Here is a 57,671-nt window from a genome sequence, read left to right as displayed (position 1 = left end):
CCTGGCAAAAGCTGTCAATGCGCTGTTTGACCATTTTTACTCTCTGGCCTTCCATGGAATTATCGGAATTGTCATTGCCGCTACTGTGATGATCATCCCGTTCTCCAGTTTTACTGCTTCTGTCACCGGATGCATTGTAAATATCATCTGTCTTGTCGTTGGTGTGATCGCCGCACTCCTGCTGGATAAATTTAACAGCAGAGTGGAGGTTAAATAATATTAGCTTATACAAAGGAGAGAACCAAACATGAACCCGAATCCGTCTGTTAAAAAAGAGCATGCGTCTGTATTTGAACTGAATGGTGTTCCGTCTTTCGGCCAGGCGCTCCCTCTGGCCATGCAGCACGTTGTTGCCATGATCGTAGGCTGTGTAACGCCCTCCATTATCGTGGCCGGTGTGGCAGGCATCAGTGCCCAGGACCGTGTCATCCTGATCCAGGCCGCATTATTTTGTTCTGCGATCAGCACGCTTCTTCAGTTGTTCCCCTTCATTAAATTCGGGAACTTCCAGCTGGGAAGCGCCCTTCCGGTCATCCTGGGCATCAGCTTTGCTTATGTACCCAGTATGCAGGCTATCGCAGGCACCTATGATATTGCCACCATCCTGGGAGCCCAGGTAGTGGGAGGAGTCATTGCCATCATCGTAGGATTTTGTATCCGAAAGATCCGCATGCTGTTCCCGCCTCTCGTAACAGGAACCGTCGTTTTTACGATCGGCCTTTCTCTGTATCCTACCGCTGTTAATTACATGGCAGGCGGTACCTCCAGTGAAATCTACGGCTCCTGGCAAAACTGGCTGGTAGCTTTCTTCACCCTTGCAGTGGTAACAGGACTGAATCATTTTGCCAGAGGATTTTTAAAGCTGGCCTCTATCCTGGTTGGAATCATTGCCGGCTATATCCTGGCTGTTCCTTTCGGTCTGGTTGACCTGTCCGGAGTACAGTCCGCAGGGTTATTCCAGCTTCCCCAGCCGATGCATTTTTCTATGAGCTTTGAGCCCTCCGCCTGCGTAGCCATCGGCCTCCTGTTTGCTATCAACTCAATCCAGGCTATCGGTGATTTTTCAGCCACTACCTCCGGAAGCATGAACCGGATGCCGGAGAACAAGGAGCTGCAGGGCGGCATCATTATGTACGGAATCAGCAATATCTTATGCGCCTTCTTTGGAGGACTTCCTACAGCCACCTACAGCCAGAACGTAGGAATCGTCACCACCACAAAAGTCATCAACCGTTGTGTCCTTGGTCTGGCAGCCGTCATCCTGATGATCGCCGGCTTTGTACCAAAGTTTTCCGGTCTGCTGACCACCATCCCGCAGTGTGTGCTGGGCGGCGCCACCATTTCGGTCTTCGCTTCCATCGCCATGACCGGGATCAAGCTGATCTTCCAGCAGGAAATGAACTTCCGCAACACTTCCATCGTCGGACTGTCTGTTGCACTGGGAATGGGTATTACCCAGGCTTCCGGATCCCTTGCTACTTTCCCGGAGTGGGTCACCACTGTATTTGGAAGCTCACCTGTAGTTGTGGCTACCTTAATGGCTATTCTTCTGAATTTGATCCTGCCGAAAGAAGAGACGGCAAAATAAAGGAAATAGAATCAAACGGGACTGTCAAATAGTCCCTTACAAAAAACGCTGAGGTCATGAGGCTTCAGCGTTTTTTAGCATTTTTTTATATACCCACAGAGGAAATCTTGATATGATAATTTCGTAAAGAAAATGAAATTAATCTGTAACGAAATCCCGCTTTTCCCGATATATAAGCAAAGAGAGGTGAGAGCATGCTGGATATGGATTCTGTATACAGAGAATATGTAACGGTAGTGTATAAGTTCTTGCTTTCCCTTTGTTATGAAGAGGATATGGCAGAGGAACTGACCCAGGAAACATTTTATCAGGCAGTACGTTCCGCAAACCGATATGACGGGAGCTGCAAAGTATCTACATGGCTTTGCCAGATTGCCAAACATTTATGGTATCAGGAAGTAGAGCACCGAAAGAGAAAAGGTACAAGCCCGCTGACAGAAGACATCCTTTCAAAGGACATGCCGGTGGAGGATCGTTTCAATATAAGGGAAGAGAAAATGGAATTATTCAGGAAAGTACATGTTTTGGACGAAACTGCAAAAGAAGTGGTACTTCTGCGGGTTACCGGAGCATTTTCGTTTAAAGAAATCGGTGAGCTGTTCGGAAAAAATGAAAATTGGGCCAGAGTTACCTATTACCGGGCAAAGCAAAAAATTGTGAAAGGCGGGAATCATGATGAAGTGTGAGATTATCAGAGACTTATTACCGAGCTATCTGGATGAACTAACAAGCGCTGAAAGCAATCAGGCTATTGAAGAGCATTTGCAGGAGTGCAAGGACTGCAGGAAGCATCTGGAAGCTATGAAAACAGAAATGGTTTCTGAAAGATATGTAAAGAAAACAGCAGAAGAGATCCAGGAAGAGATTTATCCGTTTAAAAAGTTGAAAAAAAAGACGGTCAGATCAATTATCAAGACCGTTTTCATATGCATGATTATCTTTAGCATTATTGCAACGGCATATGAAAGTTACGTTGGCACAGGTGTGACTGCTGATTTTGAGGATATGAAAATTACTTCCTTAAATGAGGACGGAGTGGTAACGATCAGTTTTGAGCCAAAGGACAATGGCGATTATATTAGAATTGGCAGGACAGCAGATGGCGACTGGAAAACGGTAGAGATTGTAAAATGGAATGTGAACCCTTTTTATAAAGAAATTGAACGAGGTGACTATCTAACGATAACATTTCTTGATGAAAATACGATTGTTGCGCCAGACGGCCAGGTAGAGAAGCTGACGGGCGATGAAACGCTGGAGATCACCTCTGTAGATTCCAAAAAGGAAAAACTGAGTGTAAAAAAAGTGAACATAAAAGACCTATATACGGAAACCGGAATCAAGGAATTGCTGTAGAAATTTAAAGAGGGGCTGTTCTGAAAAGACAGCCCCATAAGACTTTCACAGGCTATTCGTCCCACCCTTCGTAAAACCGTATATTAATAGAAATATTACGGACGATATCGCCGTCCTGAGTCTCAATATCTTCCGGATCAGAAACGTGCGGCAGGATCGGCTCGTCCTCTTCCAGCTCTACGCCAATCCAGGTCTTGGCAGCGTCATTGGCATTGTCAATGGCATCATCCAGGGTATCGCCAGAAGCTTCACAACATTCCAGATCCGGGAAAAACGCATGATAGCGTCCATCTCCTTCTTTGCGGAAAACCGCAGGATATATAAAGATCATAATAGCCATCTCCTTTTCATATTAATTTCATTATTCTATATAGTAAAATAAATCAATATGTATTTGCAAGATATATTTATCTTTTATCATCACGAATATCCTATCCCAGCCCATGACACTCCAGCCAGTCCATCAGAAGCGGCTTTTCTTCCCGGATCCTGTGCGCCCGGATCCGGAACGCACCAATAGTAAACAGAGTAAATACTGCCGCCAGGATCAGAAGATAGACCAGACATCCCCGGATACTTTCCCCGCCGCTGATGGTACTCCGGAAAGCCTGTACGGTATACGTAAAAGGTACCCATCCATGAAGGGCCGGCACGAAGCTGCCGGAGACTTCCAACGGGTAGGTCCCGGCCGATCCCGCCAGCTGTACCACCATAAAGATCAGCATCAGAAAGCTTCCTGCCTTCCCGAACAGATCAGTAAAGAAATACATAATAGACATAAATGCTACAGAAGCCACACAGGCTGTCAGAATGGTTTCTCCCCATCTGGCAGGTGCAAATCCGTCAAATAGATGGAGCGCGCCCAGCATTACCAATGCCTGCAAAACTGCTACCGTATAGAGAACTGTAGCCTTGCTGCGCCACCATGCTTTTCCGGAGCGTAATTTTCCACTGTAGCTGTTCAAAGGATACATCAGACTAAAGGCAATGCAACCGACCCAAAGTCCCACTGACATCATGTAGGGAGCCATCGCGTGTCCGTTATTGGGCATATCTGTCATCTGGCTTTCTCTGGTATCCACCGGAGCCGCAACCATCTCCGCTGCATTATCACCTGTGTTGGCCTTTCTAACCTTATCTGTCCCCTCTTTTAACCCTGAAGCCAGAGCGTCTGCTCCATCCTGTACCTTTAAAAGCCCTGTACTAAGCTGCCCGCTTCCGTCTCTTAACTGTTCTGCGCCTGTATGGATCTTTTCTGCTCCTTTGGTAAGCTCATTCGCACCGGTTACCAGCTTGGGAGATGCTCCATTTAGCTGTTCTGCTCCGTTCGCCAGAGAAGATGAACCCAGTTTCAATGACCTGATGCCATTTTCAGCCTGCTGTGCGGATGCAGCAAAAGTTTCCATCCCTGATGCAAGAGCGGCGCTTCCGTCTGCCGCCTGATCTACCCCCGCTGTATAAGTCTGCACGCCGTCTGCCAGCGCAGCCGACTTTTCTTCCAGTACCTTCGCCTGCGATGTCAGCGTTTGCAGGCCTTCTGTCGAATTTGACGCTGCCGACAGGAGATCCCCTGCCTGGGAAAGCGCAGTCTGAGCCTGGGAAACCTGGCTGCTCACAGTCTGAGCGCTTTGATAATTAACCTGGGCTTCCTGAAGCGCTTGCCGGGCCAGCGCTGCCAACTGTTCTGTATCTTTCGCCTCCACGGCTGCTTCGATCTGTCCTGCCAGATAGGAGGGATCCGACGCAGCCGGCGCCCCGCCGAGTGCAGCGGAAGTTTCCTTCATCTGCTGCGCATAACCTGACAGATCCGAAGAAGCAGGCATCTGGGAAAGGGCTCCCGAAAATGCAGCCAGTCCTTCACTCAGCGAACGGGCTCCATCTGTCAGGGCCTGAGATTGTCCGTGGCTTTCTCCCACAATGGCCTGCAGTCCGTCATTCAAAGTATCTGCTCCGTTTTTCAGGCTCCCGGCCCCATCTGAAAGCTGTCCGGCAGCATCGGCCAGTTTCCCTGCCCCCTCGTCCAGCTCCCTTGCGCCGTCTCCTGCTGCCTCTACCCCTCGGGTATATTCCTTTAGCCCTTCTGTCAGGGTCTCTCCTCCGTTTTGAAAGGTCAGAGTACTCTCCGCCAAAATCCCCAGATTTTCTGCCAGCCTGTCACTTCCGGAAACCGCTTCTTTTGCTCCGTCTGCCAGCTGGCCGCTTCCATCCGCGGCTTCCGCCATCCCGTCTCCGGCCTCTCTGATACTGTCAAACATGACTTTTGCATAAACAGTAGTCACTTTCTCCCGGACAGAGTTTTCCATACTCTTCATTGCCGTTTCGCTCATTTTAGAAGCAATATAGTTGGTTCCCGGATTCGTCTCATAAGAAAGTTCCATTTTTTTCGGATTTTCACTTGTAACAGTGGCCGCATTTGCCGAAAAATCTTCCGGGATCGTAATCACCATGTAGCATTTCCCGTCTGCCAGCCACTGTTTCGCCGTTTTTTCATCTGTAAAGCGAAAATCCAGGGAATCGTCCTCTTTTAGCTTCTCCGTCAGTTCCTCCCCGATCTTCATCTCCTTCCCTTCATAATAAGCAGCCTGATCCTGATTGACCACTGCAACAGGAAGCTTGTCTGCCTTTCCATATGGATCCCACATAGACCCCAAAAATAAGGTTGTGTAGATAGATGGGATCGCGATGACTGCAATAACCACCAATAAAAGTATTTTGTTATGGAAGAGTTTCTTCCACTCCTGTCTGACCATGTTTATTTTCCCCTTTCTGTCAGTTGAAAGACATCATTTCTATTAATAGACATCATGTTGATTTTTAGAACCGATTGCATTATACTGAACAAAAGAAAAGGAAGCAACCATCAGATATGGGAGCTAACGTCGGATAATCGACACATCTCTGTTCCCATGTCGGTTGTTTATGAAATTTTAAGAATCTGTGGAGGGAAAAATGAATCCAAAAGACAGAAGAGTCCGGAAAACCAAGACACAACTGGAAAATGGGCTTGCCGGACTTCTGAGGGAAAAAGCGATTAATGAAATCACTGTAACAGAACTGACCGAACGGGTTGATATCAACCGCTCAACTTTCTATCTTCACTACCGCGATATTTATGATATGATGGAAAGCATTGAAAATGAACTGGTGGAAAAGATCGAGGAGCTGATCCAGGCACGCCCGGTCAGCCCCTTCGGAGAAAACAGTTTTCCTTTTATTGAGGACATCTTTGCCATTCTGGCAGAAAATAAAGCGATCTGCGCCGCGCTTTTAGGTCCTAACGGAGACATTGCCTTTCTCCACCGGATCGAAGCCATCTTGTCAAAACACAGCCTGAAAGTACTCGAAGCAACATTCCCTGACCGGTCAGATGACCTTAAGTACTCTTACGCTTTCTGCCTCTCCGGCTGTGTCGGCCTCATCAAGACCTGGCTGGCTGCCGCCTCCCCGGAAAGCCCGGAGCATATGGCAAAGCTGACATTCCGGCTTATCACGAATGCACTGGCAGAACAGCGTTGATCTTTCCCCTACAGATCAAACAGTGACAGCTGGTTGGACTCCGGCAGATCACCCAGAAGCCCCAGATCTCCCATATAATCGATCACTGTCTTGCTGGCCTTGGTCCGCTGGCGGAAGTCGTCTCTGGACAGATATGGTCCGTCCTTTGCCGCTTCTTCCACCGCCTCGGCCGCCTTTTCACCCATGCCGTCGATGCTGACAAAGGGCGGCATCAGCTTCCCGTCAATGATCTGGAACTTGGTCGCCTTCGCCCGGTAGATATCGATTGGCATAAATTCATAGCCTCTGGCATACATCTCCTGTACGATATGCATATCCTTCATAGTGTCCTGTTCCTTCTTACTCAGGGAATTAGACCGTTTGTTATAATCATCAATATACTTCTGCAGGACCTCTTTCCCCTGACACATGATCTCATAAGAGAATGCATCGGCACGGATCCCGAAATAGGCTCCATAATAAGCCAGCGGATAATTGATCTTACAGTAAGCGATCCGGTAAGCCATCATGACATAGGCCGCCGCATGGGCCTTAGGGAACATGTACTTGATCTTCTCACAGGACCAGATATACCAGTCCGGCACGCCATGCTCCGCCATATCCTTCTTAAACTCCGGCCACTCCTTACACTTCCCTTTTGCCACGGCTCCCTTACGCACACGCTCCATGATGGTAAAGGATTCCTCACTGTCAAGCCCCTGGTTGATAAGATATGTCATAATATCGTCACGGGTACAGATAGCCGTGGAAATGGTAGCCTTTCCGCTCCGGATCAGCTCCTGTGCGTTATTCAGCCATACGTCCGTTCCATGCGAAAGACCGGAAATACGGATCAGATCCGAAAGTGTCTTTGGTTTGGTATCTACCACCATCTGGATAACGAAGTCTGTTCCAAACTCCGGGATACCAAGACACCCTACCGGGCAGCCGCCAATGTCGTCCGGCTTGATGCCAAGTGCTGAGGTGTCATGGAACAAAGACATAACTCCCTGGTCATCAAGCGGGATCTTGGTCGCTTCAAAACGGTTGTCTGTCTCATTATATTCATTGTCCATAGCCGGAGAGCTGATATACTCCTCCAGCGTCTTGATCATGGTCGGATCATCGTGTCCCAGAATATCCAGCTTCAGAAGGTTGTGGTCAATCGAATGATAATCAAAATGGGTGGTCACGATATCCGTCGTCGTATCGTTGGCCGGATGCTGCACCGGGGTAAAGGAGTTGATCTCTTCTCCCAGTGGCAGAACGATGATTCCGCCCGGATGCTGTCCGGTACTCCTGCGGATTCCTGTACACCCCTGAACGATCCGGTCGATCTCGCAGTTTCGTTTTCCCTGTCCCCGCTCTTCATAATAATTCTTTACATATCCGAATGCGGTTTTATCTGCCAGGGTAGCAATGGTCCCGGCTCGATAGGTCTGTCCGGCTCCGAAGATGACCTCCGTGTATTTATGTGCGTTACTCTGGTAATCTCCAGAGAAGTTCAGGTCAATATCCGGCTCCTTATTCCCTTTGAATCCCAGGAAGGTTTCGAACGGGATGTCAAATCCGTCCTTCGTAAGCGGTTCGCCGCAGACAGGGCATTTCTTATCCGGCATATCCCAGCCGCAGCCGCCGGCATAGGCTCTCACCTCTTCTGAATCAAAGTCGCTGTAATGACATTTTTTACAGTAGTAATGCGGGCTTAAGGGATTAACCTCCGTGATTCCCGCCATGGTAGCTACAAAAGACGATCCTACCGATCCACGGGAACCTACCAGGTATCCGTCCTCATTGGACTTCCACACCAGCTTCTGAGCGATGATATACATGACCGCAAACCCGTTGGAAATAATGGAATTAAGCTCCCTCTCCAGACGTTCTGTGACCACTTCCGGCAGCGGGTCCCCGTACATGGAATGAGCCTTATTGTAACAGATCTCCCTTAGCTGCTTGTCTGAATCCGGGATCACCGGCGGACACTTATCCGGCCGGATGGGCGTGATCTTCTCGATCATATCCGCGATCTTATTCGGATTCTCGATGACGATCTCCCGCGCTTTCGCAGATCCCAGATATTCAAATTCCTCCAGCATCTCATCCGTGGTATGCAGATACAAAGGAGCCTGTTCATCGGCGTCTGAAAAACCTTTTCCTGCCATAATGATCCGCCGGTAGACCTCGTCCTCCGGATCCATAAAATGCACGTCGCAGGTAGCCACCACGGGCTTTCCAAACTGCTCGCCAAGCTTTACGATCCGGCGGTTCAGATTCCGGATGTCCTCCACCGAATTTACGTTGCTGACCCGGTCGCTTTCGATCATAAACTGGTTATTCCCTACCGGCTGAATCTCCAGATAATCATAGAAGCTGACGATCTTTGCGATCCTGGCGTCTGACTTCTCATTTAACAATGCCTGGTAAAGCTCTCCCGCCTCACAGGCGCTTCCCACCAGCAGGCCTTCCCGGTATTTGGAAAGCACACTTTTCGGGATCCTTGGCCTCCTGGCATAATATTCCAGATGAGACTTGGAGATCAGTGTATACAGATTCACCCGTCCCACCTCATTGCAGGCCAGGATGATCACATGGTATGTAGGAAGCTTCTTGATCACGTTTTCATTCTGGCTTCCTAAATGGTTCAGTTTCGTCAGGTCATAAATCCCTCTATCATGCAGCATTTCCACAAATTTTACGAAAATCTCCGCCGTAGCCCCGGCATCGTCCACTGCCCGGTGGTGATTTTCCAGGGAAATGTTCAGCGCATTTGCCACCACATTCAGCTTAAATTTAGATAGGGTAGGCAAAAGCATCCGGGCCAGGGCCACCGTATCTACAGAAGTAAAGTCCGGCATCAGATTCTGGTACCGCATGTTCTGTTCAATAAATCCCACGTCAAAGGACGCATTGTGGGCCACCAGCACGGCATCTCCCACAAACTCCAGAAACTGCGGGAGCACGGTCTCGATCCCCGGAGAATCCATGACCATCTGATCCGTGATGCTGGTAAGCCTTGTAATCTCAAACGGGATTGGCACTCCTGGATTGACAAAGGTGCTGAACTTATCTGTGATCTTTCCATTCTCCACCTTCACGGCCCCGATTTCTATGATTTTGTCCCGGATAGGGCTGAATCCCGTGGTCTCCAGGTCAAACACCACATACGTGCCATCAAGAGACTGTCCCTTTTCGTTCACCGCAACGTCTGTCAGATCATCCACCAGATAACCTTCCACACCGTAGATGACCTTAAATGGATCATCCTTATCCAATGTTTCTATGTAATGATTCGCATCCGGAAAAGCCTGCGCCACTCCGTGGTCTGTGATGGCAATCGCCTTATGTCCCCAGTCATGGGCCCGTTTTACCAGATCCTTTACCTCGGACACACCGTCCATATCGCTCATTTTCGTATGGCAGTGCAGCTCCACCCTTTTCTCCGGCGCCGTGTCCTGCCTTGACTGGGTGAAATCACTGATCTTACGGATCCCGGTCACGGAAGCGATGGTCAGCTCACGGTCGTACTTATCGATCGCTGTCACGCCTTTGATCTTTAAAAATGCCCCCGGCTTGATCTCTGCCAGGATATCCGGAAGCTGATCATTTCGTACAAACATCTTGACCATAATGGTATCTGTAAAATCAGTGACCGCATACATAACGATCGTCTTCTCATTCCGGATCTCCCGGGTGTCAAAACTGATCACCTTACCGTGGATGGTAATCTCTCCCATCTCGGTAACCACCTGGGACAGCTCGATAGGTTCGTCGTCAAAGTCCCGTCCGTAGATCAGACTCGCATCTGCCGGCTGCCTTCGCCTGGCACTGAAGAAGCTCCTGTTTTCCGGTTTTTTCTCTTTTTCCTTCTGGTTTTCCTGACGCTTTTGTTCTTTTTCTTCCCGGATGGCTTTTCTCTGCTGGCGGATGGCGTCCACTTCCATCCGAAGCTTCTCTTCGTTATATTTCAGCTTACTGTCCTTAGGTTCTTCAAACACCACCCGTACTTCAATGGGACGATGAAAGCGGTCTTCGAATACTCCGGTCAGATACTGGGTCAGCGAATCCCTCTTTCCCTGCGCCACAATGGTGTCTGTCATCTTAAGGAGCAGGATATTGCCGTCCTCAAAGCTGTACTCGCCGTTTTGCAGCATATTCCGTTCTACCACGCTGCGTTCGTTTAACTCTAAAAGAAGGCTGTCATAATATTCCCGCATCAGGTTCTCCGGCGTGTACTGCTCGGAAAGCTCATACTGCTCCAGAATCTTTACCTGAATCCGGCTCCTTGCAAACAGCTGATCTTTCAGGCACTGCTCCACCTGATAAATGTGCTCCTTCTGGATCAGATGGCGGCTTTTCAGATGGACCCTGATATAGTCCCGGTTCGAATTAGTCACTACCTTGGTTACTTTAGCAGCTTCAAAGAGCAACCACAGGTCATCATTTAATTTTAGAGTTGGAAATACTTCAAAAAACGGTTTACTCATTCCAGTGCAGCAGCTCCTGTCTCAATGTCTCTAACAATTCTTCTTCCTTTACCTTTTTTACGATTTCCCCTTTTTTAATCAGAAGACCTTCACCAATGCCACCGGCAATCCCGATATCCGCCTCTTTGGCTTCACCTGGCCCGTTGACCACGCAGCCCATGACGGCGACTTTCAGATCCAGCGGGATATCTGCCACCATGGCTTCTACCTGATTTGCCAGACCGATCAGGTCGATCTTGGTCCTTCCGCAGGTCGGACAGGATACTACCTCGATACCGCCCTTCCTAAGCCCCAGTGTTTTCAGGATCAGCTTTGCAGACTTGATCTCCTCTGCCGGATCTCCGGTCAGGGACACACGGATGGTGTCACCGATCCCCTGATGGAGAATCAGTCCCAGCCCGATAGAAGACTTGATATTTCCTGCAAGCAGGGTTCCTGATTCCGTGATTCCCACATGCAGCGGATAGGGACACTGCTCTGCGATCAGTTCATGAGCCCGCACACACATCAGCACATCCGAAGATTTGATGCTGACCACCAGCTGGTCATATCCCATATCCTCGATCATGTGTACTTTTTCCATGGCGCTTTTTACCAGGCCTTCTGCCGTAACGCCGCCGTATTTTTCTACCAGGTGCTTCTCCAGAGACCCGCTGTTGACGCCCACCCGGATCGGCACATGAGCTTCCTTTGCCTTCTCCACAACGGCACGGACCCTTTCTGCGCCACCGATATTGCCAGGATTGATACGGATCTTGTCTGCCCCGTTCTCAATCGCCGCAATGGCGAGCCTGTAATCGAAATGAATATCCGCCACCAGCGGAATATGGATCTGCTTCTTGATCTTGGCAAAAGCCTCTGCCGCTTCCATGGTAGGTACGGCGCAGCGGATGATCTCACATCCGGCCTGCTCAAGCTTCTGGATCTGCGCTACGGTCGCCTCCACATCCTCCGTCCTAGTATTGGTCATAGACTGGATCGCTACCGGACTTCCTCCGCCGATGGTCCGGTCTCCAATCCTTATCTTTTTTGTCTCATTTCTCGTAATCATCGCTCACCTCTCCTCTCTACGTTCGTGCAGGGAAGCTTCTCTTCCCCCGCTTATCGCTCAAAAACCCCGCAGCTTTCGTGCGGGGTATAAAATCCTTTTTTCTATTTTTTCGTAAATACGATCTGTTCTCCGTATTCCCGCTCGGTCAGTGTCAATTCATCCTGATCTATACTGTAATCAAAGGATGTAGTCACAGAACTGACTGCATTTTCCAGCATCTCTGCTGTATATAAACCGTCTGACCCATCTGCGATCTTCTGCATTTCTTCCTCATTATCCAGGATTGAAATGGTCTTTTCCCCTTTATCAATGGTATAGCTCATGGGAACTTCTACCTGGCCGCCTTCTGCAAATTCCGGAAGCACGGCTGTAAGCTCGCCGCCGCTTTGGACCTTAAGCTCCAGGCTTCCATCCTCATTGACCCAGCTGCCTTCCAGCGGATTTGTTGTGAACAGCTTTGTTAAAAGAAATATAGCTATGATCACAATCAGTACGGAAGATACCATCGTGGAGATCTTCCAGATCCTGCTTCGCATAGCTTCATCATTTTTTGCAATCATCATATATTATTATCCTTTCGGAGGTCATGTCTTCTTTCTTATTAATTATATAGTCTTTCCCCGGAGGTGTCAACGAAGGAAAACTATCTGACCCAAAAGCTATTCTTCCACCTCCACGATCAGATAAAACCCTTTTTCTGTCCGCTCGATCCGGCGGATCACACCTTTTCTGGATTTGATCCTCTCGCTGGTCCGGTAGATGCCGGACATTGCCACAGATGGCTCTACCAGATAGGTATACTGTCCGGTCACGGCACTCCTTTCGCTGATCTCCACTTCCTGTCCTTCTTCTACCAGCCCTTCTCGTTCCATTTTAAACCGTTCCTGCCGCATTCCTTCCTGTCTCCTATTCCTTTACAAATCTCCGGTATATATACTGATTTGCCTCTTTCTCCTGGCTGTCATCGAGAGGTGCAAGCTCTGCCTCTCCGTACTTTCTCTCCAGCGCCCTTCTGATCAGCCAATCGCAGACTTCCGGGTTCTTTGGCAGCAGAGGGCCGTGCAGATAGGTGCCGATCACGTTCTTATAGACCACACCTTCATACCCGCTTGTCCCATCATTTCCGTGTCCGTATAGTACTTCTCCAAACGGTTCATTGTCGCCAATATAAGTCCTTCCGCCATGGTTTTCAAATCCTACCACCGGCATATCTGTCAGACTGCTCTTCAGCACGATATTATCGATAAGACGCCCCTCGCCCTGCTCGGTATACATATCGACCAGATGAAGCCCTTCTATCATACCCTCGTCCGTTTTATAATATTTTCCAAGGAGCTGGTATCCGCCGCACACAGCAATCACCACTCCGTGATCTTCTACATAATCTTTAAAATCTTTCTGGATTTCCAGCAGATTTTTACATACGATCGCCTGTTCCCGGTCGGAGCCGCCTCCCAGAAGCACGATGTCCAGTTTTGAAAAATCAATGGCGTCCCCCGTGTTGAACTCTATAGTTTCTGCCCCGATTCCCCGCCACAGGCATCTCTGCATCATACAGGCAATATTCCCACGGTCTCCGTAAAGGTTCAGAAGGTCCGGATAAAGGTGCCCGATGGTGATCTTCTTTTTTGTCTCTTCCATTATCCGTTCCCCTCCAGTCTCTTTAATACATTTCTGGTGCTGAACAATGCAGTATAATTTACCAGCACATACAGGTTGCCGCAGCCGTCCGCTATCCTTTTACGGATCGCGGTCTCCACGTCCGCCTCCAGAAGCGAAGGAATATTCACATATTTCATCCGCAGGCGCATATCCTGACAGCGGATTCCGCTGACCGTGATCGAGTGGATATTGTCCTCATGGAACCGGTCAAAATCTACGTCCCACAGCCAGGACACGTCAATCCCGTCCTGTGCATTATCATTGATCACAATGATGATATCCTTTTCCGTCTGATCCTGCATCACTGCAGAAATGTTCTGGTTAAATCCTGCCGGATTCTTCGCCAGATTCAGCATGATCTTTGTGCCGTCAATCTGGAACTGCTCCATCCGCCCGTTCTCCGGATGGAACCGGGAAAGCATCTGGTTAAAATGCACAGGTTCGATTCCCCCGGTCCTGAGGGCTGCATAGGCCGCCAAGATGTTATACACGTTGTAAAATCCCTTATAGTTTGCATGGATCCGTTTCCCTTCTACAGTAAAGGAAAGTGTCTCGCCCACCTCCACGTCTCCGGCATCAAAGTCAAGCTCCGGACGTTTGAAATCGCAGTTTGTGCAGGCATAGTCTCCAAGCTGACTATAATGATAGAAATTATAATGGAGAAGAGCTCCGCATTTTTTACAGAAACGCCCCTCCCGGATCTCATTGGATTTGCTGTCGTCTGTCACCTTTTTGCTGATGCCGTAGGTCGCATACGGATTGCCACTGTCCATCGCAAGAAATGCGGACAATGCGTCGTCTCCGTTGACGATCACTTTCATCTTCGGCGCGCTTTTCATGACTTCTTTCAAAATATTCATGGTGATGTCGATCTCTCCGTACCGGTCCAGCTGATCCCGGAACAGATTGGTCAGCACCATATAATCTGGTTTGAAATGCGGGAATACCCTGCGGGTAGACGCCTCGTCAATCTCGATACAGGCATAGTCTGCCTTTAGGTTTCCGGAAAGTCCTGCCGCAAGGGCAAAAGCCGCCGCCACACCGTTTAGCATATTGGAGCCGGTGTGGTTGCAGACCACCTTGTACCCTTCTGCTTCCAGAGCGGCGCACAGCATATTATTGGTGGTCGTCTTTCCATTGGTCCCGCATACGATAAAGATATCCTTCTTCACCTGGGACGCCAGTGTCTTCAGGATCGAAGGATCCAGTCGCAGTGCGATCTTCCCCGCCCAGGTCACTCCCTGGCGGTGGAAGATGTGCACGCTGATTTTTTCTGCCAGTTTTGCCGCCCAGACGGCAAGTATCCTGCGTAGTCTCATATATTTAAGCTTCCTCGATCATTTTTGTAATATTTTCCGGATCCGGCATGGAGCGGATCGCCCCCTTCTTCATAGTGATCAGGGCTGCGCCAGCGTTGGCGTAAGTCAGGATATCTCCCAGCACTTCCTCATTCATGCCGTCCATCCCGTGAGTCAGAAGGCCATGGATCGCACATCCGCAGAAGGTATCCCCTGCTCCTGTGGTCTCGATAGCCTTTACGGTAAATCCCTTCTTTTCTACCCGCAGATCTTTATAGTAAGCTCTGCTTCCGTCTTTTCCCATGGTCAGGAAAATCAGCGGGATCTGATATTTCTCCTGAAGGATCCTGATACCCTCGTCGTAATCTTCCTTTCCGGTCACGAACTGGATCTCGTTATCAGAAATTTTCAGCATATCACAATACTGGAATCCATACTCCATCATTTCTTTGGCATGGTCTAAGCTGTCCCAGAGCGGCGGGCGGAGGTTCGGGTCAAAGGTGATCAGGCATCCGGCATCCTTTGCTGCCTCCAGTGCCTTTTTCGTTGCACTTCTCACCGGTTCATCCGTCATGGACAGGGTTCCGAAGTGGAACACCCTGGACTGGCAGATCAGATCGTAATCTACTTCAGACTCTGAAAGCATCATGTCCGCTCCCGGCTTCCGGTAAAAGGAAAACTCCCGGTCTCCATCCGGAAATGTATGTACGAAGGCCAGAGTCGTATGGATTTCCTGATCCAGGAGAAGTCCCTTCGTTTCAATCCCAAGCTCGTCAATGGTATCTCTTAAAAGTCTTCCGAACTGGTCCTCTCCTACTTTCCCGATAAATGCCGTCTTTCTTCCCAGCTTATTCAGCATCGCCAGCACGTTGCAGGGCGCACCACCCGGACATGCCTCAAACAGGTTATTGCCCTGGTCACTTTGTCCATTCAAAGTAAAGTCAATCAACATTTCGCCCATTGCCGTTACATCATATAGTTTTTCCATACTCAACTCTCCTTATCCGTGTTTTACACTTAATTATGCATAGGCTCAAGTCATATGGCCTTTTGCTCTTAGCATCATTCTATCACATCCGGCAGGAATTGAAAACAAGCCTTAGCTTTGCTCCTCTATGTATTTTCTGACAGCCGCAAATAATGCTTCCATCTCTTCCCTGGTACCTACCGTGATTCTTAAATACTGCTCAATCCTGCGGCTCCCCCAGAATCTGACATATATTTTTTGTGTCTTTAGAAACTCAAACAAATCTTTCGCTTCATACTTTGGATGCTTCGCAAAGATGAAATTTGCTTTAGAGTCCGTAAACTCAAATCCAAGGTCCGCAAGCTCCTTTTTAGCCCACTCTCTGGTCTCTATGATTTTCCGGATTCCCTCTTCAAAATACACGCGGTCCTCCACTGCCCTGGCTCCGCAGACCAGCGAGGTCTGATTCATCGTGTAGGAATTAAAGGAATATTTTGCATCATTCAGATATTTGATCAATGCGGGATTGCTGATGGCATACCCTACCCTCATCCCCGCCATGGAACGAGCCTTGGAAAAGGTCTGCACTACGATCAGATTGTCATACCGGTCGATCAGTTCCATCGCTGAACGGCCGGCAAAGTCTACATAGGCCTCATCCACGATCACGATCACATCCTGATTATGGGCAATGATATCTTCCACCTGATCAAGCTCCAGATAGATTCCTGTCGGAGCATTGGGATTGGGAAAAATAACGCCCCCGTTTTCCGGGTAATAATCTTCTTTTACAATACGGAAGTTTTCATCCAGCGCCTGACATTCATAAGGAATCCGGTAAAGATCCGCCCATACTTTATAAAAAGAGTAAGTAACATCCGGGAAATAAATGGGTTTCTCAGAATTAAAAAATGTCAGAAAACACATGGACAATACATCGTCAGACCCTACCCCCACAAATACCTGGTCCGGATTCACATGGTAAAAATCCGCCAATGCATTTACCAATACTTCTGCCGTCGGATCCGGATATAATCTTAAATTTCCGGCATCCATCTCTTCCAACGCTTTTGTCACGCCCGGAGCCGGCGGGTAAGGATTTTCATTGGTGTTCAGCTTGATCACCCGCTCCTGCGGCTGCTCGCCCGGCACATAGGGCTCTACTTTTCGAATATTTTTCTCAAATGCCTTCATCGGTCTTTCCTTATCTAAAAATATTTTTTTGCCAGTTCCTTAAACTTCGGCAGTGAATTCATGATGGTCTCGTAAGAAACACAGTATGCCAGACGCACATATCCCGGGCAGGCAAAGGAGCTTCCCGGCACCATCAGGATGTGGAGTTCTTTCGCATCCGCACAGAACTGTTTCTCATCTTCCACCGGAGACTTCACAAACAGATAGAAAGCTCCTTCCGGCTTGATACACTCAAAGCCACATTCTCTTAATCCATCATAAAGCGCTTCCCTGTTCCGGTTATAAAAGGACAAATCTGTCTTCTCATTGATACATTTTGCAACCAGCTTTTGCTGCAGAGTAGGCGCATTGACAAATCCCAGGATTCTGGTAGCCACATTGGCGGCAGACTTAATATCCTCACTGTCTGTCACTTCGTCCGGGATTACCAGATAGCCGATTCTTTCTCCCGGAAGGGACAGAGACTTACTGTAAGAATATCCTACAATCGTGTTTGCATAATATTTAGTCAGATAAGGAACCTCTGCCCCATCGTATACCAGCTCACGATAAGGCTCGTCAGAGATCAGATAAATGTCTGTTCCGTACTCTTTCTGCTTCGCCTCCATGATGGCTGCCATTTTCCGGATCGTCTCCTCAGAATAAACGACTCCTGTCGGATTATTTGGAGTATTGACGATCACCGCCTTGGTCCTGGACGTGATCTTCTGCTCAAATTCATCAAGCTTTGGCTGAAAGTTTTCTGTATTCGGAGAGATTTCCACCAGCACGCCGTCATAGTTATTGGTGTAAGAACGGTATTCTCCAAAATAAGGTGCAAAAGCAATCACTTCATCCCCCGGATTGATCAGTGATTTCAGGATCACGTTCAGCCCGCCGGCTGCCCCTACCGTCATCACAATATTATTTCCGGAAAATTTCGTCCCGAATCTCTCATTCAGCGACGTCGCAACCGTCTCCCGGACATCTGCATAACCGCTGTTGCTGTTAGTGTAACCGTGCAACACTACCGGGTCGCTCTCGCTTACCAGCTCAATGATGGCGTTTTTCACGGCCTCCGGTGCCGGCACATTCGGGTTTCCAAGGCTGAAATCATAGACATTTTCCGCTCCGTAAAGCTCTGCCATGCGGTTCCCTTCCTCAAACATTGCCCGGATCGCCGAACTGTTTGCCACCATATTTTTCATCTTTTCTGCTATCATGTGTCCTCTCTCCTTTTCCTGATGCTAGTTTCTTTATTTTTATGCTTCTTTTATGCTTCCTTTTCTGTGACCCTTCCCTTTTCTACCATAAATACAGGGCGGTAGGAAAGCTTTGCCTTCCGGAGCCCTTCTGCTCCGGTATCTTCCTCCCGGTTGATATACTGGTAGTCCATACACTCGTGTTCCACAAACTGCTGGTTGATCATCGGATAGGCACCCTGCACCTCTGCAAACGCCTTTTCAATATGCACTACAAAAGTATCGGAACATACCGGCTCTCCCAGAGTAAAGGCCACCACATCTCCGTCGATCCTGAGGACTCCGCCGGTCAGCTTCAGTTCCTCGAACAACCGTAGTGAATTTAATGTCACACAGATCTCTCCCCGTTTTTCCGGGTCATCTTCACAGCCGTTTTCATTCCGCCACTTCAATGCCATCTGAAAGCAGTCTTCAATATTCTCTTTTGACAGCTTTTCGTAGCTCCACCGATCTTCATACATACTTTTAAACTTATTAATATGATTTCTTTTTCCATGAAGCTTCTTGCCGGACAGGGTCGCCAGCTTTTCTGTCTCATACACATAGTCCGCAATGTCCCGGTTATACTCGATCTCAAACCGCCCCGGATACCACGCCTCCAGCGTCTCAAAATGGTCCGGCGTCACGTTGTATAAGGAAAACGGAAATCCCTTTTCTTTACTGTACTCCATCAACACTTCCAGTGCCTTTTTTACATGTTCAGGTTCGCCTGCCGGATATGCATAAGACAGATGAGTCTCATCCTCACTCTTGAACACCAGTGCATCCTCTACGATGGCCCAGGTCACCGGATACTGCCGGGACCACAGGTACACATTGGCAAATGTCCGTTCGCAGCTTCTGCTGGTGTGATGGTCAAAATAATGGGTAATGATCTCCCTGTCCACAAGCTCCGGACGCTTAAACTGTATCTCACTCATAAATTCTACCTTCTTTTGATTTTTATTGTCAAATGCTTATATACGTTCAATAGTATAACACACTTTGTCCTCTTTTTTGGAGACCCGTTTGAATTTTTATAAAAATTTATGAAAACGGGATCCCCGTCATGGAGATCCCGTTTTCATCTTGTTCTGTCCGTTTACTATATTTTTGTTCTGTAATCCCATCTACTCTACTGTGATCGTGATCGTCGGAATGCCGTCTTCCAGGTTCCACTGAAGCTCCCCGATGCCGTCCCATGTGGCAGTCATATTATTTTTGTCCTTGCATACCCCTGCTCCGGATACACCAAAGACTGCATCTGCCGCCTCTTTTGCGCCTTCATAAAACGCTTTGCTTTCTGCCTCGTAAGAGCCGTCCGGATAGGTATATTTCCAGGTAATTGTCTCCACGCCGTCCTCTCCCAGCCTGGCCATTACCGGCGCCATTGTACTGAACGCTCCACAGCGCTCCGGCGCGTAGTATTTTTTATTTCCGTCTTCCTTCTCCGGCTCCCACATCCTGTCATATAAAACCTGCTCGCTGGATCTTGCCAGTTCCTGTAAGGACATCCATCCTTCTTTCCCGTATTCCAGAGACGGAGCCGGTCCGCAGTCCTTACTCATAAGATCTGTATCATCTGTCTCAGCCGCCGGAGCCGTACCGGTTGTTGTAAAGGACTCCTTAGCGCCCTGGTATTCGGTTCCGTCATAGATTACATAGAACTGATAAGAGTATTCCGTTCCCGGTGTCAGAGTCACGCCCAGCTCTCCATTAAAATCATACCAGATGTTGAATCTTTTCTCGTCTCTGGAACAGCTTTCTTCATGCCTTTTGATCAGATTACCGTTTCCATCATAGATATAACATCCCACTGTCTGTACATGAAGCTTTTCCGGATTGTTGACTTTCGTATGGATCACCGCATTGGTATCATACCGCTCCAGGCTGTGATAGTTGAATGAGAAATCGTGAGTTGTATCTGTCTGAGAGTTTTCTCCTTCATTGCCGCTCCAGCGGAAGAAAGTATATCTGGAGTCATCCACGTCAACAGTAGCCCCCACCCATGCTTTATCATACGCACCATTCCAGGCGTTCTGCTGGATCACGGTTATGGTATCGCCGTTTACTTCTTTTACGATGGCCCAGTGTACGCTCTTGTCATCCCGGAGAATATCTCCCACCTTCGGGCTGTTTGTCTTGCTGAAACTTCCCTGATCGATCAGCGGAGTAGATGTCGTCGTATTTAAGTTATACACGTCCCGTCCGTATACCTGGCTGTAAAACCGTTTTACAAAAGCCGCACAGGAATAAGTCGTGTCTGTATCTGTTCCCGAGCCATAAGGTGCATACAGCGCTTCAACTGTCACGCCGTTCACTGTGATACTGTCTACAGCTCCGCCTGCGATCGATACGAAGCTTCCGTTTTCCATCTTAGCCTCTGCGGTTCCCGGCGCCGCGGCAAGTCCAATGATCACGGCCGCTGCCGCAATCCCCATCTTCATTCCCATTGCTTTCCATCCTCTTTTTACCATTTCTCTCTTTAACATAATCATTTCCTCCTGGTTTTATTTTCTGATTTTCCTTGTTTGATTTTCTGTTTTGGTTGCTTTGTTGTTCTTGATGATTTTATGATACATCCCGGTTTTGCAAATTTGTTTTTCAGCTTCTGCGAAGACTGGAAAAGCAGCTTCCGGCCATTAAAAAGCTTTCCCTGATTCCTTCTGCCGTGTCCGGATAACAGGTCGTATTCTCTTTTCGGATCCCGGTATCCTCTGCCAGCTTTATCATCTCCATATCCGTTCCAAAGAACAGGATCACCCATCCCTTCTTCTGCTTTTCTTCGATCAGCTTTTTGATCTGCTGCCTGCCATACTGCACACTGGCATTTTCCATCCCGTCTGTAATAATGAAAACCAGCACCTTCTCCTCATAATCGCCTTCTCTCCCTTCCAGGAGACTGTCTGTCTGGTGAAACACTTTTCCGATGGCGTCAAACAGCGCTGTGTTTCCTCCTATATAATAATCCTGTTCTGTCAGTTCTTCTGTTTCCCGGATCGGCGTATGGCTATAGAGGACATCACACTGATCACTGAAAAGTGCTGTCGTAATGTACGCCTCCCCAGGCTCCCTTTTTTGCTTCTCCAGCATCTGATTAAAGCTTCCGATGGTATCCTTTCTTTTTTTATACATAGATCCGCTTCTGTCTAAGATACAAACCATTTCCGTTGCTTTCTTCTTCATCTCTTTTTCCTCCTTATAAAATGATGTCCCCGTGTTCATCTGTGATTTCATTCTAAATCACAAATAAAAAAATCTGTGTCCGGGACCCGAAACACAAATTTGCAAAACTGTGGTTTATCATAAAATCATCAAGAAAAACAAACACCGGCAGCGCCGGATATCAAGGAGGAAATTATTATGAAAAAAAGATTTGTAAAAGGATTATTATTTGTAACAGCACTCGCAGCTATGACTCCGGTCACCACATTCGCAAAAGGAAACGAAATTCTTGCTTCCAGCGACACAAAAGTGATCTCAGAAAAGAAAATCGAGAAATTATCCGACTGGGAACTTCGGGCGGCGCGCTATGAAATCACCGCCAGACATGGAAAAGAAGTCTATTCCGAAGACATGAAAGAATATTTTGAAGGAACCGGCTGGTACCAGCCGACAGAAAGCTATGATCCGACCTGCCTGTCCGAGATCGAGAAACAGAACTTAGACGCTCTTTATAGAGAAGATCTTTCCCGCCGCCAGGAGGATGCAAAAGAACGGTTCGAAGAAAACCAGCGGATTTCCGAAAGCGGAGACGTACAGGTCATGTCTTCTTCCTACGTATATATCGAAAGCCCTCTGTACTACGAAGACATGGTAGGCACCTGGGTAGACAACACAGATCCGGAATATCCGACCGTCCTGAAAATCTGGGAAGACAACGGAAACTTTTACGGACACTACAGCTGGTTTTCTCCCGGCAATGAAAACGGCATCGGCTTCGCCAACACCTACACCGAGTGGGGCAAATGGGATGGGTACCTGGACGTAGCTTACGAAAACGGATACCTGTCCTTCCACAACACCACAGACCCTGCCTCCACAGTTTTTGCAAACTTTCAGTACGACGTCATGAACGATTCACTCGTAGAGATCAGCAGCTATGGCATCAGCCATACCTTTACCAAAGACGACACATTTGAATATACATTGTAAACTATTACGTGACTGGGGACGGGGGATTTTTAAAAATCCCCCGTCCCCAGTCACGTAATTACGGCCAATATGGATTACTTTCATAGACATTCTGTGACACAATCGTAATCTCGTAATCAGAGTCTTCACTGTCAGAGAACATTAAGGTAGCGTCACCGCTTATGATAAATGTATTATTTTTTGCACGCTCAATATCGGCCTCAACCTCATCCAGCATTTCCATCGTGTCTGAAAATTCTTTCTCTTCTTCCCCCTGTATAAATGCCGTCACGCTTAATGCCAGTTCTTTCAGAGAAGCGCTGCTTCCCTTCTCACGGTAGACCATGACTCCAAGCATCTGGTGATTGACTGTGTCCGAGTTCACAGTTAGAAAAACTCCTTCTGAAACCTGATAGCGCTCTTTATGAACAAACGATGTAAGGATTCCTCCATACCCATTTACTTCCACTTGATTATTGTCCTCTGTCTCCAGAAGCTTCAGATCATATCCCCGTTCTTTCATCTGGCTTACAAAAGTATCCTTATCTGTCACGAAACGGACAAAATTGCAGGGTTCTCCCCATTCTTCCACGGCTTCTTCCTCTAATTTGTAGACAGTCTCCTGCCGGCTTCCTAACAAGGACATCTCTTCATCCCTGGTTTCCTCCACAGAGGATGCATGTTCTTTCACAAATGTAAGAAACTCCTGACAGCGCTTACTGTCTCTGGGATAATTTCCTGCATAGGTCACACCCTCTTCCAGAGCCCTCATATCTCTGCTTCTGCCGGAAATTTCCACTTTTAAGAGATCCTGATTATTCTGCCGGGTATTCTCCCTCTGAGCTGAAGATATCACTTCTGTCGGCAGGGAAAGTAAGATTTCATATCCACCGGGAAGCGTCAGGCTGTACATCTTTCCAAACACGTCTCCCTCATTCTCCTGAAAATCCAGGTTTACCATCCCTTCTGCTTCCTCTTTCGTCAGATAGGTTTCGGAAAGAAGAACAGGTATCATTTTTTCCAGAAATCTGGTACAGCGTTCTCTGGATCCCTGGAAAGAAATATTCTGCAGCTGACCGTCAGAAGGATCATAGCTCACTCTTACCTCTTCTCCCGTCTTTCTTGTATAGTATTCTTCCTTCTTTGACAGATATGTGGTGATCTCTTTTTCACTGTCCTTCGTCACAGAACCGGCTCCGCTCCAGTATTCTGCCGAAAGATCTGTTTTCCCTTCCAGGTCCATATAATACTGCAATGCCTCCATCGCTGTATGCACATCCAGATAAAACCCATTTTCTGTCCCATAAAACTCCGGACAGTGCTCCATATCTTCTTCTTTCAGATCATAATAGTCCTGACTGTCTTCGCTAGACACATCATCCCGTTCTCCGTAAGTTTCCAGGAAAGTAAGAACCTTATCATATCCGCTAGATTCCCTGGTCAGTACTGCTTCTTTAGTCCTGTCTTCATACTCATTTCTGTCTCTTTTCACCTGCCACAGGATCACCTCTTCCCGGTGTGTCTCCCGATAGATCCAGAATCCTCCCGCAGTAATCCCACATACCGCTGCCAGGATCACAGCCGCTGCCGCCAGTCTTTTCAACAGATATCTTCTGCGTCTTTTCTTTCCGGACACGCCAGAACTCCTGGCAGTTTCAAGCCACGCATCTCCCCAGATATGACGGGTCACTCCCATCCATTCGTCCTCCGAAGTCTCAGAAAGTCCCATGCTTTCTTTCATGTTCTGGATACTGAAAAACCTCCGCTGCGGTTCCATGGCAAGACCTTGCAGCAGGGCCTCTTCTACATTTGCCGATATCTTAATATACCGGGACGGCTTTTTCAGCCTGCCGGTCTTCTCCCGTTCCTCTGTTTCCGGCACCGGACGTCCTGTCAACATCTCATACCACATGGCACATACAGCATATACATCACTCCAGGGACCCGTGACCCCTTCCTTTTCTGTCTGCTCCGGAGCAAGGTAACGCGACCTCTCCCCTTCCAGAGCCGGCGCCCCTGGAGCCGCCAGATTGCCTTCTTCGGTTACCACCAGCGTATCCGGCGAAAGATTCCCTGCAATCAGCCCCAGCGCATGAATCTGTTCCAGTCCCTCCAAAAGAGAAAGCCATAAAGACTCTGCCCTTGTCTGCGACATCCTGGCATTCTTTTTACAGTAGGTTCTCATCGTCTGTCCGGTCAGATACTCTGTGACCATATAACCGCTTTCTTCCGATTCATAATAGTCTCTGACGCCGGGGATCCCGGGGAGATCGAATTTTCCAAACAGGAGCCTTGCCTCTTTTTCCCCCTTTTCCTTCCAGGCGTCTTTTGAATATACACGCAGCCACACTTTCTGCTCCAGTATCAAATCATACCCGATATAACGGACAAAATCTGTCCCCGCCATGCTTACGGCGCCCACCAGATACTTTTCTTTCAATATGGTATAGGGTTCCAGCCACTCCTCTTTCCAGTCATATTCCCAAATACCCTTGCGGCAGGCAGGACAGACTGCTCCTTCTTCTATTTCTTCCATACAAAAAACACATCGTTCTCGACTCATTCTTCTACCCTCAAAGGCCAGTAATAAGGGCCTTTCGTATATCCGCCGACATCATGCGGATAAAACTCATATCCCTTCAGCCCGTCTTCGGTCTCTCTTTTTCCAATATTGTAGCAGGAATTTCCCCGCGTCCATTCCTCAAAAAGTTCCGGCTCTTCTTCCTTTCTTGTCAGATAGGACGCCACTGACCGCGCCAATGCCTCGGTCTCTTCTTCATTCTCTCCATCTCCGGCTGCCATAACAGAAAACAGTTCCTGATCAACCACGTCGCTTTGAAGGATCAGTACCTGCCCGTTTGGATTCTGATATCTGCTTTCCCGCACGAACTTCGTCAGAACAGCACCATATTTTTCCACTGTTACTGTATTGGTATCCTTCTCATTTTGAAGCTCCAGTTCCTGCCCGTTCTTCTCAAGCCATTCCAGAAGTCCGTCCCTGGTTTCGTGCAGACGGAACTGGTTGCAGGGTTCTCCCCATTCCTCCACTGCTTCTGTCGGAAGAGTATATACCATGGATGTTCCCTGTTCCGGAAAAAACTCATTTGGTTCTGTCTCTTCTTCCGCGACAGCATTGTCTTTCACAAACGTCAGAAATTCCTGATACTTTTCCGTCTCTTTCCCATAATTGCCGGCATAACTTTTAAGAACTGCTTCTTCTTTCGCAATCCTGTACTGCCAAATGCCTCCGGCTGCTGCAATACAGACAATGACCGCCGCGGCTATGATGATCATCATTTTCTTCTTTCCCTTTTTTTCTCCCTTCGGTTCCTCCTCCAAAAAGGCCTCTTTCAATTCCTTTACGGATCGGAATCGGTGGATCGGCGTCAGCTCCAGACCTCTGCAAAGGACTTTTTCTTCCTCCGGCGTGATCTCGGCGCCATAGGCAGACGGAAGATAAAGCTGGTCTTTCTGCATCCGTTCTATGGATGGCTGCGGACGCACTCCCGTCACCATTTCGTATAGGGTCGCACAGACGGCATAGAGATCCGTCCAGGGCCCCTGGGGGCCATGTCTTAAATACTGCTCCGGCGGTGCATACCCTCGCTTTACCAGCACAGTCATCGTTTTTTCCGTATCCAGGTACCCCCTGGCCGCCCCAAAATCAATCATTTTAAGAGTCCCGTTTTCCTGCATCATCAGATTCGACGGGTTAAAATCCCGGTGAATAATCCCCTTTTCATGTACTTTTTCCAGTCCATCCAATACCGGGAGCATCAGCTTCCAGGCCTCCTGAAAGGAAAGTGGCTCATCCAGACGCTCCAGATACCGGTCCAGTCCCATTCCCCTGACATGCTCCATCACCAGATACGCTGTCTCGTTTTCTTCGAACCAGTCCAGCACCTTTACTACCGACGGCACTTCTGACAGGGCAGACATTCTCCGTGCCTCAGAAAGGAAATCTTTCTTTCCTTTCTGATAAACCTTCCTGTCATTTTTCTCTCTGGGCAGTGTCAGGCTTACCTCTCCCTTTTCTGCATCCCGGTATGCCAGATCCATGGGAAAATATTCCTTGATCACCACAGTCTGCGACAGTTTCAGATTTCTCGCCAGATAAGTGATGCCAAATCCTCCGAATCCAAGCACCTGTCCGATTCTGTATTTACTTTTTAAAACTGTTCCTTCCCTCAGATTCCGAACCGCCATGTGTGCCTCCTATCTGGATCTGATATCCATCAATACCACATTTTCCTCCGACAAATACAGGCTGAGATAACAATTAGCATTCAGTTCAATGTATACCGAATCTTCCTCTTTCTTGAGATATGCCAACAGTTCCTGGATCTCTTCGTCAGAGAGCGCCGTCTCAGGAGCCAGGACATACAGAAATTTCGGAAGCAGCTTCTCAATTTCTCCCTTCTCGATACGCAGAGAAATTTCATTCACCCACCCGGTCTTCTCGTCAAAACAAATCTCTGCACTCCTGTCACCATACCGGTATGTATCTGTCTGCTGTGCCGTGGTTGATATGGGATAAGAAGGGAGCGTGGAAACGTATACCGCCCCATAAAAGCTGGACTCCTTCTCTTCATATTCTCCAAGATAAGTCTCCACCGCCATCGCCGCAGTATCCTTTTTTACCGCAAAACATTCTCCTGGGTCCTCGCTGTACTCCCAGTCTTCCATGGCCGGCTGCAGAAGGTTGTAGTCCTTTGTCCCATTCTCATACTCACTTACCTCATAAGCGTGTTCCTCCAGGTAAGCAATCGCCTCTTCATACTCTTTGCTGCCCTTCATTTCTACGGTCTTCCACTCACTGGTCAGCATCTCTGCGCGGTCCTGCTTTAACCGGTACGCCAGCACCTGCTCCGGATGTGTCCTGCCATAGATCCACAGGCCTCCCGCACCTGCTCCTGCGACTCCCAGGAGCACCAGCAGCATGACTGATGCACGTTTTACCCAGCGCCATACTCTGCTCCTTTTCTCCTCTCTGGCACTGCCTCTCTCCACTTCTGTGGTAATCTGAATCCAGAGCTCTCCCCAGATCCTACGGTCTTCTTCATCCTTCTCTCTCTCTGGATCTCCCAGCGCCGCCAGCAAATTCCCCATACTGAAATACCGTCTCTGGATCTCCAAAGACAATCCCCTGAGGAACACTTCTTCCATTCCCGCCGGCACACGGACATACTCTGACGGCGGCTTTAGCGTATCCTTTTTCATCCGGTCCGGCGCAGCCGGCGCCTTCCGTCCAGTCACCATCTCATACCACACGGCACAAAACGCATAGATATCCGTCCATGGTCCAATCTTTTCTTTTTCCTGATAAAGCTCCATCGGCGCATATCCGGGCTTTAATTCTTTTTCTGTACGCACTCCGCCTTTCCTGGCCGCTGCTCCAAGGTCGATAAGAGAAAGCTTTCCGTCTGCCGCAAACAACAGATTGTCCGGACTGATATCACAGTGAACGATCCCTTTGCTATGTAAGCCTGCCGCCGCCTTCATCGCCGGAAGCAAAAGATCTTTTGCCTCACTCGCCGGTATCGTGCGATGGTTTTTCAGATATTCCTTCAGGCTTCCGCCCTCCAGATATTCCAGCGCCAGATACTCACGTCCATCTTCTCTGAAAACCTCTTTTTTCTTTACCAGCCCCGGAATTTCTCCGGCTGCTTCAAAAAATTCCGCTTCCCTGCCCGGCGTTTCTTTCTTATAGGCCTTTATAGCCGCCTTTTCTCCGGCCTTTTCATCCCATGCAAGGTAAGTGACGCCAAAGGCCCCTTCTCCCAACGCCGCGCCTATCAGGTAACGGTCATAAAGTATGGCATACGGCTGGATCCATCCCGGCTTCCACTGATACTGCCAGGGCCCCTTCCCGCAAGCCGGACATTTCTTTTCTTCTGTCGGCATTTCCTGCATACAGAAGATACAACGCTTTGTCTCCATGGATTACTTCCTCCCCAGGTACTCCGCCAGTTCCTCCTGGTGACAGTATGCATCCCGGTATACTTTATACAGATAAAAATTCTGTCCTCTGGTCACCTGCCGGTCCACATGCTCTTCCAGCACGGCAAAGGGATCCTTACTGCGGAGAAATTCTATGACAAACCGGTCAAATCCCACTCCTGGATTCAGCTGTCCGAATCCGCAGTTCTCCAGGATCCGGTTCATCCGCATCAGCGTAATTTTGTTATCATCATCCAGGGTAATCTTCATTTTCACAAACAGCAAAAATGTGATCAGAGTCTCCCGGTTGATATCCCGTTTTCCGGTAATAAATTCCCGGAAAAAGTCCTCCCCGGACCTCCCTCTCTGGTAGAGCTTCGCCGCCTTTTTTTCATCTCTTTCATATTCCTGGTTCCGTTCCTCTTCCTTTCTGGCCTCTTCTTCTTCCTTCCCGCGCAGCTTTTTTAACGCTTCCTTCTTCTCATTCTCGCCTGGATTTCTCGTACAGTATCCCAGAGAATGAGCGATACGGATCTTCAGGTTCTCCGGCCAGTCTTCTACCGGGCCGTACAGTTCAAACACCAGCTCCAGCCAGTCTACCGACACATACCCAAAGTAAAAATAGTTAAACTCATCAAAGATTCCGCCTGGCGTCAGAGCTGTATTTTCCAGAAGTTCTTTTTTTTCTTCCAGGCTCATCCGTCCCTTGCTTTTCTGCGCGTCCCTTTTCAGCGCTGTCAGCGGCTTCAGAAAATTTAACTCCTCAAGAGCCAGCCGCTCCAGATAGCCCCGCTCATCTTTATCCAATGCACTGCCATACTGGCGGAGCATCCGCTCGGATGTCTCACAGCTTTCATAATAATTTTCACATTTCTGCCGTATGTAAAGATCCAGATATTTGCAGAAATAATACCGTGCCTTTTCCCTCACTGCCGAAAAATTTTCTACGTTCTGATCCATGAACCGGTAAAAATCTTCATCATTTTTGCTCTCAACGATCCCTGTCTCCATGAAACGGGTCAGCATCTTTGTTTCCATGCCATCAGAAGATGAATTGTCCCTGACATAAGCCTCCAGCTGTTTTAATGTAATCTTTCCGCCTGGAAATATCTGCTTCGATGGATCAATCTTTCCACGATAACGCTCCATATAATCATGGTACAGCTTCTTCCATTCTTCATAGGACAGGCCATGGCTGAAGGCATAGATCAGCCCCGCCTCATAAAGGCTCCTTGCATAAAGGCTTTCAAAGCCCTCCTCTTTCAATCTTTCGTTCACCTGTTCAAGATCCATCTCCTGTGCAAAGCCTTCTGCCAGCACCGCAAGCCTTCCCGGCAGCGGATATTCCCCCTCGCCTGCCAGGAATCCCTCTCCGGAATCCAATACGTTCATAGTAAGCTCTGTAACCGCCGCCTCAAACAGATAGCTTTTATCCTTCATTCCTCTTATTTCCTCCATTCTGCCAGATCACCTGCTGCCGTCTTTTCACTTCATAAACAGACAGAGTTCTCCCGTTTATATCCTCCTGAAACAGATCCACTCCGCAGATCTGCGAATCATCATATGTCTTATAATAGTATATCCCTTCCCGGGGCCGGATACAACAGGTATAAATAGTGGTCTCATATTTTCCCTCCTCCGTCTGTACGGATCCCCGCACCATACTGACACCGTCCAGGATATGAAAAAACTGAGAGATTTCCGCCTCTGCATCTTCGCCGCACACGGAGTTCCACTTCAGGAAACAAGCCCTCACGAACCGGGAAGCCGGCGAAACATCTCCGGGAAGCCCGATGGCTCCCATTCCCTCTCCATAAGGAGTAAGCCCCCATTTTCCCTGAAAGCCTGCGCTTTCCAGCCTCTTTGCAAAATGGTTTTCTGGCGTTTCCGGTGACAAATGCAGAAAATTCCGGATATAGTCCAGGTGAAAAGGAAACGGTGGATTGTTGGTCAGAACGCCAATAGGATTGGGATAAATTTTTACCCCTTCTTCCACCGCCTCCACCACATAACAGCTGGCTTGATCTGCCAGCATCCAGTGCAGGGGTGCAGGCGGCATCTGTTCTGTAAATGCATCTCCTGTGATATTCACCTCTCTCAGCATCTGGACCGCCTCATCCGCACTCTCGCTTTTTCCGAGCAGCCATGGGATCAATTCATAGGATGCTATGTTTATTTTCCCATGTTTAAAGTCTTGATAGCATGCATTTCCAGGGAAGTTCAGCCCGGCTATGCATACTCCTTTTTCATTCGCCGCCTCTGCATACAAAGGGTAATTCTTTGTTACATTTGCCATCCCGATCATGGCGTAGTGCTCCGAAAGATCCGGAAGATACCGGAAATGAAAAGGATAGTTTCTCGGCGTAACGGCAACCTTTTCCCCGAAAGACACGTCCAGATCCAGATTTCTCCCAAAATAAAATTCATTTGCACGAAACGTAATACAGGTACACATCATTTTCCTCCTGTTCCAGATGAGCTTTGCCTGAATAAACTTGACAATCCTTTCAAAGTGCCGCTATACTTTTTTCAAATACAAACCGTACGAGGAGTTTATATTATGAAAGTAACCTATGTCGGCCACAGCAGCTTCTTCATTGAATGGCCGGAATGCATCTGGCTCTTTGACTATTATGAAGGTACGCTCCCGGACATTCCGGAAGATAAGCCGCTGTTCATATTTGTATCTCATTTTCATGCGGATCATTTCAACCCGGCAATCTTCAGGCTCCAGGCTCCTGCCGGCACCCATTATATCTTATCTCACGATGTGATCCGCCACCGGAAACCAAAATTCCTTCCGGAAAATCTCTATACCATGCGCCCGGATGAGCTTCTGACGCTCCGGGCAGGTTCTGAGACTTTCCAGATACATACCCTGCGCTCCACAGATTTCGGCGTCGCATTTCTGATCCGTTTTCACGAGAAATGGGTCTATCACGCCGGAGACCTGAACTGGTGGGTATGGAAGGAAGAATCCAGACAGTATAACAATAATATGACTGCAAACTTCAAAAAATATACCCGTCCTCTTTTGGGACTGGATCTTTATGCCGCCTTCCTCCCTTTAGACCCCAGGCAGGAAGAATGGTATGATAAGGGGATGCTGTACATCCTGGAAAACACACGGACCTCCCACGCTTTCCCCATGCATTTCTGGAAGGATTATTCTGTCACGGACCGGTTCCTTGCATCACCGCAGGGCGCTCCTTATGAAGAACAGATTGTAAAAATAAATCATGAAAATGAAACCTTTATATTTGATGATTTATAAACATACAGAAAGTGCATGATACTCATAGATTACTGTGCGTATCATGCACTTTTTGCTAAATTTGCACTTTTTCTCATTATCTTCTATGTATTATTCGTCCTCTTCTATTCCCAGCTTCTTCCTGGCAATTTCCAGATCGGATGCTCCTTCATTTTCCTCCAGCAAATGCATCACTTCATTGACATACGATTCTTCTGTCTCTAACATTTCCGCAATCTCTGGGGCAGAAAACCCCTTTTCCACTTTTCTGCGGATGATCCCGATCTTCGCTGCTTCCCCTCCGCTCGCATATCCTTCTTCCCGGCCCTCTTCCCTAATCATACGCTCTCGTTCATAAATCTTCATATATTCCAGTGACACCTCCCTGTCCCTCTTGACCTGCTGAACCATCCGGTGGATTTCTTTAAGATCCTCATCCTGGGCGTTTTCTTCTCTGGAATCTTCCAGATAACGTAAAAGTCTCCGGAGCTCCTCCGGCGGATTCCCTTTGCTGCCTTTTGTATAAAGAAACAGCGTCTGCATCCCATCTTCGTATGGCATATCCGGCTCTTCCACACAGGTATTTTTTATCGTATATATCATACGCTTCAGCCCGAAAGGATCATTGGGAGAGATAAAAATGACTGTAACGTTTTTTAACTGTGCATAGTCTTCCCCTGACGCCAGACTGTCCGCATCAATCTTGGCATGATAAAAGCGGGTCCGTCTGGGGAGTGCAAGACGCATCTCTCCTTTACTGCTTTTATCCGGTTCAATATCATACACCGTGTCCACGTCTTCTTCCCGTGCTTCCTCGGCATACACATCCAGCCGGATCCCGTGCTTGTCCGTATCAGCTCCAAAATATGCCTTTTGCGGAACGATCCGGACCTCCCGGATTTCCCGGTGCAGGATAATAGATATCATTTTACGGCAAACCTCCGGGCCCACCACCGGATAACTCAGTACGCTTCCCATAAGGAAATCATCCATTAGGTTCAGTTCTTCAATATTCTTTTTTCCCATTCGTTTCTCCTTTCATTGTATTGCTTTTTGTCTGAAAAGCCAAGGAGATTTTAAGAAAACAAAGACTCTTAGAACAGCCATGACTTTTCATTGCATGTTTACTCTTTTCGCTGAAATGTTCCGCAGACTCTGCGGGTGATAAAAATTGAAACTTTTAGAAATTTTGATATGAATGAATTATAGCAGGCTGTCCAGGTATATGTCAATCAGATTATCTTCGCCTTCGAATAGCACGAACGCCTCCTCGACTCCGCTTCGCCTTCGAATAAACGGCGAACGCTCACCTCGACTCCGCTTCGCTCCATCTCGGTGTTCGTTTACACTCACATGTCTCGAATAGCACGAACGCTCACCTCGACTCCGCTTCGCTCCATCTCGGTGTTCGTTTACACTCACATGTCTCGAATAGCACGAACGCCTCCTCGACTCCGCTTCGCTTCACCTCGGTGTTCGTTTGACTCACATAAAAGCAAAAAGGAACTCTGAATCCCATGCAAGCATGGTTCCAGAGTCCCTTTCTGCTTTTGCGTTCGTGCTATTCGTTCATATTTGCGAGTTTTGCGGCCTGATCTGCGGCGATGCAGGCGTCGATAATCTCCTGAATATCGCCGTTCATGATCTTATCCAGTTTATACAGGGTCAGGCCGATACGGTGATCGGTGACACGGCCCTGCGGGAAATTATAGGTACGGATTTTTTCGGAACGGTCTCCGGTTCCGATCTGGCTCTTTCTTGCCTCTGCCTCTGCATCATGGCGCTTCTGGCACTCCAGATCATAGAGTTTTGCACGCAGCAGCGCGAAGGCCTTTTCTTTATTCTGCAGCTGTGACTTCTCCGTCTGGCTGTAGATCACGATACCGGTCGGGTAGTGGGTCAGACGTACCGCAGAGTCAGTCGTATTGACGCACTGTCCGCCGTTTCCGGATGCACGCATAACGTCGATACGGATATCTTTTTCATCAATATGGATATCCACATCCTCCGCCTCCGGCATTACGGCCACGGTAATGGTAGAGGTATGGATACGTCCGCCGGACTCCGTCTCAGGCACTCGCTGTACCCGGTGTACGCCGGACTCGTATTTCATCACGGAATAAGCTCCCTTCCCGTTGATCATAAAGGTCACGTTCTTCATGCCGCCGATACCAATCTCCTCACATTCTACCAGTTCTACCTTCCAGTGCTGGCTCTCCGCATAATGAAGATACATACGATAGATCTCTGCGGCGAACAGGGCAGCTTCATCTCCGCCGGCACCTGCACGGATCTCTACGACAACGTTCTTCTCATCATTCGGGTCTTTTGGAAGCAGCAGGATCTTCAGTTCATGCTCCAGCTCTTCCACTCTTACCTTTGAGGTATTCAGTTCTTCTTTGGCAAGCTCCCGCATCTCCTCATCAGATTCTTCCTCCAGCATCTGCAGGCTGTCTTCGATTGCCTGCTTGCAGGATTTATATTCATTATATGCCTCTACGATCGGCGTCAGATCATTTTGTTCTTTCATCAATCTGCGGAAACGTTCCTGGTCATTTGCCACATCCGGTTCCTGCAGTTCGCTTAAGATCTCTTCCAGACGGACAACCAGATCTTCTAATTTATCAAACATGCTTCTTCCTCCTTGCTCATAGTCCTCTTCAGACACTATCTTTTATTGTACCTTCCTGTCACCACGCGGTCAAGACCCGCCAGATCTTTTTTCACCCGTATCTGTGTATATCCGGCCTCTTCCATCAGCCGTACCACATCCTCTGCCTGGTCATGGCCGATCTCAAACATCATCGCTCCATTATCCCGGATATAGCCTGTACTTTCTGCAATAATCCTGCGATAAAAATACAGCCCGTCCTTCTTCCCGTCCAATGCGATCCATGGATCATGGAGGCGGACCTCCTCCTGCAGTTCTTCTATCACTCCGGTACGGATGTAGGGAGGATTGGACACGATCAGGTCAAAGCGCTCCGAAATCTGTTCAAAAAGATCACTTTGGATCCAGGAGGCTTCTACCTGAAGCCTGCGGCCGTTCTCTCTGGCCATCTTTAACGCCTTTTCCGATATATCGCAGCCGGTTCCTTTAAGTCCCGGACACGATTTCAGCAGACTGATCAGGATACATCCGGATCCGGTACACATGTCCAGAACCTTCATGCCAGGCTTGGTAAACTTTAATGCTTCTTCTGTTAATGTTTCTGTGTCTTGCCTGGGAATCAGTACATCTGGATTTACCAGAAAAGTATATCCCATAAACTCCTGTTCCCCGGTAATATGCTGCAACGGAATATGTCCGGCACGCCGGAGAATGACTTCCCGGTAACTTTCTGCCTGTTCCTTCGGCACTTCTCTTTTCGGATCACCAAAATAAGAAGCCCGGCTGATTCCTGTCACATACTCCAAAAGATACCAGGCATCCAGTTTCGCGTCTGGGATCCCCGCATGCTCCAGTGTTTCCGCCCCCTCTTTATAAATCATCTGCAGTGTCAAAATTTTCCCGCTCATAAGCTCTCCAATCAAAAACTGCTTCCACCGCCTGGATCGCCACTTCGATCATGCGGTCGTCCGGTTCTTTTGTCGTCAGCTTCTGGATCGCAAGCCCCGGTTTACTTAAAACATTGATTACCGGATTGTCTGTATTTCCCGCCAGCTTCAACACCTCATAAGAAATGCCCGCGATCACCGGAAGCAGCAGGATCCTGACCAGCACCCGCATCCCGGTGGACTCCACCTGGATCAGAAACAACAAAATAATGCTGATAGCCAGTACGAAAAATAAAAAGCTGGTACCGCACCGTTTGTGCTGCCTGGAACTGCTCCGGACATTTTCCACTGTCAGCGGCAGCCCATGCTCAATACAGTTGATACATTTATGCTCTGCCCCATGATACATAAACGTCCTCTGGATATCCTTCATCCGGGAGATCAGAAGAACGTACAGGATAAAAATCCCGATCCGTATAAATCCCTCGATCACCGTCCGGACATGATAAGATGGGATCCGGGATTCCAGAAAGGACGAGAGAAAATAGGGCAGCACCATAAAAATCGCCACCGCGATCACGACAGAAAAAGCCACCGTGCCTCGCATCAGCCACTTTTCCATTTTTTCCTGCTTTTCAGTCTCTTCCTGGGTCAGTTCTTTTTGCTCCTCTTCCTCTTCAAAAAAAGAGGCAGAAAAGGTCAGTGTCTTAATGCCTAAGACCATAGAATCAATAAAATTAAAGATGCCCCTGATAAAAGGGATCTGTGTCAGCTTTTTTGCGTTACCCACAATACTGCGGTAGGTATCCTTTTCAACTATGATCTCGCCGTCAGGCTTCCTTACCGCAACCGCATACTCATCCTTATGCTTCATCATAATGCCTTCCAGAACCGCCTGACCCCCGATATTTGATGACTTCATAATTGCCTTTCCTCCCCGATCACCGCGATACCTCGCTCCCCCACGGCATTGCCGCAAGGTGGTCTCCGCTCCGTTTCGGTCGCACACAAAAATGGGTTGAGATTCATAAAACCTCAACCCGTCTCTTGTAAGCTTATTTGCCCATTCCGTATTTCTTATTGAACTTATCTACACGGCCGCGAGCCTGTGCAGCTTTCTGCTGTCCGGTATAGAACGGATGGCATTTGGAGCAGATCTCCACGTGGATGTCCTCGCTTGTGGATCCTGTTACAAATGTGTTTCCACAGTTACAAGTTACAGTTGCCTGATGATATGCCGGATGGATTCCTTCTTTCATGATTTTCACCTCTTCTTTATTTTGTCATCTGCACTTTAAAGTGCGATCAATGTTCATTTTCTAAACAGCTATATTATCATAGCATAAATGTCAATTCTTGTCTAGATTAATTTCGTCTTTTTTACCATTTGTATTAATTCTGCGTTATTTCTGGTCCGGCTGAACATATTTAAGATGTTGTCAGCCGCCTCATCCGCACGCATGCCATTGAGGGCACGGCGCATAGTGTCCACCGCTTCCTGCTCTTCCGGAGAAAGGAGAAGATCTTCTCTTCTGGTTCCGGATTTCGGGATGTCTACAGCCGGGAACATTCTCTTCTCGGAAAGCTTGCGATCCAGCACCAGCTCCATGTTGCCGGTTCCTTTAAATTCCTCATAGATCACATCGTCCATCTTGCTTCCGGTATCTACCAGAGCTGTTGCAAGGATTGTCAGACTTCCTCCCTCCCGCATATTCCGGGCTGCACCGAAGAAACGCTTCGGCATATGGAGAGCTGCCGGATCCAGACCACCTGACAGTGTCCTTCCCGACGGCGGAACTGTCAGGTTGTAAGCTCTGGCCAGTCTGGTGATGCTGTCCAGAAGGATCATGACATCCTTCTTATGTTCCACCAGCCTCTTGGCCCGCTCGATCACCATCTCAGAGACCCGTTTGTGGTGCTCCGGAAGCTCATCAAAGGTTGAGTAAATAACCTCAACATTATCCCCCTCGATCGTCTCCTTGATATCTGTTACTTCCTCCGGACGCTCGTCGATCAGCAGGATCAGAAGGTGTATCTCCGGATTATTCTTTCTCACAGACAGGGCCACCTGTTTTAACAGCGTTGTCTTACCAGCCTTTGGCGGGGATACGATCATTCCCCTCTGTCCTTTGCCGATGGGGGACAGAAGATCTACGATCCGCATGGCTGTACTTGTCCTTCCGGACTCCAGACGTAATCTTTCATTGGGGAAGACGGGAGTCATGTCCTCAAAATTTGACCGGCGGACCGCCTTCATCGGATCGATTTCATTAATCTTTGTCAGATACAAAAGAGCGCTGAACTTCTCCTGCTGAGTCTTGATCCGCGTGTGTCCCTCCAGGATGTCGCCAGTCTTCAGATTAAACTTACGGATCTGAGAGGGAGACACATAAACGTCATTTTCTCCCGGCAGATAATTAGCGCTGCGGATAAATCCGTATCCGTCCGGAAGCACCTCCAGGATGCCGTGGGCCTTAATACCGCTGTCCAGCTTATCAATGTCATGAATATCTTTATCGCCGGTATTAGCTGACATCTCCTTGACCGTCTCTCTTTCAGCCTGCTTTTCCTTCTCGTCCTCCTCCAGCATCAGTTCAATAACCTCCGCTTTTTTCATGCCGGAAACACCTTTCAGCCCTCTCGCCTTTGCAAGGTCTTTCAGAGTCGCCAAAGGAAGCGATTCATATTTCTCTCTCATGATTTCTATCCTTTCTTTCCACTTCTTACTTATTTTCTATTCTTTCGTTTTGTTTTTGATTTTTTGTATAGGTTCGGGATACAATGTCGATACGACTTGAATAAAACATATACGTATTATACTACAACAATCTCCTTTTTTAAAGTCCTTTTTTTATTGAAATGCCGGATTTGTAATGGTATGATTAATGGCAGATATGAAAAAGCAATGGAACGAAAAACGGTATCATTCTCTGGATTACGAACTGAAGACAGTTTTCGGAGAAAAACTTTATAAAATCTCACTGGATGCCGGGATGACCTGTCCTAACCGGGACGGTACGATAGGCACCCGGGGATGTATCTTCTGCAGCCAGGGAGGTTCCGGTGATTTTGCCTCAGACCGGGCTCTGTCCATCACCGGACAGATTGAGAAGGGTAAGGCTCAGACCGCCTCCAAATATAAGGGCAACGGATACATCGCCTATTTCCAGGCCTATACCAATACCTATGCCCCTCCGGAACGTCTGCGGGCCGTATATCAGGAGGCTGCTTCCCATCCGGATATCCGCGTCCTTTCTATCGCAACCAGGCCAGACTGCCTGGATAAAGAGGTGCTGGATATTCTGACAGAGTTCAACCGCATCAAACCAGTGTGGATCGAACTGGGTCTCCAGACCATCCACGAAAAGACGGCGCAGCTGATCCGCCGAGGCTATGAGCTTCCTGTATTTGAAGCTTCCGTCCGCGCTCTTCGCTTACGCCGAATCCCGGTGATCGTACACACCATCCTGGGACTTCCCGGCGAAGATCCGGATATGTTCTTAGATACCGTCCGTTATCTGAACACCATGGATATCCAGGGCGTCAAGTTCCAGCTTCTTCACGTACTGAAGCACACGGATCTTGCAAAGCTCTACGAAAAAGAGCCCTTCTGGCTGCCCGCCATGGAGGAATATATTGAGATTATCGGACAGGCCTTATGCCTTCTCCGCCCGGACATCACCGTTCACCGGCTGACCGGAGACGGACCGAAATCTCTTCTGATCGCACCGGAATGGTCCGGCAACAAACGACAGGTCCTGAACCGTCTGAACCAATATCTGAAACAGCAGGACCTGTGGCAGGGAAAGGATTTTCACTATGACATCAACATTTAAATTATACAAACTGATCATTTTGTACATGCTCAATAAGGTGGATTTTCCGCTGACAAACTCGCAGATCTCAGAATTTATCCTTGACGAAGGCTATACTACCTACTTTAAGCTTCAGCAGGCGCTTTCTGAGTTGACGGAATCCGGGTTTATCCGGGAGGAGTCTACCCACAGCCGCACCTTCTACCATCTGACAGAAGACGGCGCCGAGACTCTCCGCTTTTTTAAAAATGATATTTCCCCGGCAATCCAGAACGATATCGACGGTTTCCTGAAGGAAAAGAAATACGAATTAAAAAATGAGGTCTCGGTAAAATCAGATTATTACCGCAACACCAACCGGGAATACTCAGTCCGCTGCCAGGTCCTGGAGCAGGGGGTTCCTCTGATCGACCTGACAGTGACTGCCCCTACCGAAAGCGAAGCCGAGACCATTGCCAACAACTGGCAGCAAAAAAACGAGGAAATCTACGCAGCCATCATGGCTCAGCTTTTATAACAGGAACTCGCTCATCACATAGTTGCTGACGTCAATTCCAAAATCCGTCAGCCGTATAAAATCTCCGGATATTTCCAGGAGATTTTTTTCGCACATTTTTTGGATCACATCTCCGTACACAGCCTCTATTTCACAGCCAAAAATCCTGGAAAATCCCGCTTTTGAAACTCCTTCCATCTTCCGGAGTCCCAGAAACATATACTCTTCCATCTGATCCTTTCCGGACAATGTAATCTTTTCTCCCCCCTCATTCCAGCGCTGGTTTCCAATCAGAGAGGCGGCTCCGGTTCCGATACCCAGATACTCGGTCCTCTCCCAGTACCCCAGATTATGCCGGCATGCAAACCCCGGCTTTGCATAATTGGATATTTCATACCGGGTGAACCCGTATTCCTCAAGGATCTCCCGGGTCCGGTGATACATCAGGCGTTCCGTCTCCTCATCCGGCAGTTCTCCCTCGTGCTGTGCCCGGTCTTTTCCGTCTTCCCCGTACATCTCATAAAAGGGCGTTCCTTCCTCAATGATCAGGCCATAGGCCGAGATATGTTCCGGGCCAAGCTCCGCCGTCTTCCGAAGCGTTTCCTCCCAGCCCGGAAGGGTCTGCCCCGGGATCCCGGACATCAGATCCACATTGATGTTCGCAAATCCTGCTCTTCTTGCCATCTGATAGCTTTCCAGAAAATCTGCAAAGCTGTGGATCCTCCCCAGACACTTAAGCTCCTCGTCTTTCGCAGACTGAAGCCCCAGGCTCAGCCGATTGACGCCCAGGCTTCTGTATGTATGAAGCTTTTCCATTGTCAGCGTTCCAGGATTAGCTTCCACCGTAAATTCCATGTCTCCATCCAGGAAAAAAGTCTCCCGGAGAGCCTTTACGATTTCCATCATCTGGGAACTCTCAAGGAGCGAGGGCGTGCCTCCTCCAATAAAGATGCTGATAACATGATAAGCCTTCGCCAGCTCCCGGTAAGACCGGATCTTCTGGCAAAGGCTCCACACATAATCCTGCCGTTCCTGCATAGATGCAGGTGCCGACAGGAAATCACAATATTTACATTTCTGTACACAAAACGGGATATGAAGATATAGTTCTAAAGGTTTCATTATTTATCATCCAGCTTTAATACGCTCATAAATGCTTTCTGCGGGATCTCTACATTTCCCACCTGGCGCATCCGTTTCTTTCCTTCCTTCTGCTTTTCCAGCAGCTTCTTCTTACGGGTAATATCACCGCCATAGCACTTGGCCAGCACGTCCTTGCGCATAGCCTTCACAGTTTCTCTGGCAATAATCTTGCTGCCGATCGCCGCCTGGATCGGAATCTCGAAAAGCTGTCTCGGAATCTCTTCTTTCAGCTTCTCACACATCCTCCTGCCCCGCTCGTAAGCCGTATCCGCATGAACAATGAAGGACAATGCGTCCACTTCTTCCTTATTGATCAGAATATCAAGCTTCACAAGATCCGACTGTACATAGCCATCCATCTCATAATCAAAAGAGGCATAGCCTCTTGACCGGGATTTCAGCGCGTCAAAGAAATCATAGATGATCTCATTCAGCGGCAGATGATACCGCAGAACCGCACGGGTCTCTTCAATATATTCCATCCCGTCATAGACGCCTCTTCTTTCCTGGCACAGCTCCATGATAGCCCCGATAAACTCAGACGTCACCATGATCTCTGCCTTTACAATGGGCTCCTCCATATATTCGATCTCTGAAGGATCCGGCAGGTTGGAAGGATTGGTCAGTTCGATCACTTCACCATTGGTCTTATATACTTTATAGATAACTCCCGGAGCCGTTGTCACCAGGTCCAGGTTGTACTCCCGCTCCAGTCTTTCCTGGATGATCTCCAGATGAAGAAGCCCCAGAAAACCACACCGGAATCCAAAGCCCAGGGCGATGGACGTCTCTGGTTCAAACTGGAGAGAAGCGTCATTGAGCTGCAGTTTTTCCAGCGCATCCCTGAGGTCCGGATATTTGGCCCCATCCGCCGGATACATACCACAGTACACCATTGGGTTAACCTTCTTATATCCCGGAAGAGGCTCTGCACACGGATGGGCAGCGTTGGTAATGGTATCGCCCACCCGGGTATCTTTTACATTTTTCAGGCTGGCAGTGATGTAGCCAACCATTCCTGCAGAAAGCTCGTCGCAGGGGATGAACTGTCCGGCTCCAAAGTAGCCCACTTCCACTACTTCAGCCTTTGCTCCTGTCGCCATCATCCGGATCGGCGTCCCCTTCTTTACAGTACCTTCCTTAATCCTGCAGAACACGATCACGCCCTTATAGGAATCATAAAGAGAGTCAAAGATCAGTGCCTGAAGCGGCGCATCCGGGTCTCCCTCGGGAGCCGGGATCTTCTCTACGATCTGCTCCAGCACATCTTCTACATTTTGTCCGGTCTTTGCCGAGATCCTGGGGGCGTCCTCTGCTTCAATTCCGATCACGTCCTCGATCTCTTCAATGACCCTCTCCGGATCAGCGCTTGGCAGATCGATCTTATTGATCACAGGCATCACATCCAGGTCATGATCCAGTGCCAGATACACGTTCGCCAGAGTCTGCGCCTCTACACCCTGCGCCGCGTCCACCACCAGGATGGCGCCGTCACAGGCAGCCAGGCTCCTGGATACCTCATAATTAAAATCCACATGTCCTGGTGTATCGATCAGATTGAAAATATATTCCTCTCCATTTTTCGCCTGGTAGACCGTCCGCACAGCCTGTGCCTTGATCGTAATCCCACGCTCCCGTTCCAGCTCCATGTTGTCCAGAACCTGGGACTGCATCTCACGGCTGGTCAAAAGGCCGGTCATTTCAATGATCCGGTCTGCCAGTGTGGACTTTCCATGGTCGATATGTGCAATAATACAAAAATTCCGAATATTTTTCTGCTCTATTCCTGCCACCTATCTTCTTCCCTTTCCGTTCATCATTTTTGCACAGCGTAGTATATCACATCCCGCTGTTCTTTACAATGAAAAGTTCTACGCTCATCCGGTCGTTTAATCGCCCGGTCTTTACCTGTTCTTCCGTATCTGCGGCCTCCTCCAGGATTCCCTTAAGCTCCTCCGTTGAAAACGCCCGGCACTGCTGCATATATTTTCCGGCCACAAAGGGATGGAGCTTTGCCTCTTTTGCGATCTGGGACTTATCAAATCCCCGGCGCAAAAGATCCTTTACCTCCATAAGAAGCTTAAACTGCCGGACCAGAAGATAAAGGATCCGCATCGGCGGTTCCTTCAGCGCCAGCAGGTCATAATAGTAGTCCAGTGCCTGCTTCTGCTTCTTTACGGCCACCGCCTCTACCATGGCAAAGATCTGACTGCTGATATGCGTGGTGCAGATCTCATCAATATCCTTTACCGTCACCTCATCCCGTCCCAGGGTATAGGCAAGCAGCTTCTCCATTTCCTGCTCCAGATTTTCCATATCTGTCCCGGTCCGGTTCACCAGGTACCGGGCGGTAGATTCCCTGATCTGCTTTCCTTCCCGCTTCATATTTCCTGCGATCCAGTAGAGCAGGGTCTTTTCATCCTGTCTCCCAAGTTCTGCTACGCGGCCTTTATCCTTCACCGCCTTATAAAGCTTTCCCCGCTTGTCCACTTCCTGTTCCACAAACAGAAAACATGCCGTCTCTGGCATGTTCTTGATATAATCGGCAAGCTCCGGAGTTGCAGTTTTGAAAAAGCCGGAGTTTTCCACTACGATCAGCCTGCGGTCCGCAAAAAAAGGCATCGTCTCCGCCAGATCGATCAGCTCTCCCGGATTAATCCCTTTCCCTTCATAATAAGCATAATTCATCCTGTCCCCGTCTGGGAACATGGCGGCTGTAATCTTATCCTTATACTGCTTTTTTAAATAGGCCTCCTCCCCATAAAGGAGGTAGGCCTGTTTAAATGTTCCTGACTTAATGTCTTCATTTAAGCTTTTCATGCATTACCTTACCACATCTCTCGTGATCTCTGAAAGTGAATGAACCCCGCACATTGCCATTGCGTCAGCAAGTTCTGAAGAAAGCTTTTCCGCAAGCGCCGAAACGCCTTCTTCTGCCCCGCCGTATACCGCGGTCACGAACGGGCGGCCGATCAGGACCGCATCCGCGCCAAGCGCAAGGGCCTTCAGAATATCTACGCCGGAACGGATACCTCCGTCTACGAAGATCTTCATGTCTTTTCCTACAGCTTCTGCGATTTCCGGCAGCACCTCAGCTGTCGGCGGGCACTGATCCAGCACACGTCCGCCGTGGTTGGATACCACGATGGCAGATGCGCCGGCTTCTTTTGCCTTCAGGGCGCCTTTCACTGTCATGATCCCTTTCAGGATAAACGGCACGCCTGCTGCCTGCACCACTTCTTTTAGCTCCTCTACAGACTTGCTTCCTGCCGGAGGTGTCTGGTTTTTCAGGAACGGAAGCCCTGCCGCGTCAATATCCATGGCCGCCGCAAAAGCACCGGAATCCTTCACCAGCGCAAATTTTTCTTTTAAGGTATTGATATCCCAGGGCTTGATCGTAGGGATACCTTTTCCGCCTGCTGCCTTGATAGCCTGGGTCGCTCCCTCCATCACCGCCGGATTGGTCCCGTCTCCGGTAAACGCCGCGATCCCCGCGTCCGCACAGGCGGATACCAGAATACTGTTGTACTCCTGATCGTCATATTTGTCGCCATAGTGCAGCTTCATAGCCCCCACCGGTCCGGCAAAGATCGGATACTTGAAGGTCTGTCCAAAAAGTTCGAATGTGGTGTCCACCGGTTTATTCTCGCAGATAGTATCCATATTGATACTGATCTTCTGCCATGCGTCATAATTCTGGATCGCTACCGTCCCGGTGCCTTTTGCACCCGGGCCCGGCACCTTGTTGCCGCAGGCTTTTCCGTTGCAGACCGGACAGGCCTTGCAAAACGGGCCGATACATGTTCTTGCATTTTCTAATACTTCCTGATATGTCATTTTTAATTCCCTCTTTTCTGTCGTGCATCTGCACCTCTATGTACAGACGTCAGTCTGTCCTCTCTATAGTATACTGAATTTTCATTTCAAATTCAACCACTTGTATGGTAACAGCCCCCAGGTTCTGTGTGGATAGTATCTTTGTCCCCGACTTATAAAATCTTTCCAGTGTCTCCGGGTGGGGATGTCCATAACGGTTGTCTCTGCCGGCTGAAATCAGGCCATATAAAGGCCCGGCAGCTTTCAGAAAGTTCTCGCCGGTGGAGCTTTTCGAGCCGTGATGCGCCGCTTTCAGCACCTCCCAGGACGTGTCGGCATATTCTGCCTTAAGCGTCTCTGTCAGCATCTCTTCTCCTGCCCCTTCCACATCGCCGGTAAGCAGCATGTCAAATCCCTGATACTGAAGAGCCAACACCAGAGAAGCTTCATTTCCCGGTTCAACCATTTCCCCCTCCTTTCCCTGTCCAGGTGCCAGGCAGGTAACGGAAAGATCCCCTTCCTTTATCATCTGCCCTTTTTCCATAGTATAAACAGCCGTTCCTTCCTCTTCTGCCAGTTTCCCAAGCTTGGTCAGGGCTTCATCCCACACTTTTCGGGGCGGCAGTATCAACGCTTTGATCCTGACGCCTGTGCTTTGTCGTCTTAAAAGCTCCTCCAGACCATTCAGATGATCCCCGTCCCCATGGGTCACCCATACGTAGTCCAGGGTTCCCACGCCTCTGGACTTTAAAAAAGGCTCTATCCTGTACTGGCCCACACTTCCCACGTCGCTGCTGCCGCCGTCCACCAGATAGGCGCCGCCGTCCGGCCCCCGGATAAAAATACTGTCGCCCTGTCCCACATCCAGAACGGTAACAGAGACTCCATTCCCCTCCAGCGGCCGCCAGAAAAGGCACAATATGCCAATCACATACAGACAAAGGATCTGCCATTTCCCGTATTGTTTCCATAACAGGAAGACCATCAGGATCACCGCATAATACACGGCCATCTGCCATAAAGCAGGCTTTCCTGCCACCACTCTGGCTCCCGGGAGAGCCAGCATAAATTCACAGCTCTTTTCAAATATGAGGAGAATCCATCTGCAAAGCATGAGCACAGGAACTCCTGCCGCCGGAAACACAAGGCTCAGAAGGCTTCCCGTCATTCCAAGCACCAGAAGAGCCGACGTCAGAGGAATGATCAGCAGATTCAGAAACGTAGAATAAACTGGGAACTCATAGAAATAGTATAGAAGAACCGGCAGCAGAACTATATTGACGCAAAGGCTGGCCCACAATCCCTGCCAGGGAAGTCCCTGAAATTCCGGAAGAAGAAGGATCATAGCAAGAACTGCTCCAAAGGAAAGCCAGAATCCTCCGTCGTAAAGATAAAGAGGCCTCCAGCATAGGATTACGGCTGCGGATACAGCCAGTGCCGTCGGTGCGTCATAATGCCTCCCTGTAATATCTGCACCTACGCGGAACAGAAACATGATAAGGGAGCGGACAACAGATACCGTCAGGCCGATCATCAGCACGTATACAAAAAGCAGACCTATCCCCACCGCTCCGGAAGGGCCAAAGGATCCTGATACCTTCCGCAAGATATGGTAGGCCCCAACACCAAGAAAGGAAAGATGCAGGCCGGATATGGCAAGAATATGCCCGATACCGCTGGCCTGATACAGGGACTTTACTTCTGCATCCATCCCTGACTTTTCTCCCAGCATCATGGCAGCCAGGGCAGTTCCTTCCTTCTCTCCCATATATCTTACCAGAAGATCTTTCCATTCCTGACGAAAGGCATGAAGCCAGTTTCGGAAAGGCCATACCGTTCCATCTGAGATTTTTATCTCATCTGCCCATACCAGACTATGGATATCCTCTTTTTGATAGTACCGCTTCTGGTCAAAATTACCAGGATTGCGCGCAGCATCAAAAAATGCCGCCTCCCCTTTTATTAATACCTGGTTTCCGATTTTTATCTGTATTCTGGGGTCTGCATAGACAAGGATCCGATTTTCAAAGAACGAGGCGTCTCCGCCCCGGATAGAATTGTTTTTAAGATAAATTGCCTGGACTTTATTCTTCTGTTCTGTCTGATAAACAGTTCCAAGAACCTGTACCCGTCCGCCATCTTTTATATATTTTTCCATCGGCGACAGCCGAAGATGCGGGATACACCTTTCTTCTCCGACCGTCACCGCCAGAATGATCACTGCAAGCAGGGCAAGGCAAAAGCCAAGCAGCGGTCTGTTTTTCAAGAATCTGTTTCCTCCACGATATCCAGATTTCTGGTCAACGGTTTGCTTAGCGTCACACGATTCATATAGGAGACATCTGTCTCCCCGCTTACCAGGATCTGTACCTGGCTGGCACCGCCTCCCTCGATCACGGAATTTACGATCGCATAGACCGCCACTTCGGGATCCACTCCCGATACCCCTCTTAAAAATTCCTGATCCAGGTTCACATAACAGATCCCGTCACGGCTGGATACTCCCAGCACCTGTGTTTCCGGCGGAACCACTGCCCTCTCTCCTTCCCGCGAAGGCCCTTTGATCAGTTGTTCCACGATCAGCTTTTCTACTGACAGATTACTGTTATATCTTACACTGACCGTCTCCGGGACCAGTGCGTCTCCCTTTTCATTTGCAAAATACAGCGTCAGATCCCTCACCTGATAGGAGTGCAGCGTAGAGCCCGTATTCTGCACGAAGTCATCCGGCATCATATAGCCGATCTCGTTACCGTCTGAATCTGTAAGCGGATTTTCCCCTATAAAAAATGCAACTGATTCCACGCCGGATATCTGACACAGACTTTCCACTGCCGCAGCCCGAAGCAGCACCTCTTCTGCCCCTGACATCCTGAGATAGCCATCGCTGCAGGTAAGGCTGAGCTTTCCGTCAGAAAGACTCCACTCTGTAACCTGTACATTCTCCGGAAATGCGCTTTTATAGTCGATAGAATCAGGCTCTTCTTTCATAGCCCGAAGCACATCTTCGATCTCTTCCTCTGTCGAATCGCCTTTGATCTCATACTCCTCTCTGACCAGTCCGTCCCCGTCATTATTCACAAAACAGAGATAGGTCCCTTCGATCTGCGCCGGATCCGTCTCCTCTTCCCGTCCACATCCGGCCGCCAGTCCCAGACATAACAGAAACGTCATGACCAGACAGATCATACGCTCGTTCCTTTTCATAATGCCCTCCCTTTATAACACATATGTCAGAGGGATCCGGACCGCAAACGTAGTTCCCTCACCCAGCTGACTGTAAGCTTTGATCGCACCGCGATGCATGACCACCGCACTCCTTGCAATAGCAAGACCAAGTCCTGTCCCTCCGATCTCCCGGGAATGGGACTTGTCAACCCGGTAGAATCTCTCAAAAATGTGCTCCATAGATTCCTCCGGGATTCCGATTCCTGAATCCGCTACTTCCAGATAGAAATATTTGTGGTCTGCATTCAGCGATACATGGATCCATCCGTCTTCTTTATTATATTTAATGGCATTTTCCACCAGATTGGAGATTGCCAGCGTCAGCTTTACTTCATCCACCTCTGCCGTTACCGGGCGAAAGCTCTCAAATACTACTTCAATATTCCGGGTTGCCGCAATAGGCCGCAGCCGCTTCAGGATCCGTTCCACCAGTGCATTAATATTCTCCGACGTGATATTCATAGTATTCGCTGTCTTATCCATCTTCACCAGAGACAGAAGATCATTAATAATCTTATTCTCACGCTCGATCTCCTGCGAAAGATCGCCCATAAACTCTTTATAAAGCTCCGGAGGCACCTCTTCCTGAGACAAGAGAGAGTCCGCCAGCACCTTCATAGAGGTCAGCGGTGTTTTCAGCTCATGAGACACATTGGAGACAAACTCATTTCTGGAATCATCCAGGATACGCATCCTTCCCAGCATCTTATTAAATGCCTCCGACAGCGCCCTCGTCTCTGTATAAGCATTTTCATTGAGATAATGATCGTCATACCCTTCTGTAACCGCAGAAATCGACCGCGTGATCCTCTGGAAAGGTCTGGTCATCACAAATCCCAGGAGAAACGCCAACACCAGCACCACCAGTATCATGGTAACCCAGGCCACATCAGCTTTCCCATCCAGCACGGACAGATTATCCTCAATAGAATCCGTGGAGACACTGACCAGCAGGACGCCCAGCACTGTCTCCCCGGATGCGTCAAAGATCGGCGCTGTCACTTCGATATAGGAATTCTTTTCATCATAATTGCTGGTCCCTGTCCCTTCCAGACAATGGATCACGTCTGCAGAAACAATCGTCTTCCCGATATCCATATCGTATGTATCTTCTTCCACCTGGAAATTCCGATCGATCACCAGCACGCGTCCATCGTAAATATTGGACATCTGTACCAGCTCTGTACGGATAGATTCAGCAGCCCGGCCATTCAGAGAGCCAGTACTGCCAAGCTGATTGCATAGAATTGTACATTGATTCTGTATCTCGGCGGTCCGTACATCAACCGCCCGCGCCTCGTAGCTGTTCAGGATCACAGCCTGCATAATCATCGCCGGGACCGCACCGGCCAGGACCATCAGAAGAATGATCCGGAACCGGAGACTTCCCAGTATATGATTCGTAAGATATTTTTTAACCCCTGAAATAATAACCAACACCCCATTTTGTATAGACATATTTTGGATCACTCGGATTAGCCTCGATCTTCTCCCGCAGCCTCCGGATATGTACATCCACCGTTCTTGCATCGCCCGGGTACTCATATCCCCATACAATGTTCAGAAGATTTTCCCGGCTGTATACCTTGCCCGGGTTCGTGGCCAGAAGCTCTAAAAGGTCAAATTCCTTGGCCGTCAGATTGATCTCTTTTTCAGCGATCACTACCCGCCGGCTCTCACAGTCAATTTTCATATCTCCTTTGACGATTAGCCTTGTGCCTTTCCGGTCCTGTTCCCGCCGTCCGGTACGCCGCATGATCGCCTTGATCCTTGCCTTCACTTCCAGGATATTAAAGGGCTTGGTAATGTAATCGTCGGCCCCGTACTCCAGCCCCAGGATCTTATTCATATCATCATCTCTTGCTGTCAGCATGATGATCGGCACATCCGAGAACTCCCGGATCTGCTGGCATACTTCAAAGCCGTCGTGCTTTGGCAGCATCACATCCAGAAGAATCATATCATAGTGATTCTCCCTGGCAAGCTTAAGTGCTTCCTCACCGTCATAGGCACAGTCTACTTCCATCCCGTCCTGCTCCAGACTGAAACGGATGCCTTTTACAATTAACTTTTCATCATCTACCACCAATACATGTCTGCTCATAAAAGCTCTCCCCTGTTATACTTTTATTTGATCTTTTATTTTTTCGAATACACCTTCTTTGATTCCGCTGATCTCCATCAGCTCTTCAATGCTCTGAAAGCCTCCATTTTCCTCCCGGTACTGGATGATAGCCGCGGCTTTGGCCTCTCCGATTCCGGAAAGCGTCATCAGCTCTTCTGCCTGAGCTGTATTGATATTCACTCTTCCGTCTTCTGCAGCGCCGGAATCTCCGGCCGCCGTGAAGCTGTTATCCTGAAGTTCCTGGACCGAAGGCACATAGATCTGTTGGCCGTCTTCCACACAAGCCGCCTGGTTCAGCCCCTCCGGAGCAGCCTGGCCGTTTACTCCTCCAGCCGCTTCAATGGCTTCATAGATCCTGCTCCCTTCGGCAAGTTCATAGACTCCCGGAGCCGCCACCTGGCCGCAGACATGGACCACTACCCGGCCGCTTTGTCCGCCGGGAGCGCTGTCCTCTCCCTCATTCTCCCCGGCCGCTGATTCCTCTGGTTCCGGGGAATCCTCCTCTCCGGCATCAGCTTCCTGTATCTTTGCTTCCTCCAATACCTGTTCCTCCTGCTGCAGCGAACATCCCCAAAGAGAGCCCACACACAACAACAGGTATAATGCAGCCAAGGCTGCAAAACTTAAGCTTTTATTCCCTTTTCCTGGCATAATCTACTCCTTTACAGTCTGTCGGAACTGCAAACACCCTGCTTATGCCTAGATAAAGTTATTGTACTATTTCCACTGAAAAATTGCAACTCCAATCAGTGCGATCACCATACCTGCGACTCGACGCCACTCCAGCGGCTCCTTCTCCACACCGAACAGTCCCATCACCTCTATCAGATATGCAACGATCAGCTGGGACATAACAATAAAAAACGCCGCCTTCGCCGGCCCAAGCTGCGCCATACTCTTGATCACCGTCCAGGTGATCCCGGCGCCGATCACACCGCCAAGCAGTACGTATTTGGGCTCCACTTTGGCGATAGCCCCGAAGCTGTCCCTTCCGGCCACAAGCCAGGCCACAAGACATAAAAGCAGTGCACTGAACTGGACCCAGGCATTGCTGACCCACATGCCGGTGGTCTTCGTCACCTGGGTATTAAACACTCCCTGTACACTCATCAGCGCTCCTGATAAAACTGCAATGAAAAACCCGATCATCTTCCGATACCTCCTCATTTTTTACGGCTAGTATCTCCAATGACCGGGGTTTTATGTCCTTCCGGGATTCCTATAATGATTTTTTCAGCTTTTCGATCATTTCATCCACATGCTCTTTCGTAATGACCATAGGCGGCACGAAGCGTATCACATCGCTTCTGGCCGTGATAATTACCAGTCCTTCTTCCATTGCCCGGGCTGTCACCTCACCGGCAGGCTTTGTTAGCCGGATGCCCTGAATCAATCCGGTCCCTCTTCGTTCCAGCACTGTGTCTTCTGAGGCTGCCAGCTCATCAAGCCTCTCTTCCAGATAGGCTCCGATCTCCTTTACATGTTCCGTCAGGCGCTCTTTTTCGAAAATTTCCAGCGTCTTTGCAACAGCCGTACATACCAGCGGATTCCCACCATAGGTGGTCCCGTGGTCTCCCGGCTCCAGAGAATCTTTTGCCACATCCTCTGTCATGGCAAAGGCCCCCACCGGCACGCCGCTTCCGATAGCTTTGGCCATGGACATCATATCCGGCTTTACGCCATAATACTGCCATGCAAACATCTGGCCGGTACGTCCCATGCCGCACTGGATCTCATCAAAGAGAAGCAGGATTCCTTCCTCGTCACAGAGTTTTCGGATTCCTTTTAAAAACTCCGGATCCGCCATATTGATCCCGCCCTCTCCCTGGATCGGCTCCAGGATGATCGCACAGGTATTATCAGAAATCAGTGCTTTTACGCTGTCCAGATCATTGAATTTTGCAAATTTCACTCCCGGGATCAGCGGTTCAAAAGGCGTGCGGTAAGCCTCATGCTCCGTCACCGACAAAGCTCCCATGCTCCGTCCGTGGAAAGAACCTTCCATGGCGATAAACTCGTACCTTCCGGTTTTCTTCTTCCAGGCATATTTCCTTGCCGCTTTCAACATTCCTTCATTGGCCTCCGTCCCGCTGTTGGTAAAGAATACCCGGTCCATACCGGAAGCCTTCTTAAGGGCCTCTGCCGCGGTCCCGCAGGAAGCATTATAAAACAGGTTGGAAGTATGCCAGAGAAGTTCTGTCTGTTCTTTAACAGCTGCCGTCAGTTCCGGATTGCCGTACCCCAGGCCGCAGACTGCTATCCCGGCCGCAAAATCCAGATATTTCTTTCCCTCGGTATCGTAAAGGTAGACGCCCTCTCCCTTTTCAAAAATCACCGGGAACCGGTTATAAGTATGTACCAGTGCTTTTTCCGTTTCCTGCATATATGGATTCATCATAGTATCATCTCCGTTTTCTTATTCTCCGCTGTAAAACCGTTCCTCTTCATCGTTCAGAATTGCCGTGCCGATTCCTTTGTTCGTAAAGATCTCAAGCAGCAGGCAATGCGGGATCCGTCCGTCCAGGATATGCACCCGGGATACCCCGTTCTCGATCGCATCAATGCAGTTCTGAAGCTTCGGCAACATTCCGCCTCCAATATATCCCTGCTCCATCAGTTCCTCCGCCTCGGATACCCGAAGCTCTGAGATCAGGGTTTCCGGATCATCCGGATCCTTATAGACCCCTTCAATATCCGTCAGGAAAGCCAGCTTTTCTGCCTTCATGGCCCTTGCGATCGCACAGGCCGCATCATCCGCATTGATGTTGTAGGTCTGGTATTCATCATCCAGCCCCACCGGACATACGATGGGAAGGAAATCCTTTTCCAGAAGATCATACAAAATGTCGCCGTTGACCTTCTTGATATCTCCCACAAACCCGATGTCCTCACCGTCTGCATATTTTTTCTCCACCGTCAGAAGCTTCCCGTCTTTTCCGCTGATGCCGATGGCACGCACTCCCAGGCTCTCCACCAGCTGCACCAGACTTTTGTTCACTTTTCCAAGCACCATCTCCGCCAGTTCCATGGTCGCTTCGTCGGTCACACGCAGTCCATTTACAAACTCCGGCTCCATACCGACCTTGCCTACCCATTTGCTGATCTCTTTGCCGCCTCCGTGAACGATGATCGGTTTAAATCCTACCAGCTTTAAAAGCGTCACATCCTGGATGACCCGCTCCTTTAAGGTCTCATCCACCATGGCGCTGCCGCCGTATTTTACTACAATGATCTTCCGGTTAAACCGCTGGATATAGGGCAGCGCCTCGATCAGCACCTCCGCCTTATCCAGATATTTCTGCATGCTCTTATTCATAATTATCCGCTTCCTTCCTGACGTGTCTGTTTGCTTAAGTCTGTTTGTTAGCTTCTGTAATCCGCATTGATATCAATGTATCCATGAGTAAGATCACATCCCCAGGCCGTAGCAGTGAACTCTCCCATTTTTACATCTGCGATAGCCGTCACTTCTTTTTGAGACAGGATTTTTGTCGCCTCCTCTTCACTGTAAGCTACAGCCGTACCGTTTTCAATGATCTTGATCTTCCCTGCCTCGCTTTCAAAGAAAAGGTCTACCTTTTCCGGATCAAACTGTGCCCCGGAATAGCCCATAGCACACAGGATCCGTCCCCAGTTGGCATCGTGTCCGGCAATGGCCGTCTTTGTCAGGTTGGAACATACGATTGCCTTTGCCAGGGTCTTCGCCTGCTCCACACTCTCACATCCCACTGCCTTTACCTCAAACAGCGCAGTCGCCCCCTCTCCGTCTCCGGCAATCTTCTTTGCCAGATACTCATTGACCACGTGGAGGGCTTTTACAAATTCTTCATACTCCGGCGTGCCATATTGGATCTCTTCGTTTTCCGCCATTCCATTGGCCAGAAGAAGCACGGTGTCATTGGTGGAAGTATCTCCGTCTACAGAGATCATATTGTAGGTATCCCTTACATCCTCGCTCAATGCCTTCTGAAGCGTATCTTTTCCTATTACCGCATCGGTGGTGATAAACGCCAGCATGGTGCACATATTTGGATGGATCATGCCGGAGCCCTTTGCCATGCCTCCGATGGTCACTGTTTTTTCTCCTACTTTAATGATCGCTGCCAGCTCTTTTTCACAGGTGTCCGTGGTCATGATGGCTCTGGCTGCATCCGTGCCATTATCCAGGGAACTGTTTTTCTTCTCAGCCAGTACCCGAATCCCTGCTTTTACCTTCTCGATAGGAAGCTGCATCCCGATGACGCCGGTGGAACCAATGGTTACACCTTCTGCACGGATATTCAGTGCTTCTGCCGCCGCCTCGGCCGTCTCCTTGCAGTATCCGAAGCCCTCCTCTCCGGTACACGCATTGGCAATCCCGGAGTTTACGATCACTGCCTGCACCGGGACACCGCTTTCGATCACCTGCCGGTCCCACTTCACCGGCGCCGCCTTTACGACATTGGTGGTAAATGTTCCCGCTGCCACACAGGGCGCCTGGCTGTATACAAGCGCCATATCTGTCCTGTCCTGATATTTAATCCCTGCCGCGGTGCTTGCAGCCTCAAAGCCTGTCGCCGCGGTTACTCCTCCTGTAATAATCTCCATAAGTAACTCCTCCTTTTACTGTATAAATGCAGTGATATTTTCTTCATTCAATGTAAAATCATAATAGTTCAGATCCTGTCTCTTTGTCCAGCCGATTTCTTTCCAAAAGGCATTCCCGATATCATTTTTCGTAAATGCGATCAGAGACACTTTATTGATTTCTTCTTTTTTTAAGGCCTCCATGGCAAACACCACCATGGATTTCCCGATCCCCCGCATCCGGTAAGCCGGGTCTACGCACACATGGTAAAGACAGCCCCGCCTCCCGTCGTGACCACAGAGGATGGCTCCCACGATCTTTCCATCTTCTTCTGCCACCACGCTGGTAGAAGGATTGCGCTTAAGGAACCTTCGGATCCCCTCCCGGGAATCGTCTACACTCCGGATCCCAAAGCCTTTGATGGTCTTCCAGAGTGCGTATACCTGATCATAATCATCTATCGTCATTACTCTTAACATATGTATCTCCTTATCCCGGATTCTAATGTAACATCCTGTTTTCTTCCGCATGAATTATGGAAACAGCGGAACCAGCTTTAATCCCTCCTGCTCCGGCAGTCCAAACATCAGGTTCATGTTCTGCACCGCCTGTCCGGCCGCGCCTTTTACCAGGTTATCAATGGCTCCCATCATGACGATCCGGTTCGTCCTCTCATCAATCTGGAAACCGATGTCTACAAAGTTGCTTCCCTCTACCCATTTGGTCTCCGGGCAGGCCCCCGCTCCTAAAAGGCGGATAAAATATTCGTTTCCATAATATTTCTGATAGATGGCCATCACTTCTTCTGCCGTCACCTTCTCCTTTAAGGATGCATATTCTGTTGCCAGGATCCCGCGGTTCATAGGCACCAGGTGAGGCGTGAAATTGATCATCACCGGTTCCCCGGATGCATAGGAAAGCTGTTCTTCAATTTCCGGTGTATGACGGTGGGTGGTCACGCCATAGGCCTTCATATTTTCATTGACCTCGCAGAAAAGGTTTGGCACCTTGGCGCCTCTTCCTGCTCCGGACGTGCCAGACTTGGCGTCTACGATCAGCGTATTCATATCGATCAGCCCTTCCTTGGAAAGCGGATAGGCCGTCAGGATCGAACAGGTCGTATAGCATCCCGGATTTGCCACCAGTCTTGCGGATTTTACGTCCTCCCGGTTCACCTCGCAGAGTCCGTATACCGCTTCTTCGATAAACTGCGGACTTTTATGCTCGATGCCATACCATTTTTCATAAGTCTTCACATCCTTGATCCGGAAATCCGCACTCAGATCCACGATCTTTGTCTTGGAAAGGATCTCCTCACTGATCACTGATGCACAGAATCCCTGGGGCGTGGCCGTGAAGATCACATCCGCCTCCTCTGCCAGTTCTTCCATATTATCATCCATGCACGCGGCATCCACGATCCGGAACATATTGCGGTACACATCCGCATATTTCTGGTCTATATAGCTTCTGGAGCCGTACCATACAATCTCCACATCCGGGTGTCCGGAAAGGATCCGCACCAGTTCTCCTCCTGCATATCCCGTTGCCCCGATGATTCCTGCCTTTATCATAATATCTCCATCCTTTGAATTCATATTTTCTATCCTATTATATCTGAATATCCGTGATATTCAAATACAAATTTAAAAAGAACTTGCATAATTATACATCTGTATCGTATATTATGCAAGTTCTTTCTTAGATTTTCCTTTTTTATTTATCAGTGCGCTTTTCCGAATGGTGCTGGCTGCACCGCCATCACCAGCGGGATGTTTTCATATCTGTAGATACTAAGCAGGATCCCCAGAAGGATATTGGTCACCATCACCCCTGTTCCCCCGTAAGTCAGGAAGGGACAGTAATTATATCCATGAAGGATCAGCCCTCCATTGGTCAGGATATACAATATCGTCTGCGCCATCAGCACCAATACACAGCCGCTTCCCATGATCATTCCCAGCTGGTTTCTCTGCCGCAGCACATTTCGCAGGAAATAAAGGAATAATCCCAGTATCGTGCCTGCCAGCAAAAGTACAGCAAGGATCCCGTATCTGGCGGTGATATGACTAAACATAAAGGAATACCCGTCTCCATAGTCCGGCACTCTCCCGGCCCACGGACTGCTGCCGGCAAACTGGCTGGAAAGTGCGATCTCTCTTAGGATCTCAAGCCTCTCCCCTGCCTCTGTAGAATACGGATGCAGGATTGCCCGAATACGCTCCGCCCGGTATCCGCCCATGTTCCAGCAGACAAGGAAAAACGAGGCGATGAGTACCAGGAACGCTCCCCAGCTCATCAGCAGCAGCTTTCTCCCTTTTCTCTCAAACCATCCACGGTATACCGCCAGAGACAAAAGGACCAGCATAAGCACCGCAAGCAGCACTGCTGTCGCAAAACTTCTGATCAGTATGCAGACTGCCGCTGGCAGCAGGCCCCACAAAAGAACGCAGAAAAGCCCTCTCCTTCCTCTTCCCCGGTACCAGAAGATCAGTCCTCCATATAAAGGAACAAACAAAAATACCAGAAGCTTCACGTTCAAGGCTCCGTAGATCCAGAAATTTGCGCCGTTCACCGGTGTTCCAAACACGCAGGCCCCCAGGGTCAAAACCAGAAACAAGGCCGCCCATATCTGGCGGATCCATCTGGCAATACGGCTGTAATCCACATAACATATCAGAAGCATCACTCCAAAACCAAATAAAAGTTTTGCGGCATACGTAAGAACCCCTCCCCCGTAAAAGCTGCTCTCTGTCTGTGCTCCCAGGAGTCTTTGCAGAAGAAGGCCTGCAAGATACAGCACTCCGATCAGGATGATGCAGTTCCAGGCCATCCTGGGCCGGTGTATCCGGTCCAGCTCTGTTCCCACCGCAACAGGATCTCCCATCTCCCGCACCGCGGCTTCTTCAGCCTCCGCTTCCGTCATCCCTGCACACAGAAATTCTTCCTTCTGGTCTTCTATGTGCCATTCCAGTTCCGCCTTCACCCCTTCCCGTGCTTTCTCAAAACGGATCTGCTCTCCTATTTTCTGTAAATACTCTTCCCTCTTCATATCACTCCCCCCCTTATACATTCCCTGCCAGTGCACCGTCCGCCTTAAGTACACTCTCCACCGCATAGCGGTAGGTCTTCCACTCTTCCTTTTTTTCCTTTAAAACCTTTCTTCCTTCTCTGGTAAGCCCGTAATATTTCCGCGTCTTTCCTCCTTCCTCCTGCTCATAGGAAGTCAGATATCCCTTGCTTTCCATTCCGTGGAGCAGCGGATATAAAGTGCCGGCCTTCAGCTCAAACACATTATTCGACCGCTTCTTAAGCGCTGCGATCATCTGATAGCCATACAT

At 49.0% G+C, this 57,671-nt stretch carries 51 protein-coding genes (2 of these 51 cut by a window edge); 9 read left to right on the top strand and 42 right to left on the bottom strand.

Annotation, left to right across the window (positions count from 1 at the left end; all coding sequences use genetic code 11):
• The 4 genes from BKD12_RS14115 to BKD12_RS14100 all read left to right on the top strand — a co-directional run.
• Positions 1-217: the end of a DUF368 domain-containing protein gene (locus BKD12_RS14115; protein WP_070089988.1), read on the top strand. It extends 629 nt beyond the left edge of the window; 217 of the gene's 846 nt are visible here — the last part of the coding sequence; its start codon lies off the left edge, out of view; its stop codon occupies positions 215-217.
• A gap of 30 nt (positions 218-247) precedes the next feature.
• The gene (locus BKD12_RS14110; RefSeq protein ID WP_070089987.1) at positions 248-1,588 is read left to right on the top strand and encodes a uracil-xanthine permease family protein; all 1,341 of its coding nucleotides are present in this window, start codon (positions 248-250) and stop codon (positions 1,586-1,588) included.
• 194 nt (positions 1,589-1,782) lie between these two features.
• Complete coding sequence (locus tag BKD12_RS14105; protein ID WP_070089986.1) at positions 1,783-2,274, top strand: RNA polymerase sigma factor; 492 nt, start codon at positions 1,783-1,785, stop codon at positions 2,272-2,274.
• A complete protein-coding gene (locus tag BKD12_RS14100; protein ID WP_083262973.1) occupies positions 2,261-2,944 on the top strand; it encodes a zf-HC2 domain-containing protein in 684 nt (227 codons plus the stop codon). The genes BKD12_RS14105 and BKD12_RS14100 overlap by 14 nt, the downstream gene beginning before the upstream one ends.
• Positions 2,945-2,996: 52 nt before the next feature.
• Here BKD12_RS14100 and BKD12_RS14095 read toward each other — a convergent pair whose 3' ends face one another.
• Entirely contained in the window at positions 2,997-3,275 is a 279-nt protein-coding gene (locus BKD12_RS14095; RefSeq protein WP_070089984.1) for a type II toxin-antitoxin system HicB family antitoxin, read from the bottom strand.
• A gap of 100 nt (positions 3,276-3,375) precedes the next feature.
• Positions 3,376-5,694 carry a YhgE/Pip domain-containing protein gene (locus BKD12_RS14090; protein ID WP_070089983.1) on the bottom strand — a complete coding sequence of 773 codons (2,319 nt, stop codon included), beginning with the start codon at positions 5,692-5,694 and terminating at the stop codon, positions 3,376-3,378.
• A 199-nt stretch (positions 5,695-5,893) separates the two neighbouring features.
• Between BKD12_RS14090 and BKD12_RS14085 the strand changes: the two genes are divergently transcribed.
• Positions 5,894-6,460, top strand: coding sequence for a TetR/AcrR family transcriptional regulator (locus BKD12_RS14085; RefSeq protein WP_070089982.1), 567 nt, complete (start codon positions 5,894-5,896; stop codon positions 6,458-6,460).
• 8 nt (positions 6,461-6,468) lie between these two features.
• Here the strand turns inward: BKD12_RS14085 and BKD12_RS14080 are convergent, their stop codons facing one another.
• From BKD12_RS14080 to BKD12_RS14025, 12 genes are all read right to left on the bottom strand, one after another.
• Positions 6,469-10,923 (bottom strand): PolC-type DNA polymerase III, encoded by a 4,455-nt coding sequence (locus tag BKD12_RS14080; protein WP_070089981.1) that lies wholly within the window; start codon positions 10,921-10,923, stop codon positions 6,469-6,471.
• Positions 10,916-11,971: a flavodoxin-dependent (E)-4-hydroxy-3-methylbut-2-enyl-diphosphate synthase gene (ispG, locus tag BKD12_RS14075; protein ID WP_070090075.1), complete on the bottom strand. Its 1,056-nt coding sequence runs from the start codon at positions 11,969-11,971 to the stop codon at positions 10,916-10,918. The genes BKD12_RS14080 and ispG overlap by 8 nt, the downstream gene beginning before the upstream one ends.
• Before the next feature lie 104 nt (positions 11,972-12,075).
• On the bottom strand, positions 12,076-12,537 hold the full coding sequence (locus BKD12_RS14070) for a hypothetical protein (protein WP_070089980.1): 462 nt from the start codon (positions 12,535-12,537) through the stop codon (positions 12,076-12,078).
• Between the two features lie 96 nt (positions 12,538-12,633).
• The gene (locus BKD12_RS14065) at positions 12,634-12,867 is read right to left on the bottom strand and encodes a hypothetical protein (protein ID WP_070089979.1); all 234 of its coding nucleotides are present in this window, start codon (positions 12,865-12,867) and stop codon (positions 12,634-12,636) included.
• 13 nt (positions 12,868-12,880) lie between these two features.
• Entirely contained in the window at positions 12,881-13,615 is a 735-nt protein-coding gene (locus BKD12_RS14060; protein ID WP_070089978.1) for a type 1 glutamine amidotransferase, read from the bottom strand.
• Positions 13,615-14,955 carry a MurT ligase domain-containing protein gene (locus BKD12_RS14055; RefSeq protein WP_070089977.1) on the bottom strand — a complete coding sequence of 447 codons (1,341 nt, stop codon included), beginning with the start codon at positions 14,953-14,955 and terminating at the stop codon, positions 13,615-13,617. The genes BKD12_RS14060 and BKD12_RS14055 overlap by 1 nt, the downstream gene beginning before the upstream one ends.
• A gap of 4 nt (positions 14,956-14,959) precedes the next feature.
• Positions 14,960-15,922 carry a carbohydrate kinase family protein gene (locus tag BKD12_RS14050; RefSeq protein ID WP_070089976.1) on the bottom strand — a complete coding sequence of 321 codons (963 nt, stop codon included), beginning with the start codon at positions 15,920-15,922 and terminating at the stop codon, positions 14,960-14,962.
• Positions 15,923-16,033: 111 nt separating this feature from the next.
• A complete protein-coding gene (gene hisC, locus BKD12_RS14045) occupies positions 16,034-17,095 on the bottom strand; it encodes a histidinol-phosphate transaminase (RefSeq protein ID WP_070089975.1) in 1,062 nt (353 codons plus the stop codon).
• Positions 17,096-17,109: 14 nt separating this feature from the next.
• Positions 17,110-18,297 carry a pyridoxal phosphate-dependent aminotransferase gene (locus BKD12_RS14040; protein WP_070089974.1) on the bottom strand — a complete coding sequence of 396 codons (1,188 nt, stop codon included), beginning with the start codon at positions 18,295-18,297 and terminating at the stop codon, positions 17,110-17,112.
• 50 nt (positions 18,298-18,347) lie between these two features.
• Positions 18,348-19,256 carry a DUF2156 domain-containing protein gene (locus tag BKD12_RS14035; RefSeq protein ID WP_070089973.1) on the bottom strand — a complete coding sequence of 303 codons (909 nt, stop codon included), beginning with the start codon at positions 19,254-19,256 and terminating at the stop codon, positions 18,348-18,350.
• 189 nt (positions 19,257-19,445) lie between these two features.
• A complete protein-coding gene (locus BKD12_RS14030; protein ID WP_070089972.1) occupies positions 19,446-20,807 on the bottom strand; it encodes a CHAP domain-containing protein in 1,362 nt (453 codons plus the stop codon).
• Between the two features lie 112 nt (positions 20,808-20,919).
• Positions 20,920-21,501, bottom strand: a complete 582-nt coding sequence (locus BKD12_RS14025) for a vWA domain-containing protein (RefSeq protein ID WP_070089971.1) — start codon at positions 21,499-21,501, stop codon at positions 20,920-20,922.
• A gap of 177 nt (positions 21,502-21,678) precedes the next feature.
• On the opposite strand from BKD12_RS14025, the gene BKD12_RS14020 reads away from it, so the two are divergent.
• Positions 21,679-22,470: a YARHG domain-containing protein gene (locus BKD12_RS14020; protein WP_070089970.1), complete on the top strand. Its 792-nt coding sequence runs from the start codon at positions 21,679-21,681 to the stop codon at positions 22,468-22,470.
• Positions 22,471-22,528: 58 nt separating this feature from the next.
• Here BKD12_RS14020 and BKD12_RS14015 read toward each other — a convergent pair whose 3' ends face one another.
• The 5 genes from BKD12_RS14015 to bsh are packed head-to-tail and all read right to left on the bottom strand — an operon-like array spanning position 22,529 to position 30,844.
• On the bottom strand, positions 22,529-24,985 hold the full coding sequence (locus BKD12_RS14015; RefSeq protein WP_070089969.1) for a serine/threonine protein kinase: 2,457 nt from the start codon (positions 24,983-24,985) through the stop codon (positions 22,529-22,531).
• Between the two features lie 23 nt (positions 24,986-25,008).
• Entirely contained in the window at positions 25,009-26,655 is a 1,647-nt protein-coding gene (locus BKD12_RS14010) for a serine/threonine protein kinase (RefSeq protein WP_070089968.1), read from the bottom strand.
• 9 nt (positions 26,656-26,664) lie between these two features.
• The gene (locus BKD12_RS14005) at positions 26,665-28,389 is read right to left on the bottom strand and encodes a serine/threonine protein kinase (protein WP_070089967.1); all 1,725 of its coding nucleotides are present in this window, start codon (positions 28,387-28,389) and stop codon (positions 26,665-26,667) included.
• A gap of 3 nt (positions 28,390-28,392) precedes the next feature.
• On the bottom strand, positions 28,393-29,847 hold the full coding sequence (locus tag BKD12_RS14000; protein WP_141736954.1) for a hypothetical protein: 1,455 nt from the start codon (positions 29,845-29,847) through the stop codon (positions 28,393-28,395).
• Entirely contained in the window at positions 29,819-30,844 is a 1,026-nt protein-coding gene (bsh, locus tag BKD12_RS13995) for a choloylglycine hydrolase (RefSeq protein WP_070089965.1), read from the bottom strand. The genes BKD12_RS14000 and bsh overlap by 29 nt, the downstream gene beginning before the upstream one ends.
• Before the next feature lie 105 nt (positions 30,845-30,949).
• On the opposite strand from bsh, the gene BKD12_RS13990 reads away from it, so the two are divergent.
• Positions 30,950-31,663, top strand: coding sequence for an MBL fold metallo-hydrolase (locus BKD12_RS13990; protein WP_070089964.1), 714 nt, complete (start codon positions 30,950-30,952; stop codon positions 31,661-31,663).
• 90 nt (positions 31,664-31,753) lie between these two features.
• Here BKD12_RS13990 and BKD12_RS13985 read toward each other — a convergent pair whose 3' ends face one another.
• The 6 genes from BKD12_RS13985 to rho form a co-directional block, all read right to left on the bottom strand.
• Positions 31,754-32,668: an Rpn family recombination-promoting nuclease/putative transposase gene (locus BKD12_RS13985; RefSeq protein ID WP_070089963.1), complete on the bottom strand. Its 915-nt coding sequence runs from the start codon at positions 32,666-32,668 to the stop codon at positions 31,754-31,756.
• Positions 32,669-33,203: 535 nt separating this feature from the next.
• Positions 33,204-34,274: a peptide chain release factor 1 gene (prfA, locus tag BKD12_RS13980; protein WP_070089962.1), complete on the bottom strand. Its 1,071-nt coding sequence runs from the start codon at positions 34,272-34,274 to the stop codon at positions 33,204-33,206.
• 35 nt (positions 34,275-34,309) lie between these two features.
• Positions 34,310-35,161, bottom strand: a complete 852-nt coding sequence (gene prmC / locus BKD12_RS13975; RefSeq protein WP_070089961.1) for a peptide chain release factor N(5)-glutamine methyltransferase — start codon at positions 35,159-35,161, stop codon at positions 34,310-34,312.
• Positions 35,124-36,062 (bottom strand): DUF1385 domain-containing protein, encoded by a 939-nt coding sequence (locus tag BKD12_RS13970; protein ID WP_070089960.1) that lies wholly within the window; start codon positions 36,060-36,062, stop codon positions 35,124-35,126. Before BKD12_RS13970 ends, prmC begins: the two co-directional genes overlap by 38 nt.
• A 133-nt stretch (positions 36,063-36,195) precedes the next feature.
• On the bottom strand, positions 36,196-36,399 hold the full coding sequence (rpmE, locus tag BKD12_RS13965) for a 50S ribosomal protein L31 (RefSeq protein ID WP_070089959.1): 204 nt from the start codon (positions 36,397-36,399) through the stop codon (positions 36,196-36,198).
• Between the two features lie 101 nt (positions 36,400-36,500).
• Positions 36,501-37,838, bottom strand: a complete 1,338-nt coding sequence (gene rho, locus BKD12_RS13960) for a transcription termination factor Rho (protein ID WP_070089958.1) — start codon at positions 37,836-37,838, stop codon at positions 36,501-36,503.
• Between the two features lie 196 nt (positions 37,839-38,034).
• On the opposite strand from rho, the gene BKD12_RS13955 reads away from it, so the two are divergent.
• Complete coding sequence (locus BKD12_RS13955) at positions 38,035-38,976, top strand: tRNA modification radical SAM protein MnmL/YtqA (RefSeq protein ID WP_070090074.1); 942 nt, start codon at positions 38,035-38,037, stop codon at positions 38,974-38,976.
• Complete coding sequence (locus BKD12_RS13950; RefSeq protein ID WP_070089957.1) at positions 38,960-39,472, top strand: DUF4364 family protein; 513 nt, start codon at positions 38,960-38,962, stop codon at positions 39,470-39,472. Before BKD12_RS13955 ends, BKD12_RS13950 begins: the two co-directional genes overlap by 17 nt.
• Here the strand turns inward: BKD12_RS13950 and hemW are convergent.
• From hemW to BKD12_RS13865, 17 genes are all read right to left on the bottom strand, one after another.
• Positions 39,467-40,573: a radical SAM family heme chaperone HemW gene (hemW, locus tag BKD12_RS13945; protein ID WP_070089956.1), complete on the bottom strand. Its 1,107-nt coding sequence runs from the start codon at positions 40,571-40,573 to the stop codon at positions 39,467-39,469. The two genes, BKD12_RS13950 and hemW, sit on opposite strands and share 6 nt — an antisense overlap.
• Positions 40,573-42,387, bottom strand: coding sequence for a translation elongation factor 4 (lepA, locus tag BKD12_RS13940; RefSeq protein ID WP_070089955.1), 1,815 nt, complete (start codon positions 42,385-42,387; stop codon positions 40,573-40,575). Before lepA ends, hemW begins: the two co-directional genes overlap by 1 nt.
• A 46-nt stretch (positions 42,388-42,433) precedes the next feature.
• On the bottom strand, positions 42,434-43,414 hold the full coding sequence (gene holA, locus BKD12_RS13935) for a DNA polymerase III subunit delta (RefSeq protein WP_070089954.1): 981 nt from the start codon (positions 43,412-43,414) through the stop codon (positions 42,434-42,436).
• 3 nt (positions 43,415-43,417) lie between these two features.
• Positions 43,418-44,431 carry an alpha-hydroxy-acid oxidizing protein gene (locus BKD12_RS13930; protein WP_070089953.1) on the bottom strand — a complete coding sequence of 338 codons (1,014 nt, stop codon included), beginning with the start codon at positions 44,429-44,431 and terminating at the stop codon, positions 43,418-43,420.
• Positions 44,432-44,480: 49 nt separating this feature from the next.
• Positions 44,481-46,676, bottom strand: coding sequence for a DNA internalization-related competence protein ComEC/Rec2 (locus tag BKD12_RS13925; protein ID WP_070089952.1), 2,196 nt, complete (start codon positions 46,674-46,676; stop codon positions 44,481-44,483).
• Entirely contained in the window at positions 46,673-47,617 is a 945-nt protein-coding gene (locus tag BKD12_RS13920) for a GerMN domain-containing protein (RefSeq protein WP_070089951.1), read from the bottom strand. Before BKD12_RS13920 ends, BKD12_RS13925 begins: the two co-directional genes overlap by 4 nt.
• Positions 47,618-47,629: 12 nt before the next feature.
• On the bottom strand, positions 47,630-49,096 hold the full coding sequence (locus BKD12_RS13915) for a sensor histidine kinase (RefSeq protein WP_070089950.1): 1,467 nt from the start codon (positions 49,094-49,096) through the stop codon (positions 47,630-47,632).
• Entirely contained in the window at positions 49,053-49,742 is a 690-nt protein-coding gene (locus tag BKD12_RS13910; protein WP_070089949.1) for a response regulator transcription factor, read from the bottom strand. The genes BKD12_RS13915 and BKD12_RS13910 overlap by 44 nt, the downstream gene beginning before the upstream one ends.
• A 15-nt stretch (positions 49,743-49,757) precedes the next feature.
• Positions 49,758-50,414, bottom strand: a complete 657-nt coding sequence (locus tag BKD12_RS13905; protein WP_070089948.1) for a ComEA family DNA-binding protein — start codon at positions 50,412-50,414, stop codon at positions 49,758-49,760.
• Between the two features lie 66 nt (positions 50,415-50,480).
• Positions 50,481-50,912: a DMT family transporter gene (locus BKD12_RS13900; protein ID WP_070089947.1), complete on the bottom strand. Its 432-nt coding sequence runs from the start codon at positions 50,910-50,912 to the stop codon at positions 50,481-50,483.
• A 70-nt stretch (positions 50,913-50,982) separates the two neighbouring features.
• On the bottom strand, positions 50,983-52,158 hold the full coding sequence (locus tag BKD12_RS13895; protein WP_070090073.1) for an aspartate aminotransferase family protein: 1,176 nt from the start codon (positions 52,156-52,158) through the stop codon (positions 50,983-50,985).
• Between the two features lie 21 nt (positions 52,159-52,179).
• On the bottom strand, positions 52,180-53,079 hold the full coding sequence (argB, locus tag BKD12_RS13890; protein WP_070089946.1) for an acetylglutamate kinase: 900 nt from the start codon (positions 53,077-53,079) through the stop codon (positions 52,180-52,182).
• A gap of 47 nt (positions 53,080-53,126) precedes the next feature.
• On the bottom strand, positions 53,127-54,350 hold the full coding sequence (gene argJ / locus BKD12_RS13885; RefSeq protein ID WP_070089945.1) for a bifunctional glutamate N-acetyltransferase/amino-acid acetyltransferase ArgJ: 1,224 nt from the start codon (positions 54,348-54,350) through the stop codon (positions 53,127-53,129).
• Positions 54,351-54,365: 15 nt separating this feature from the next.
• Complete coding sequence (locus tag BKD12_RS13880; protein ID WP_070090072.1) at positions 54,366-54,809, bottom strand: GNAT family N-acetyltransferase; 444 nt, start codon at positions 54,807-54,809, stop codon at positions 54,366-54,368.
• 54 nt (positions 54,810-54,863) lie between these two features.
• On the bottom strand, positions 54,864-55,904 hold the full coding sequence (gene argC / locus BKD12_RS13875) for an N-acetyl-gamma-glutamyl-phosphate reductase (protein WP_070090071.1): 1,041 nt from the start codon (positions 55,902-55,904) through the stop codon (positions 54,864-54,866).
• 149 nt (positions 55,905-56,053) lie between these two features.
• The gene (locus tag BKD12_RS13870) at positions 56,054-57,382 is read right to left on the bottom strand and encodes a permease prefix domain 1-containing protein (RefSeq protein WP_070089944.1); all 1,329 of its coding nucleotides are present in this window, start codon (positions 57,380-57,382) and stop codon (positions 56,054-56,056) included.
• 13 nt (positions 57,383-57,395) lie between these two features.
• On the bottom strand, positions 57,396-57,671 hold the 3' portion of the coding sequence (locus tag BKD12_RS13865) for a PadR family transcriptional regulator (protein WP_070089943.1). The gene runs 72 nt beyond the window's last position; the window shows 276 of its 348 coding nt (coding positions 73-348); its start codon lies beyond the right edge, outside the window; it ends in the stop codon at positions 57,396-57,398.

The sequence above is a fragment of the Merdimonas faecis genome, from assembly GCF_001754075.1.
Classification (GTDB): Bacteria; Bacillota; Clostridia; order Lachnospirales; family Lachnospiraceae; genus Merdimonas; species Merdimonas faecis.
Note: the sequence above shows the minus strand (reverse complement) of the source record. Positions and strands in the feature narration are given on the sequence as shown.

Excerpts from the sequence above, each read along its gene's own strand:
- BKD12_RS14110 (WP_070089987.1), top strand. The coding sequence starts at position 248 with ATGAACCCGAATCCGTCTGTTAAAAAAGAGCATGCGTCTGTATTTGAA.
- BKD12_RS14105 (WP_070089986.1), top strand. The coding sequence starts at position 1,783 with ATGCTGGATATGGATTCTGTATACAGAGAATATGTAACGGTAGTGTAT.
- BKD12_RS14100 (WP_083262973.1), top strand. The coding sequence starts at position 2,261 with ATGATGAAGTGTGAGATTATCAGAGACTTATTACCGAGCTATCTGGAT.
- BKD12_RS14095 (WP_070089984.1), bottom strand. The coding sequence starts at position 3,275 with ATGATCTTTATATATCCTGCGGTTTTCCGCAAAGAAGGAGATGGACGC.
- BKD12_RS14090 (WP_070089983.1), bottom strand. The coding sequence starts at position 5,694 with ATGGTCAGACAGGAGTGGAAGAAACTCTTCCATAACAAAATACTTTTA.
- BKD12_RS14085 (WP_070089982.1), top strand. The coding sequence starts at position 5,894 with ATGAATCCAAAAGACAGAAGAGTCCGGAAAACCAAGACACAACTGGAA.
- BKD12_RS14080 (WP_070089981.1), bottom strand. The coding sequence starts at position 10,923 with ATGAGTAAACCGTTTTTTGAAGTATTTCCAACTCTAAAATTAAATGAT.
- BKD12_RS14070 (WP_070089980.1), bottom strand. The coding sequence starts at position 12,537 with ATGATGATTGCAAAAAATGATGAAGCTATGCGAAGCAGGATCTGGAAG.
- BKD12_RS14065 (WP_070089979.1), bottom strand. The coding sequence starts at position 12,867 with ATGCGGCAGGAACGGTTTAAAATGGAACGAGAAGGGCTGGTAGAAGAA.
- BKD12_RS14060 (WP_070089978.1), bottom strand. The coding sequence starts at position 13,615 with ATGGAAGAGACAAAAAAGAAGATCACCATCGGGCACCTTTATCCGGAC.
- BKD12_RS14055 (WP_070089977.1), bottom strand. The coding sequence starts at position 14,955 with ATGAGACTACGCAGGATACTTGCCGTCTGGGCGGCAAAACTGGCAGAA.
- BKD12_RS14050 (WP_070089976.1), bottom strand. The coding sequence starts at position 15,922 with ATGGAAAAACTATATGATGTAACGGCAATGGGCGAAATGTTGATTGAC.
- hisC (WP_070089975.1), bottom strand. The coding sequence starts at position 17,095 with ATGAAGGCATTTGAGAAAAATATTCGAAAAGTAGAGCCCTATGTGCCG.
- BKD12_RS14040 (WP_070089974.1), bottom strand. The coding sequence starts at position 18,297 with ATGATAGCAGAAAAGATGAAAAATATGGTGGCAAACAGTTCGGCGATC.
- BKD12_RS14035 (WP_070089973.1), bottom strand. The coding sequence starts at position 19,256 with ATGAGTGAGATACAGTTTAAGCGTCCGGAGCTTGTGGACAGGGAGATC.
- BKD12_RS14030 (WP_070089972.1), bottom strand. The coding sequence starts at position 20,807 with ATGTTAAAGAGAGAAATGGTAAAAAGAGGATGGAAAGCAATGGGAATG.
- BKD12_RS14025 (WP_070089971.1), bottom strand. The coding sequence starts at position 21,501 with ATGAAGAAGAAAGCAACGGAAATGGTTTGTATCTTAGACAGAAGCGGA.
- BKD12_RS14020 (WP_070089970.1), top strand. The coding sequence starts at position 21,679 with ATGAAAAAAAGATTTGTAAAAGGATTATTATTTGTAACAGCACTCGCA.
- BKD12_RS14015 (WP_070089969.1), bottom strand. The coding sequence starts at position 24,985 with ATGGAAGAAATAGAAGAAGGAGCAGTCTGTCCTGCCTGCCGCAAGGGT.
- BKD12_RS14010 (WP_070089968.1), bottom strand. The coding sequence starts at position 26,655 with ATGGCGGTTCGGAATCTGAGGGAAGGAACAGTTTTAAAAAGTAAATAC.
- BKD12_RS14005 (WP_070089967.1), bottom strand. The coding sequence starts at position 28,389 with ATGGAGACAAAGCGTTGTATCTTCTGTATGCAGGAAATGCCGACAGAA.
- BKD12_RS14000 (WP_141736954.1), bottom strand. The coding sequence starts at position 29,847 with ATGGAGGAAATAAGAGGAATGAAGGATAAAAGCTATCTGTTTGAGGCG.
- bsh (WP_070089965.1), bottom strand. The coding sequence starts at position 30,844 with ATGTGTACCTGTATTACGTTTCGTGCAAATGAATTTTATTTTGGGAGA.
- BKD12_RS13990 (WP_070089964.1), top strand. The coding sequence starts at position 30,950 with ATGAAAGTAACCTATGTCGGCCACAGCAGCTTCTTCATTGAATGGCCG.
- BKD12_RS13985 (WP_070089963.1), bottom strand. The coding sequence starts at position 32,668 with ATGGGAAAAAAGAATATTGAAGAACTGAACCTAATGGATGATTTCCTT.
- prfA (WP_070089962.1), bottom strand. The coding sequence starts at position 34,274 with ATGTTTGATAAATTAGAAGATCTGGTTGTCCGTCTGGAAGAGATCTTA.
- prmC (WP_070089961.1), bottom strand. The coding sequence starts at position 35,161 with ATGAGCGGGAAAATTTTGACACTGCAGATGATTTATAAAGAGGGGGCG.
- BKD12_RS13970 (WP_070089960.1), bottom strand. The coding sequence starts at position 36,062 with ATGAAGTCATCAAATATCGGGGGTCAGGCGGTTCTGGAAGGCATTATG.
- rpmE (WP_070089959.1), bottom strand. The coding sequence starts at position 36,399 with ATGAAAGAAGGAATCCATCCGGCATATCATCAGGCAACTGTAACTTGT.
- rho (WP_070089958.1), bottom strand. The coding sequence starts at position 37,838 with ATGAGAGAGAAATATGAATCGCTTCCTTTGGCGACTCTGAAAGACCTT.
- BKD12_RS13955 (WP_070090074.1), top strand. The coding sequence starts at position 38,035 with ATGAAAAAGCAATGGAACGAAAAACGGTATCATTCTCTGGATTACGAA.
- BKD12_RS13950 (WP_070089957.1), top strand. The coding sequence starts at position 38,960 with ATGACATCAACATTTAAATTATACAAACTGATCATTTTGTACATGCTC.
- hemW (WP_070089956.1), bottom strand. The coding sequence starts at position 40,573 with ATGAAACCTTTAGAACTATATCTTCATATCCCGTTTTGTGTACAGAAA.
- holA (WP_070089954.1), bottom strand. The coding sequence starts at position 43,414 with ATGAAAAGCTTAAATGAAGACATTAAGTCAGGAACATTTAAACAGGCC.
- BKD12_RS13930 (WP_070089953.1), bottom strand. The coding sequence starts at position 44,431 with ATGACATATCAGGAAGTATTAGAAAATGCAAGAACATGTATCGGCCCG.
- BKD12_RS13920 (WP_070089951.1), bottom strand. The coding sequence starts at position 47,617 with ATGAAAAGGAACGAGCGTATGATCTGTCTGGTCATGACGTTTCTGTTA.
- BKD12_RS13915 (WP_070089950.1), bottom strand. The coding sequence starts at position 49,096 with ATGTCTATACAAAATGGGGTGTTGGTTATTATTTCAGGGGTTAAAAAA.
- BKD12_RS13910 (WP_070089949.1), bottom strand. The coding sequence starts at position 49,742 with ATGAGCAGACATGTATTGGTGGTAGATGATGAAAAGTTAATTGTAAAA.
- BKD12_RS13905 (WP_070089948.1), bottom strand. The coding sequence starts at position 50,414 with ATGCCAGGAAAAGGGAATAAAAGCTTAAGTTTTGCAGCCTTGGCTGCA.
- BKD12_RS13900 (WP_070089947.1), bottom strand. The coding sequence starts at position 50,912 with ATGATCGGGTTTTTCATTGCAGTTTTATCAGGAGCGCTGATGAGTGTA.
- BKD12_RS13895 (WP_070090073.1), bottom strand. The coding sequence starts at position 52,158 with ATGAATCCATATATGCAGGAAACGGAAAAAGCACTGGTACATACTTAT.
- argB (WP_070089946.1), bottom strand. The coding sequence starts at position 53,079 with ATGAATAAGAGCATGCAGAAATATCTGGATAAGGCGGAGGTGCTGATC.
- argJ (WP_070089945.1), bottom strand. The coding sequence starts at position 54,350 with ATGGAGATTATTACAGGAGGAGTAACCGCGGCGACAGGCTTTGAGGCT.
- BKD12_RS13880 (WP_070090072.1), bottom strand. The coding sequence starts at position 54,809 with ATGTTAAGAGTAATGACGATAGATGATTATGATCAGGTATACGCACTC.
- argC (WP_070090071.1), bottom strand. The coding sequence starts at position 55,904 with ATGATAAAGGCAGGAATCATCGGGGCAACGGGATATGCAGGAGGAGAA.
- BKD12_RS13870 (WP_070089944.1), bottom strand. The coding sequence starts at position 57,382 with ATGAAGAGGGAAGAGTATTTACAGAAAATAGGAGAGCAGATCCGTTTT.